The 57671-nt window shown below is 49.4% G+C and carries 48 protein-coding genes and 3 riboswitches; of the genes, 30 read left to right on the forward strand and 18 right to left on the reverse strand.

The genetic code is table 11. The annotated features are described in order from the left end of the window. Positions 1 to 126: 126 nt before the first annotated feature. On the reverse strand, positions 127 to 1602 hold the full coding sequence (locus tag H6F93_RS30770) for an energy transducer TonB (RefSeq protein WP_190689498.1): 1476 nt from the start codon (positions 1600 to 1602) through the stop codon (positions 127 to 129). A gap of 366 nt (positions 1603 to 1968) precedes the next feature. Between H6F93_RS30770 and H6F93_RS30775 the strand changes: the two genes are divergently transcribed. From H6F93_RS30775 to H6F93_RS30785, 3 genes are read left to right on the forward strand one after another with little or no spacing between them, the layout of a single operon-like run. Beyond that, positions 1969 to 2619 carry a MotA/TolQ/ExbB proton channel family protein gene (locus H6F93_RS30775; RefSeq protein ID WP_190689502.1) on the forward strand — a complete coding sequence of 217 codons (651 nt, stop codon included), beginning with the start codon at positions 1969 to 1971 and terminating at the stop codon, positions 2617 to 2619. 5 nt (positions 2620 to 2624) lie between these two features. Continuing rightward, on the forward strand, positions 2625 to 3023 hold the full coding sequence (locus H6F93_RS30780; RefSeq protein ID WP_190689506.1) for an ExbD/TolR family protein: 399 nt from the start codon (positions 2625 to 2627) through the stop codon (positions 3021 to 3023). A gap of 57 nt (positions 3024 to 3080) precedes the next feature. After that, complete coding sequence (locus tag H6F93_RS30785) at positions 3081 to 4109, forward strand: iron chelate uptake ABC transporter family permease subunit (RefSeq protein WP_190689509.1); 1029 nt, start codon at positions 3081 to 3083, stop codon at positions 4107 to 4109. A 63-nt stretch (positions 4110 to 4172) separates the two neighbouring features. Here H6F93_RS30785 and H6F93_RS30790 read toward each other — a convergent pair whose 3' ends face one another. Both H6F93_RS30790 and H6F93_RS30795 read right to left on the reverse strand, forming a co-directional pair. Continuing rightward, the gene (locus H6F93_RS30790) at positions 4173 to 4517 is read right to left on the reverse strand and encodes a DMT family protein (protein WP_190642470.1); all 345 of its coding nucleotides are present in this window, start codon (positions 4515 to 4517) and stop codon (positions 4173 to 4175) included. 325 nt (positions 4518 to 4842) lie between these two features. Further along, complete coding sequence (locus tag H6F93_RS30795) at positions 4843 to 5271, reverse strand: EamA family transporter (protein WP_190642469.1); 429 nt, start codon at positions 5269 to 5271, stop codon at positions 4843 to 4845. An 808-nt stretch (positions 5272 to 6079) separates the two neighbouring features. On the opposite strand from H6F93_RS30795, the gene H6F93_RS30800 reads away from it, so the two are divergent. After that, complete coding sequence (locus tag H6F93_RS30800) at positions 6080 to 7126, forward strand: iron chelate uptake ABC transporter family permease subunit (RefSeq protein ID WP_190642468.1); 1047 nt, start codon at positions 6080 to 6082, stop codon at positions 7124 to 7126. Between the two features lie 43 nt (positions 7127 to 7169). Further along, entirely contained in the window at positions 7170 to 8021 is an 852-nt protein-coding gene (locus tag H6F93_RS30805) for an ABC transporter ATP-binding protein (protein ID WP_190689512.1), read from the forward strand. Between the two features lie 27 nt (positions 8022 to 8048). Here H6F93_RS30805 and H6F93_RS30810 read toward each other — a convergent pair whose 3' ends face one another. Further along, positions 8049 to 8936, reverse strand: coding sequence for a LysR family transcriptional regulator (locus H6F93_RS30810; protein ID WP_190689515.1), 888 nt, complete (start codon positions 8934 to 8936; stop codon positions 8049 to 8051). Positions 8937 to 9066: 130 nt separating this feature from the next. Between H6F93_RS30810 and H6F93_RS30815 the strand changes: the two genes are divergently transcribed. After that, positions 9067 to 9771, forward strand: a complete 705-nt coding sequence (locus H6F93_RS30815) for a type 1 glutamine amidotransferase domain-containing protein (protein ID WP_190642465.1) — start codon at positions 9067 to 9069, stop codon at positions 9769 to 9771. A 72-nt stretch (positions 9772 to 9843) separates the two neighbouring features. Continuing rightward, positions 9844 to 9915: riboswitch (Glutamine riboswitch) on the forward strand. Between the two features lie 33 nt (positions 9916 to 9948). Beyond that, positions 9949 to 10149: a DUF4278 domain-containing protein gene (locus H6F93_RS34385; RefSeq protein ID WP_242043710.1), complete on the forward strand. Its 201-nt coding sequence runs from the start codon at positions 9949 to 9951 to the stop codon at positions 10147 to 10149. 88 nt (positions 10150 to 10237) lie between these two features. Here H6F93_RS34385 and H6F93_RS30825 read toward each other — a convergent pair whose 3' ends face one another. Together H6F93_RS30825 and H6F93_RS30830 are read right to left on the reverse strand one after the other, a co-directional pair. Further along, entirely contained in the window at positions 10238 to 11530 is a 1293-nt protein-coding gene (locus tag H6F93_RS30825; RefSeq protein ID WP_190689521.1) for an MFS transporter, read from the reverse strand. A gap of 127 nt (positions 11531 to 11657) precedes the next feature. Continuing rightward, a complete protein-coding gene (locus tag H6F93_RS30830; RefSeq protein ID WP_190689525.1) occupies positions 11658 to 12200 on the reverse strand; it encodes a Uma2 family endonuclease in 543 nt (180 codons plus the stop codon). 179 nt (positions 12201 to 12379) lie between these two features. Here H6F93_RS30830 and prfB point away from each other — a divergent pair. The 6 genes from prfB (at position 12380) to H6F93_RS30860 (ending at position 17866) form a co-directional block, all read left to right on the forward strand. Further along, a protein-coding gene (gene prfB / locus H6F93_RS30835) for a peptide chain release factor 2 (RefSeq protein WP_199314225.1) occupies positions 12380 to 13505 on the forward strand; the annotation gives its coding sequence in 2 pieces (ribosomal slippage) (positions 12380 to 12454 and positions 12456 to 13505; 1125 coding nt in all). Between the two features lies 1 nt (position 13506). Beyond that, entirely contained in the window at positions 13507 to 13764 is a 258-nt protein-coding gene (locus tag H6F93_RS30840; RefSeq protein ID WP_190689528.1) for a DUF3285 domain-containing protein, read from the forward strand. A 16-nt stretch (positions 13765 to 13780) separates the two neighbouring features. Next, positions 13781 to 14317: an rRNA maturation RNase YbeY gene (gene ybeY / locus H6F93_RS30845; RefSeq protein ID WP_524538047.1), complete on the forward strand. Its 537-nt coding sequence runs from the start codon at positions 13781 to 13783 to the stop codon at positions 14315 to 14317. A gap of 171 nt (positions 14318 to 14488) precedes the next feature. Beyond that, on the forward strand, positions 14489 to 14947 hold the full coding sequence (locus tag H6F93_RS30850) for a diacylglycerol kinase family protein (protein ID WP_190642460.1): 459 nt from the start codon (positions 14489 to 14491) through the stop codon (positions 14945 to 14947). Between the two features lie 281 nt (positions 14948 to 15228). After that, positions 15229 to 15822 (forward strand): anthranilate synthase component II, encoded by a 594-nt coding sequence (locus tag H6F93_RS30855; protein WP_190689531.1) that lies wholly within the window; start codon positions 15229 to 15231, stop codon positions 15820 to 15822. A gap of 163 nt (positions 15823 to 15985) precedes the next feature. After that, entirely contained in the window at positions 15986 to 17866 is a 1881-nt protein-coding gene (locus tag H6F93_RS30860) for a polysaccharide deacetylase family protein (RefSeq protein ID WP_242043711.1), read from the forward strand. Positions 17867 to 17991: 125 nt separating this feature from the next. On the opposite strand, the gene H6F93_RS30865 is transcribed toward H6F93_RS30860, so the two are convergent. The 7 genes from H6F93_RS30865 to H6F93_RS34885 all read right to left on the reverse strand — a co-directional run bounded on the left by H6F93_RS30865 (position 17992) and on the right by H6F93_RS34885 (position 24403). Further along, positions 17992 to 19194, reverse strand: a complete 1203-nt coding sequence (locus tag H6F93_RS30865; protein WP_190689534.1) for an aspartate aminotransferase — start codon at positions 19192 to 19194, stop codon at positions 17992 to 17994. Continuing rightward, entirely contained in the window at positions 19191 to 20408 is a 1218-nt protein-coding gene (locus H6F93_RS30870; protein WP_190689537.1) for an iron-containing alcohol dehydrogenase family protein, read from the reverse strand. The genes H6F93_RS30865 and H6F93_RS30870 overlap by 4 nt, the downstream gene beginning before the upstream one ends. 179 nt (positions 20409 to 20587) lie before the next feature. Continuing rightward, positions 20588 to 21142: a Ycf51 family protein gene (locus H6F93_RS30875; protein ID WP_190642456.1), complete on the reverse strand. Its 555-nt coding sequence runs from the start codon at positions 21140 to 21142 to the stop codon at positions 20588 to 20590. Positions 21143 to 21230: 88 nt separating this feature from the next. Next, complete coding sequence (sufU, locus tag H6F93_RS30880) at positions 21231 to 21701, reverse strand: Fe-S cluster assembly sulfur transfer protein SufU (RefSeq protein ID WP_190689541.1); 471 nt, start codon at positions 21699 to 21701, stop codon at positions 21231 to 21233. Positions 21702 to 21766: 65 nt separating this feature from the next. Beyond that, the gene (locus tag H6F93_RS30885) at positions 21767 to 22399 is read right to left on the reverse strand and encodes a YkgJ family cysteine cluster protein (protein ID WP_190689544.1); all 633 of its coding nucleotides are present in this window, start codon (positions 22397 to 22399) and stop codon (positions 21767 to 21769) included. Between the two features lie 234 nt (positions 22400 to 22633). Continuing rightward, a complete protein-coding gene (locus H6F93_RS30890) occupies positions 22634 to 23272 on the reverse strand; it encodes a universal stress protein (protein ID WP_347277384.1) in 639 nt (212 codons plus the stop codon). Positions 23273 to 23484: 212 nt separating this feature from the next. Beyond that, positions 23485 to 23626: riboswitch (cyclic di-AMP (ydaO/yuaA leader) on the reverse strand. Between the two features lie 315 nt (positions 23627 to 23941). Continuing rightward, a riboswitch (cyclic di-AMP (ydaO/yuaA leader) is annotated at positions 23942 to 24096 on the forward strand. A gap of 181 nt (positions 24097 to 24277) precedes the next feature. Next, a complete protein-coding gene (locus H6F93_RS34885; protein ID WP_277882890.1) occupies positions 24278 to 24403 on the reverse strand; it encodes a hypothetical protein in 126 nt (41 codons plus the stop codon). 61 nt (positions 24404 to 24464) lie between these two features. On the opposite strand from H6F93_RS34885, the gene H6F93_RS30895 reads away from it, so the two are divergent. Then, positions 24465 to 25244: a photosystem II electron transport protein, Sll1252 family gene (locus H6F93_RS30895; RefSeq protein WP_190689548.1), complete on the forward strand. Its 780-nt coding sequence runs from the start codon at positions 24465 to 24467 to the stop codon at positions 25242 to 25244. A gap of 54 nt (positions 25245 to 25298) precedes the next feature. On the opposite strand, the gene prmA is transcribed toward H6F93_RS30895, so the two are convergent. Then, the gene (prmA, locus tag H6F93_RS30900; RefSeq protein WP_190689551.1) at positions 25299 to 26186 is read right to left on the reverse strand and encodes a 50S ribosomal protein L11 methyltransferase; all 888 of its coding nucleotides are present in this window, start codon (positions 26184 to 26186) and stop codon (positions 25299 to 25301) included. 726 nt (positions 26187 to 26912) lie between these two features. Between prmA and H6F93_RS30905 the strand changes: the two genes are divergently transcribed. The 4 genes from H6F93_RS30905 to H6F93_RS30920 all read left to right on the forward strand — a co-directional run bounded on the left by H6F93_RS30905 (position 26913) and on the right by H6F93_RS30920 (position 30068). Further along, positions 26913 to 27161: a hypothetical protein gene (locus tag H6F93_RS30905; protein ID WP_190689554.1), complete on the forward strand. Its 249-nt coding sequence runs from the start codon at positions 26913 to 26915 to the stop codon at positions 27159 to 27161. A gap of 449 nt (positions 27162 to 27610) precedes the next feature. Beyond that, entirely contained in the window at positions 27611 to 28417 is an 807-nt protein-coding gene (locus H6F93_RS30910) for a TRADD-N-associated membrane domain-containing protein (protein WP_190689557.1), read from the forward strand. A 264-nt stretch (positions 28418 to 28681) separates the two neighbouring features. Then, positions 28682 to 29497: a PIN domain-containing protein gene (locus tag H6F93_RS30915; RefSeq protein WP_190689560.1), complete on the forward strand. Its 816-nt coding sequence runs from the start codon at positions 28682 to 28684 to the stop codon at positions 29495 to 29497. Positions 29498 to 29759: 262 nt separating this feature from the next. Next, on the forward strand, positions 29760 to 30068 hold the full coding sequence (locus H6F93_RS30920; RefSeq protein WP_190689563.1) for a DUF2442 domain-containing protein: 309 nt from the start codon (positions 29760 to 29762) through the stop codon (positions 30066 to 30068). A 148-nt stretch (positions 30069 to 30216) separates the two neighbouring features. Here the strand turns inward: H6F93_RS30920 and H6F93_RS30925 are convergent, their stop codons facing one another. Then, the gene (locus H6F93_RS30925; protein WP_242043712.1) at positions 30217 to 30927 is read right to left on the reverse strand and encodes an actin-binding WH2 domain-containing protein; all 711 of its coding nucleotides are present in this window, start codon (positions 30925 to 30927) and stop codon (positions 30217 to 30219) included. A gap of 451 nt (positions 30928 to 31378) precedes the next feature. Here H6F93_RS30925 and H6F93_RS30930 point away from each other — a divergent pair, with 451 nt between their 5' ends. Genes H6F93_RS30930 through H6F93_RS30945 form a run of 4 tightly spaced genes read left to right on the forward strand, consistent with a single transcriptional unit; the run spans position 31379 to position 38272 of the window. Then, positions 31379 to 32245, forward strand: a complete 867-nt coding sequence (locus H6F93_RS30930; RefSeq protein WP_190689566.1) for a hypothetical protein — start codon at positions 31379 to 31381, stop codon at positions 32243 to 32245. Between the two features lie 33 nt (positions 32246 to 32278). Beyond that, positions 32279 to 33268 carry a DUF1822 family protein gene (locus tag H6F93_RS30935; RefSeq protein ID WP_190689570.1) on the forward strand — a complete coding sequence of 330 codons (990 nt, stop codon included), beginning with the start codon at positions 32279 to 32281 and terminating at the stop codon, positions 33266 to 33268. Between the two features lie 50 nt (positions 33269 to 33318). Continuing rightward, positions 33319 to 37998: an nSTAND1 domain-containing NTPase gene (locus tag H6F93_RS30940; protein WP_190689573.1), complete on the forward strand. Its 4680-nt coding sequence runs from the start codon at positions 33319 to 33321 to the stop codon at positions 37996 to 37998. A gap of 16 nt (positions 37999 to 38014) precedes the next feature. After that, positions 38015 to 38272, forward strand: a complete 258-nt coding sequence (locus H6F93_RS30945; RefSeq protein ID WP_190689576.1) for a hypothetical protein — start codon at positions 38015 to 38017, stop codon at positions 38270 to 38272. A gap of 299 nt (positions 38273 to 38571) precedes the next feature. Here H6F93_RS30945 and H6F93_RS30950 read toward each other — a convergent pair whose 3' ends face one another. Continuing rightward, positions 38572 to 38880: a hypothetical protein gene (locus H6F93_RS30950; RefSeq protein ID WP_199314227.1), complete on the reverse strand. Its 309-nt coding sequence runs from the start codon at positions 38878 to 38880 to the stop codon at positions 38572 to 38574. A 1268-nt stretch (positions 38881 to 40148) separates the two neighbouring features. Here H6F93_RS30950 and H6F93_RS30955 point away from each other — a divergent pair. The 6 genes from H6F93_RS30955 to H6F93_RS30990 all read left to right on the forward strand — a co-directional run bounded on the left by H6F93_RS30955 (position 40149) and on the right by H6F93_RS30990 (position 52731). Further along, complete coding sequence (locus H6F93_RS30955) at positions 40149 to 41210, forward strand: response regulator (RefSeq protein WP_190642443.1); 1062 nt, start codon at positions 40149 to 40151, stop codon at positions 41208 to 41210. 495 nt (positions 41211 to 41705) lie between these two features. Then, positions 41706 to 42083, forward strand: coding sequence for a response regulator transcription factor (locus tag H6F93_RS30960; protein WP_190642442.1), 378 nt, complete (start codon positions 41706 to 41708; stop codon positions 42081 to 42083). Between the two features lies 1 nt (position 42084). Next, positions 42085 to 42600, forward strand: a complete 516-nt coding sequence (locus tag H6F93_RS30965; RefSeq protein WP_190642489.1) for a chemotaxis protein CheW — start codon at positions 42085 to 42087, stop codon at positions 42598 to 42600. Positions 42601 to 42774: 174 nt separating this feature from the next. Then, positions 42775 to 47391, forward strand: a complete 4617-nt coding sequence (locus H6F93_RS30970) for a GAF domain-containing protein (protein WP_190689579.1) — start codon at positions 42775 to 42777, stop codon at positions 47389 to 47391. Between the two features lie 2 nt (positions 47392 to 47393). Next, positions 47394 to 51989: a response regulator gene (locus tag H6F93_RS34390; RefSeq protein ID WP_242043713.1), complete on the forward strand. Its 4596-nt coding sequence runs from the start codon at positions 47394 to 47396 to the stop codon at positions 51987 to 51989. Between the two features lie 181 nt (positions 51990 to 52170). After that, complete coding sequence (locus H6F93_RS30990) at positions 52171 to 52731, forward strand: chemotaxis protein CheW (protein ID WP_190642440.1); 561 nt, start codon at positions 52171 to 52173, stop codon at positions 52729 to 52731. Positions 52732 to 52891: 160 nt separating this feature from the next. Here H6F93_RS30990 and H6F93_RS30995 read toward each other — a convergent pair whose 3' ends face one another. Beyond that, positions 52892 to 53407, reverse strand: a complete 516-nt coding sequence (locus H6F93_RS30995; RefSeq protein ID WP_190689582.1) for a hypothetical protein — start codon at positions 53405 to 53407, stop codon at positions 52892 to 52894. A 226-nt stretch (positions 53408 to 53633) separates the two neighbouring features. Next, complete coding sequence (locus H6F93_RS31000; RefSeq protein WP_190689586.1) at positions 53634 to 55070, reverse strand: calcium-binding protein; 1437 nt, start codon at positions 55068 to 55070, stop codon at positions 53634 to 53636. Positions 55071 to 55573: 503 nt separating this feature from the next. Between H6F93_RS31000 and H6F93_RS31005 the strand changes: the two genes are divergently transcribed. Both H6F93_RS31005 and H6F93_RS31010 read left to right on the forward strand, forming a co-directional pair. Beyond that, on the forward strand, positions 55574 to 56803 hold the full coding sequence (locus tag H6F93_RS31005) for a PucC family protein (RefSeq protein ID WP_190689590.1): 1230 nt from the start codon (positions 55574 to 55576) through the stop codon (positions 56801 to 56803). 66 nt (positions 56804 to 56869) lie between these two features. After that, positions 56870 to 57661 (forward strand): SAM hydrolase/SAM-dependent halogenase family protein, encoded by a 792-nt coding sequence (locus H6F93_RS31010; RefSeq protein WP_190689593.1) that lies wholly within the window; start codon positions 56870 to 56872, stop codon positions 57659 to 57661. The last annotated feature ends 10 nt before the right edge of the window (positions 57662 to 57671 follow it).

A 57671-nucleotide genomic window follows, 5' to 3' on the forward strand; every position in this document is an offset into this window, starting at 1 on the left:
GGGGACAGTGTATCTGGAGCAAGATTCATCAATGAACTCTTCGGAGTGAGTGCTTAAAACAATACGAATGAGACCAGTTCGTTTGTTACTTTAAAATCTTTGCGACACAACCTAATTCTCTGTCCACTATGGCTCTGAAGGAACTGGGGCAGGGTCAGGCGCAGGTGCAGGGTCAGGTTCTGGTGGGGGAGCAGGTACGGGGTCAGGCGCAGGTGCGGGTGGGGGAGCAGGTGCAGGGTCAGGTGCGGGTGCAGGTTCTGCAACTGGTTCTGCTGCTGGTTCTTCTATTGGTTCTGCTGTATCAGAATTATCTACTGGCTCAGGTTCTGGAGTTTCAGAAGGACTTGGTGTTGGTTCAGGACTGCTAGAAGATTCCGGTTCTGGGGTAGAAGGTTCCTCGGCTGAAGAAGGTTCCTCACCTGGAGAAGGTTCCGGCTCTGGGGATGGGCTGCTTGCCGATTCAGGGGTTGTAGTGGGATTCGTTTCAGCAGCCTCGGTAGGCTCTGGCTCTGGGTCGGAAACCGTGATACTGCGGCGATCGCCCCTTTCCTCTGCCCGTTGCGCCGCTTCAGAATTTGGCTGCACAAATTCAATATCCAGAGGGTAGCTTTCTCCCGCTCTAGTATTGCTCAATCGGACTCGCCGTCGTGCTTGTTCTATAGCGGCGCGGTCAAGTTCGGCATTGCCACTAGAGCGGGAGAGTGTTACCGAGACAACTCTTCCCTGGTCGTCAGTTTCAACCACTACCTGGGCCGATCCTTCTGCCCCGTCAGCACTCTCTGGATAGTCAAACTCACAGCCTTGGCAACTAACCTCACGAGAGCCGCCACTTCGACGGGAGCGATCGCTCTCTCCAGAACCCGTTCCCGAACCAGTGCCTGAGCCAGTGCCCGAGCCTGTTCCTGAGCCAGTGCCCGAGCCTGTTCCCGAGCCTATTCCAGTGCCCGAGCCCGTTCCTCGACCAGGACCAACTGCCGTAGTTGAGGAGCCATCACCTCCCCCAAAAATATTTCCAAGCGGGTTACCCGTATTAGATCCGCTATTTGCAGTTCGTCTTGCCTGCTCACGAGCCTGCCGCAAATCTCCCAGGAGGTTACTCAGGTCGCGTGGCTCGGTTGCTTCAGCAACGTTCTCAGCCTGTTCGGTTTCATCCTGTTCAACGACTGGGTCTTCTAGTTCCTCTTCAACGGGTTCTTCTTCAACGGGTTCTTCAATATCTTCAGCGATTGGCGTAGGGGTAGGTTCTGGTTCCTCTTCAGCAGTGGGCTCCTCAGGCGGAATTGCAGAGGCTGGAGGGGCTTCTAGGATCGTTGCGGCTCCTGCGCCACCGCCGCCGCCACCAGACGCTGCGAATTCTGACTCAGCGATCGCTTCACTCTGCTCTTCTAACGGAATTGTCTCTACGACTTCTTCCTCGGCAGGCTCGGTCACAACAATAGTGATTTCTTCTTGTGCTGCCTGAGCTGGTTTCCAGAAATTATCGACTTTCAGGAACAGTCCAATCACATGCAGAGTGAGTGACCCCGCAAGACTATAAACGATGAATCGCTTGAGAGTCTTTTCCTGTTGTTCACGCTGTTGAGCAACGGTATTTGATGCCATCCATCCTACCCGCGAATAGTGATTGCAAAGTTAGCGATTGCAAAATCTATTGCAAATCATTACTATCTGATTTGCCCATCCTAAAATTCAACTGCAACGCTGTCAATCAGTTTATTTGAGTTAGCCTACTTTTCGCTTCAGGTTTCAAACCCCGCTCTAACGGGAGATCCTGGTCTCTCAATCAGCTTCAGCAATGGCATTGAACGAAATTTATCTCGAAACAATTATTTCTATATTGCCAGTGCTTGACATTGAGTATCGCAGGATTTACTCTTCTTTTGAGAAGAGTTGTCAATAACGATTTCAACTGCTCTCAGGTTAATTAGCTAACTCACAAAGTTGGCTCTATTGCTGTGTGAACACAAAATGCTAATTGTTGAACTGTTTATTGCAGGTGGCATCGTCATGTATCCCTTGCTGGGATTCTCGATTGTGGCGGTCGCCCTCATCCTGGAACGTCTTGTTTTCTGGTTTCGAGTAAATCGTCGCCAACGACGAATAGCGCGGGACGTGCTGCGAACTTACCAGCATGATTTTGACGCAGCATTGTTAAAGCTTAAGCACAATTCAGATTTGCCCATTGCCAGAATTTTTCTGGAAGCTTTAGAAGTCGATCACTTTCCTCCCCATGCTTTTCGTCTCACCCTAGAAGGGGCAACGCAAGCTGAACTGCCGATGCTCCGGCGATTCAACTCTATTTTTGACATGATTATTACTGCAGCCCCTCTGTTAGGGTTGTTAGGCACCGTTCTAGGGTTAATTCAATCCTTTGCTGCTTTGGATCTCGGGGGTGGAGGTAGTGAGAGCGCCCTACAAGTAACGGGAGGCATTAGTGAGGCATTAGTGTCCACGGCATCAGGGTTAATTGTGGCTTTATTTGCCTTGTTCTTCGCCAGTTTGTTTCAAGGATTCTATCGCCGACAGGTTGCTGCGATCCAAGAGTTTGGCAGCCAGCTTGAAGTTTTGCATCTAAGCCGCCATGAAGGATTTAGCGCTGTGTCGAAAGTGATGAATTGATTGCCATGAATATTCCTGAAGAGCCCGATGATCTTCCTATCATCAACATCGTGCCGATGATTGATGTGGTTTTTGCCATCCTGACATTTTTTATCATGTCGTCGTTGTTCCTAACGAAGTCTGAAGGACTGCCGGTTAATCTGCCGCAAGCGCAAACAGCCGAATCTCAACAAGAGAGCAAGATTACGGTAACGGTTGATGATAAGGGAGATGTGTTTCTCGATCGCCAACCTATCCAAGTTGAAGAGTTAGCAGAGCAAGTCGAAACACTGGTTGGCAACCAAGAGCGATTAGTCGTGATCAACGCTGACGAAAAGGTTGAGCATGGTCAGGTGATTGCTGTAATGGATCAATTGCGATCGGTAGAAGGTGTGCAATTAGGGATCTCGACTCGTCGTCCCTGATAAACATTATGGCTGAACTGGTTGCATCAAACTCATCACTCCTAGCTATTACTTGACGTGGCTTCAGCACCTTTAGCAACTGTCTCTAAAAAGCGATCGCCTATTCTACAAGTCGTAGGTTTGGGTGTAAGTATTCTATTACTGTTTGTTTGTCTCCTCTTAAGCATCACGTTTGGAGCAGCAGATATTAATCTGAGCACCGTTTGGCAAGCCTTGACTGCATTTGATGGTTCAACCAATCATCTCATTATCACAACACTGAGATTGCCACGCGCTCTAATTGCACTGCTGGTTGGCGCAGCACTGGCAGTAGCCGGAGCGCTCATGCAAGGTTTGACGCGAAACCCACTAGCAGAACCAAGAATTTTAGGAATCAGTGCTGGGGCAGCTCTTGCAGTTGTTGCAGCGACTTTTCTTATCGGGACTACATCCATTGAGACCTATACCTGGTTTGCTTTTACGGGAGCAGCGATCGCCGCAGTCGCAGTTTACAGCTTAGGGTCGGCAGGGAGGGGCGGACTGTCTCCCCTCAAACTTGTTCTAGCAGGCGCAGTGCTCGACTATCTTTTATCTGCTTTAATGACTGGAATTCTGATCCTCGATCGACGCACTTTGGATGAAGTGCGCTTTTGGCTAGCCGGATCGGTCGCTGGACGTGACTTCAATGTCCTGCTGCAAGTTCTCCCCTATGTTTCAATCGGTTTAATCATTGCCTTTAGTTTGGGTAAACAAATTACTACTCTGACGTTAGGCGAGGATGTTGCTAGAGGGTTAGGGCTTAACACAGCATGGGTAAAGGCGATCGCCATCATCACGGTTGTTTTGCTGGCTGGTAGCGCGGTTGCTCTAGCCGGGCCAATCGGATTCGTAGGTTTAGTGATTCCTCATATCGTTCGCTTTTGGGTGGGTGTCGATTACCGTTGGATATTACCGTATGCAGCAGTATGGGGTGCCGTTTTATTACTAATCGCAGATCTGGTGGCTCGTCTCATCATTAAGCCCCAAGAATTGCCAGTAGGAATTATGATGGCTCTCCTCGGTGCACCATTTTTTATCTATTTAGCGCGATCGCAAGCAAAGCGATAAGCCAAATGATTCTCTTCAAAATCGAATACACAAAACTTCAGCAGCGGATTTGTCTCCAACTCACTAGTTCTGTGGCTTTTCACTGAAAATTAAATAGGCGGCACCTGCAAGCAGCATTGCTGCCAAAAAATAGTTGCGGGTTACAGGCACTTTCATATAACTCACACTAAACCCGGCAAACACAAGCATCGTAATTACTTCCTGCAATACTTTAAGCTGAGGCAGGCTGAAACATTGAATGCCTGCACGGTTAGCAGGAACCTGAAAGCAGTATTCAAAAAAGGCGATCGCCCAGCTTGAAGCGATCGCAATCCACAGGGGAGCCGTTTTCAGATCCTTTAAGTGACCGTACCAGGCAAATGTCATAAAAACATTGGAAATGAGCAAAAGAATTACAGGCTTAAGCATAGAGAGAAGAGAGATATTGATAAGAACAGCACTTTAGAGATTCGCATTTCCTCCTGATACTTAGCAACCTGCTAGGAATGGCAAGTTCTATCTCAACAGCGCTACAGGAGATATCCCTTGGAAACAATTTCGGCATTACTGAATCCAGGTATGATTCACGGGTATCGATTCCATCTGTGGGGGCGTTTCGCGAAACGCCCCCAGACAATTCATATATCAAATCAGCAATGCCGCAATTTCCAGAGGTATTGCAGTCAACCAGTATTGTAGAAGTTCCAGCCAGTGGATGAGATATAGCGCTGACCCGTTACACAATCAGCACTCGTTACACAACCAGCACTAATGTTCCTGCCAGTACCAACAGGGTTCCGACAATGATCTTCAGCGTCAATGGCTCACCCAAAAATAGAACAGACAGCAATAGCACCAAAATTAATCCAGACTTATCTACTGGCGCGACTAAAGAAGCATTGCCAAGCTGTAGCGCTCTGAAGTAGCAAAGCCACGATAGCCCGGTTGCTGCTCCAGATAACACCAGAAATAGCAAAGTTTTGGATGAGATCGTGAACAACCCTTGGAACTGACCGTTTGCCCAGACAATTCCCCAGGCGATCGCCAAAATCACAACTGTGCGGATTGCAGTTGCTAAGTTGGAGTTAATGTTTTCAACTCCAATTTTGGCGAAAATCGTAGTTAGTGCTGCAAAAAAGGCGGAAAGTAAAGCAAAAACCCACCACGCCGTTTCATTCCCCATTACTGTTTAGCCTTATTTCTTGTAGCTGCTCTTTATAATAGTTCTCTCAACACATAACTATCCGCTTTTGTGTTTATTGCACTATGGCAACCCGATCGCTGATATTGCAGAATCTTGCGGTTACCTGAGAAACATCGTCTCCCTTTGACAACACCTAGGCGGTCGGGTCGGGAGCAAAATTAGCATTCTGATCAATTCGTTGAGGCAACCGTTCTCGGCGGACGAAGGATAAATCAGGTAAACGGTTAGTTTCTTGCAGCATTTCCATGCAAAGCCTGGAAATGCTGCTTCAGTTAGCTTCTTGGTGCGTTACGCTGTTGCCAACACACTTTACAGAGATGCATACTCTTTTGTAACCAGATCAATCGTTATTCTTGATTACTTCAGAAATTAACGACGACAGCGATCGCTCACATAAGTTTTTAGTTGAACTTAATTGAAACTCATTCTTAATAGATCCAGAAATCGCTCTGCCCGATACTTGTGCAGATAACTAAAGACCGGGCATTGCACAAGTTGAGAATGATTGGGAAATTTCTAACATCCGGGTCGCCCCCTGTAGGGGCACGGCATTGCTGTGCCCTCAACGAAAATCGTTCGTCAAATCTGCAGCGCCAAAGACTAAAATCTTACATCGGTCTCATCTATTACCCGATCACCCGCCCTAGAATCAATTCCGGGCTAATCGCTAAAGACAGTTAAAACTGACTAAAACATTCAACTTGATTGAAAAGTAATGCATCTGAGAATCATTTGCAACAGCTTCCATGCAGTAGTACGATAGGAAAGCCTTTCTAAACATTGATTTGTGACTAGAAACTGGTTGACCATTCGTCTCTACCACTTTCCTCTCTCCTTTCAGCTCGATCGGCGGGTGCCTTGGCTGTTGCTGGCTCTGGCGATCGCTGCTTTGGCTGTGCTGGTCGTTAGCGTCGGCTATGGAGAGTATCCTATCTCGCCAATTGATGTGATCAGAACCATATTGGGATGGCAGACAGACAATTCTGACTATGGTTTTGTAATCAACACGCTCCGATTACCGCGAATCGTAGCTGCATTTCTGGTCGGAATAGGACTGGCGATCGCTGGAACCATCCTGCAAGGACTGACGCGCAACCCCTTAGCGGCTCCTGAGATTGTGGGCGTGGAAGCTGGGGCAGGGCTAGCAGCTGTTTCTCTGATTGTGCTATTCCCATCAATTCCAACCCTCTTCTTACCGATTGCTGCTTTTACAGGAGCATTAATCGCTGCCTTACTGGTGTATTGGCTGTCCTGGAATGGTGGGAGTTCACCAATTCGATTGATTTTAGTTGGTGTAGGAATCGGGGCGATCGCTTCTGCGCTCACTAGTTTGATGATTACCTTTGGCAATATTTATGATGTCAGTCAGGCGTTAGTATGGTTAGCCGGAAGCGTATATGGACGCACCTGGGAGCACATTCAGGCATTGCTACCCTGGCTACTCATATTTGTTCCTCTGTCATTTCTAAGTGCCCGTGAGTTAAACACGCTGAATTTAGGAGATGATGTGGCACGAGGCTTAGGCAGTCGTGTGGAATGGCAACGCGGTTTTTTGTTAATCACCAGTGTTGCTTTAGCCGGGGCCAGTGTTGCGACAGCAGGCACCATCGGCTTTGTCGGACTGATATCCCCCCATTTAGCCCGTCAGCTAGTCGGTACATCCCATGAAGGACTGCTGCCAACGGCGGCTTTAGTGGGTGGTTTGATTGTGGCACTGGCAGATTTGCTGGGGCGATCGCTGTTTGCCCCGATTGAGATCCCCTGTGGTGTGATTACGGCTGCCGTAGGTGCGCCCTACTTTTTGTATTTGCTCTATCGCGATCGCAATCAATAGTGCCATAAATCTAGTATTTCTCTCACCCTCAAAACTGCAACGCATGAACTCCAATCTGTCTCTTGAACCTGCCCTATCAGCCCGTAAACTGTCGTTGGCTTACGACAAAACCCTAATTGTTAATCATTTAAACCTGGCAATTTCCGCAGGTAAAATCACGGCTCTGGTTGGTCCCAATGGCTGTGGTAAATCAACTTTACTCAAGGGTTTAGCCCGATTGCTTAAGCCTCAGAGCGGAACGGTGTATCTAGATGGAGTCGCGATCTCGAAGGGATATCCGCAAGGGGTCGCCAAACATTCCACCAAAGAAATTGCAAAACGATTAGGAATGCTGCCTCAGAGTCCAGTCGCTCCCGAAGGGCTGACGGTGCGAGAACTGGTGGCACAGGGACGCTATCCTCATCAGAGTTGGTTGCAGCAGTGGTCGCGGGAAGACGAGCAGTTCACAGAACAGGCATTGGCAATTACGGGAATTGCAGAACTGGGCGATCGCCCTTTGGATAGCCTTTCGGGTGGGCAGCGGCAACGTGCCTGGATTGCAATGGCGCTAGCCCAAAACACAGAAATCTTGTTATTAGATGAACCCACAACATTTCTGGATCTAGCGCATCAAATCGAGGTGTTGGACTTGTTGTATGACTTGAACCAGACGCAGGGACGCACCATCGTCATGGTATTGCATGACTTAAATCAAGCCTGCCGTTATGCGGATGAGCTGATCGTGATGCGACAGGGACACCTTTACGCCCAAGGAACTCCCAATCTAGTGATGACCGAAACAATGGTCGCAGAGGTTTTTGGGATAGAGAGTCAAATTGTGCCTGATCCTATGACCGGGACACCAATGTGTGTACCTGTGAGCCGAAAAGCACGCGCTTCAATTGGCAGAAAATAACTTTCTTGAAGGGAATAGCACTCCACTTCAACGCTGCACTCCCATCAAATCTAGAAGTAACGTCACCTGTTGTGATTGTCGCTCTGACTTGCGATAGGCTAGCCAGATTGAGTTTGTCACCGCTTTGACTGGTTTGAGGATCAGGGTTAAATGCTGGTTATCAATCCAATCTGCACATAAATAATCAGGTAACACGCTGCAGCCAAGTCCCTGAGCGATCGCCCCTCGAATGCTGCGTAAATCAGGAATCACTAACTGCGGGTTCACATCCAGCCGCCGACCAAAAATGACCCGCCAAAACCGCCGAATAATGGGCAGCTCTTCACTGTATGCAATCCAGAATTGCGTCCTGAGCCATTGTTCCAGAGCCATTAAATCTGCCTGTATCACATCCTGAGACAGCGGAATCGTCATACCCGGTGGTCCGACTAACCAAAAGTTCTCTTCAAACAAAAGCTGATATTCCAATTCTGGTTTTGGAACTTTTTGAGTGGCGATCGCACAGTCAATTTGATTCGCCAACAGTTGCTCAATTAGGTCTTGCACCAATCCAAATTGAATAGCAAATAGAGTCTCATTCTGTTTTGGCAAACGAGACAACACATACTCACTAAAAAACTCCATCGGCGTTCCTAGGCGAATCAACAGCGGCGCATCGGCCGAAGCTGTCTTGGTTGGAATTGCTTCTAACGTTTCGATCGCGGTAACGACACGAGTATACAGTCGCTTTCCTGACTCAGTCGGCAACATACGTCGCGGCATTCGTTGAAATAACGGTGTACCTAAAGTTGACTCCAGGGCTGCCACATGTTGACTCACTGCTGGCTGCGTCAGGTGTAAAACTTCAGCTGCACCCGATACCGTTCCTACCCGATACACTGCTACAAAGCTGCGATACCACTCCAGGTTAACCATAAATCTAATTATAGATATGCCCAATAATCATTATTTGTATTTTAGATAGGTTGCTTTTAGGATGGAAATTGTCAGGCAAAGAAACATTCAAAGAGTTGCTGACCATCCCTATTTCATTGGAGTCCACACCATGTCTCAGAAAGTTCTAATTGTTCTGACTAGCCACGACACCCTCGGTAACACAGGTCAAGAAACTGGGTTTTATTTACCAGAGGTTAGCCATCCCGTAGATGTATTCGATCGGGAAGGTTTGACGGTTGAGTATGTCAGCCCCAAAGGTGGAAAAGCCCCAATGACTGGCATTGATCTCAATGACCCACTCAACGCTGCATTTCTCGACAGTCCTGAAAAAATGGCGCAAGTGGAGAACACTCTGAATCCCACTCAGGTGAATCCATCAGAGTATGCTGCTATCTTCTACGCAGGTGGCCACGGAACCATGTGGGATTTCCCTGAAGATGCCAAACTCGCTCAAATTGCGACAAGCATCTATGAGCAGGGTGGTGTAGTGGGTGCGGTTTGCCACGGTCCCGCCGGACTGGTCAATATTCAACTCTCAGACGGCAGCTATTTAGTGAATGGAAAAGTTGTATCAGGCTTCACCAATGAAGAAGAAGAAGCCGTTGGTTTAACTGAAGTGGTGCCATTTCTATTAGAAGAAAAGCTAACCGAGCGGGGTGCAACAGTTGAGAAAGCACCAAATTTCCAAGCAAAAACGGTAGTCAGTGGTCGCCTCGTAACAGGGCAAAATCCAGCTTCAGCAGCAGGAGTAGCTGAAGCGATAGTTACCCTTTTGCAGCAGTCTTCTCAGCCAGTAGCTTCCACTTCTGCATAAGCGAACTCCAGTAGATCACCCGGTTGGAGGATGAATAAGATGGACGGCTCCGATACATTAATAAGTATAGAAATCGTTCATCTTCAAATCACTTCATTCGAGTTTGAAGACGGAAGTAAGGGTTTACTCCTGAAGGAACGCGCCTCCACCCACCGCTACACAAAAGAGGCGAAACACATGCAACTAGTTTATCGTGGCGTTCGTTACAACGCAGCTTCTACACACGTTGATGTTGTTGATGTACCTGTCACTGGACAATATAGAGGTTCAGTCATCAAGTTTCATTATCCGGCAAAACTACCTGCTGTTAAGCAAATACTGCATCTCATCTATCGCGGCGTTGCCTTTGATGAGGTGATTACAACTCCAACCGCGTAAAACAAGTTCAAGTTTGAGAAATCAAGCGATTATTGAGGGATTAATGACGTTCTGACCTAGCCATAGCGCTAGGTCTTTTTATAGTTTCCTAGGAACTGCTAGAGGGTGTAGCTTCCTGAGCAGGCTCACTGCTGGTTAACTGCGATCGCAATAGCAACAAGAACAAACCCGAAATGACAGAAGTGAGAACTAGAGCTAACCAAAAGTTGGTGCCTAACCAAACAGGATGATCCAAAGCCCATCCACCCAAGATAGGACCTACCAAATAACCGATCGCCCAGCACTGAGACTCCAGAGCAAAGTAGATACCCCGCAATGTCACAGGAGCCAATTCTCCTACCAAAGCCGATGCTGAAGGTGCATAGAGTACCTCTGCGATCGCAATGCAGGCAAGGGACAGCAAGATTAGTATCAGTGGATTGAGGGTTCCTAGCCCCACCAGCCATATCAAGAAAAATCCGGCAGCCCACAACACGAGCGACCCGAACAAAATTGGGACATAAGGAACTGACCGCAGCCAGCGGGTCACCGGTAATTGCAGCACAATTTTCAGCAGGGCGTGCCAAACAAAGAAATAGCTGATGAATGCTTCAGAAAAGCCCGTCTCGGTATTGCCCCAGGGCACAAAGTTTGCCAGATACAAAGGCAGCGTGCTGCTCAGTTGAGCCGCATAGGTGGTGAAGAACACATTGGCAGCAAGATAGGTGAGCAAACGGCGATCGCGCAACGCCTGACCCCAGCTTTGCAGCACATTGAGAGAAGCTGTGTGAGGCTGACGAGTTTCAGCAATCGTCCAGGCGACCACTCCGCCAAACACCAGGTAGGCTAATCCTTTGCAGATGAAGAGTGCTCCATAACTCCCTTCCATTGCCAGATATTGTCCTGCTAACAATGCCCCCAATCCCAGCCCAAGATTGTCTGCTAGCCGAGTGAGGGCGATCGCTTCAGTGCGATGTTCGTCCGGAGTCAGGTCTGTCGTGATAGAGAGAGTCGCAGGCCAGTAGAGGCTAATGCCTAAGCCCAGCAGCAGGTTCCCTACGACCAGCAGGGGAAAGGTACTGGCAAAGGCTAAAGAAAAGCTACCTAGTGCAGCAATGACCGCTGCAATCAGCAAAGTGCCTCGCCGCCCCAATCCCTCAGAATCAATTGCATTACCCGCCCAAAATCGCCCTAAAGTACCGGAAATACCTCCGCTTCCTAGCGCCAGTCCAACCTGGGTGGGGGAGAAGCCTAACGTGTTGACGAAATAGATGGAGGTGTAGACCAGGGTAAAGCCATGCCCAATGAACAGCAGCAGTTGACCTGCTGCCAAAAGCCAAACTTCCCGCTTTAGGTCTGGTAGCCAGTCCAACAGGGTCTTAACTGGGTGAAGTAGCTTCATCTATTCCACGAATACGATATCTAGCAGGATAATACCGTTCTACAAAAGGGCGATCGCATTTAAATAATCGTGCGTCCGTAAGCAGAAATTTCACTGGTGTTCGCCTGTTTATCTGAGGAGGGTTATCTCATGACACTAACCTTTTGACAGACACTAAAACGTTCTCAAAAGATAGTGGTGCAATTACTCCTTCACCCATAGTGAATTCTTCGACATAACGACCTGCTTGAGGATTCCTGAATACAATCACCTGCTTAGTGGATAAATCTAAAACCCAGTATTCTAAAATCTCAGCCATTGCATAAATCGCAGACTTAATCTCTAAATCCTTCTTCAAACTCGTCTGAGCAACTTCTACAACCCAAAAGATATCTGGAGGAGCAGGGTGGCGATCGCGGTAAGTTGATTCTGGAAGCCGAACAATTGCAATGTCCGGTTCGGGTTCTGAGTCAGGCAAGGTAATCGGGCCATTGAAGCGAACATCCGCTTTACCTGAGAGCAATTCCTCTAAATATTTTGCGCCTCGTTTGGCTGTGGTGTAGTGAATCGGAGTTTCTGGACTCATCTCAACGATTTCGCCTGCTAACAATTCCACATGGCGGCCTTGCAAAATACCCGCTTCGACCATGCGGTGATAGTCATCAATAGACCACTTAGCTAATGTTTTCATCGCAGAATCGCTTACATTTTGGCGGTGAGTCTGATCTGATTCTATAGTTCCTGGCTGAAAAGCACTTCAATTAGCCTTTAGCAACCAGGAACTGAGGGACAAGAGACAACTTATGCGTCTGTGATAAAATAGTCTCTAAACAACACAGCGAAAGGATTTCGCTATTTCCTAGGGATCTTATGATAGAGGCTTTAGATATTAAGCGGAACGTAGAAGTGTTATCTGAGCGCCTGGGTAAAACCCAGGACTATCTTTGACGTTCCGGCTCTGACTGCAAAGATTCAGGACTTAGAGCAAATTGCTGCCCAACCCGAATTTTGGGATGACCAGACGCAAGCGCAAAAGACTCTACAGGAATTAAACGACCTCAAGTCGCATCTCCAGCAGCTACAGGACTGGCAATCCGCCCTGGACGACACAAAAGCTGTTTTGGAATTGCTAGAGCTAGAGGCAGACGAAGCTTTGCTGCAAGAGGCTCAGCACAACGTGACGCATTTGAGCCAGGAGCTAGATCAGTGGGAACTTCAGCAATTGCTGGCTGGACCCTATGACCAGCGAGGCGCGGTCTTGACGATCAATGCGGGTGCTGGCGGCACCGACGCTCAAGATTGGGCCGAGATGCTGCTGCGAATGTACACCCGCTGGGCTGAGAAGCATGGCTATAAGGCTCATCTGGCTGAACTGTCTGAGGGAGACGAAGCTGGGCTCAAGTCTGTGACGCTGGAAGTCGAGGGGCGATATGCCTACGGCTACCTGAAGGTGGAAAAGGGAACTCACCGTCTGGTGAGGATTTCGCCCTTCAATGCTAACGACAAGCGGCAAACCAGTTTTGCCGGAGTAGAGGTGATGCCAATTATCGACAGTTCTGTACACCTGGACATTCCTGAGAAGGATCTGGAGATTACAACTTCTCGTGCGGGTGGCAAAGGTGGTCAGAACGTCAACAAGGTAGAAACGGCAGTGCGAATCGTTCACCTACCGACCGGAATTGCGGTGCGCTGTACCCAGGAGCGATCGCAGCTTCAAAATAAAGAAAAGGCAATGGCTATTCTCAAAGCCAAGCTGCTGATCATTGCTCAGGAGCAACGCGCGAAAGAGATTGCCGACATTCGTGGGGACATGGTCGAAGCCGCTTGGGGTAATCAGATTCGCAACTATGTCTTCCATCCCTACCAGATGGTGAAAGACTTGCGGACGGGCACTGAGACGGCAGCGATCGCCGATGTCATGGACGGCGACCTTGACCCATTCATCGAAGCCTGTTTGCGTCAGGAAAATCAAATGTTGCAGGAAAGTACGGTGTAATATGAGCGATTCCCCTTCCATTCCAGAATCTCAGGTTGCTTCAGCCCCAGCAGAGGCAGAAACGCCCACTGTGCAGCCTGCTGAAGCTGCAACCCAGCCTACCGAACCCGCAGTCCAGCCTACCGAACCCAAACCTAGCTACGTCAAGCTAGCCATGCGAAACATGGTTAGGAAGCGGGGCACATCTCTGTTTCACTTTGCCTTGACGACAGTGGGGTTGATAGTTGTGCTGGTGGGTTTGTCCTACCTGACTCGCTAGGAGGCTTGATTTCATCGTGAAATTAGCCAATCAACCTGTGCAGGTAGAAATCAGCATCCAGGATGTTTTTTTTGAACCTGAGCCAGCTTCAGAATCGCCGATCTCGGATGAAACTTGGCAGGACTGGTTTAGTCGCTGGCTAGAGCATTTGCAGCCAGATCTGGCAGCTACAGGCGTTTACGAACTGTGTCTGCGGCTGACCGACGATGCCGAAATTCAGTCCCTCAATGCCCAATATCGCCAGAAAGATCAGCCGACAGACGTGCTGGCGTTTGCAGCATTGGAAGTAGAAACTCCCCGGTTTGAACACCAGGCAAAAATGCCGCTGTATTTGGGAGATATTGTAATCTCGGTTGAGACGGCGCGATCGCAAGCTCAACAAGAGGGACATTCCTTGCAGCAAGAGTTAGCCTGGTTGTCAGCGCACGGGCTGCTTCACCTGCTCGGTTGGGATCATCCAGATAATGACAGCTTAAGGGACATGCTGGTTCAGCAAGAAACTTTGCTGCAATCGGTGGGGCTGAGTACTCAATATCTAGCAGAAAAATCTTGACCTAGACTGAGTAAGCTGTAACATAAGGTCACTCAGGGTCTGTTTGGAACCAATTGGCACAGGACAGTGCAGAATCTTACAGCGCAGTCTTGCATAGGGTCTAAAATTGAGCAGATCTGCTTTGATTACAGATCTGCCCTGGCCGCTCTCGTTCCCTTAATTTTTCTGCCTATGTCCCAAGAATTATCGACAGAGACACCACCTCATGCTCCTAAGCTGGTTAAGCCAAATCGCGAACTCTCTTGGCGGATTGCGTCTAGCCTGGTGGTCAGCTTTAAGTATGCTTGGGCAGGGCTAAGCTATGCGTTTCAAACGCAGCGCAACTTTCGGATTCACCTCGTCGTGGGGCTAGTGGCGATCGCCCTCAGCATCTTCCTCGATCTCAGCGCCGTTGAAATCGCCATTATTGGGCTAACGACTGGGGCTGTCCTGACGATGGAATTGCTCAATACGGCGATCGAATCTGTGGTTGACCTGACCGTCAAGCAAAACTATCACGATCTAGCCAGAATCGCCAAAGACTGCGCTGCCGGAGCTGTTCTGGTTTCTGCAATGGCATCGCTGCTGGTTGCAGGTTCTTTGTTGCTGCCGCCTCTGATAGCGTTAATTCAAACCACTTTGGCACGATAGGTAACACTGTTGTATTTAGGAGGAGTAGCAATACTCACCCTAAATACGACTAGTCTATTCTTGGTAACAGCACGTCAAGATTAGAACGTAGATTGCGCTGCGCTTCACCCAACCCACCCAACTACAGGCAGTAGCCCCGCAGGTTGGGTGGAGCAGAGCGCAACCCAACACTTTAAACTTGCTTGCAGACTCACTTCGCTACTACGGTGCTGTAAATTTCTCTAAAGCAGATATCAGCAGAAATTTTTAATCCTGTTTAAATTATTCATCATCGACTCACTATGATTCTCGTTATCGATAATTACGACAGTTTTACATACAACCTGGTGCAATACCTGGGTGAATTGGGAGCTGAGTTGCCCATCGCAGCGGATATTCAGGTTTATCGCAACGACCAAATTAGCCTGGAGCAGATCCGGCAATTGCAGCCTGACGCGATCGTGATTTCCCCTGGTCCAGGTCGCCCCGAAGATGCCGGAATTTCTCCCGCCTTAATTAAAGAATTGGGAACTGAAACCCCCATTCTGGGCGTATGTCTGGGGCATCAAGGAATCGGTCAAGTGTTTGGCGGCAAGATTACCTCCGCTCCAGAACTTATGCACGGCAAAACCTCCCCTGTGCAGCACAAAGGTGTGGGGGTGTTCAAAGGGTTAGCCAATCCATTTACGGCAACTCGCTATCACAGTTTAGTGATTGATGCCCAAACCTGTCCTGATGAGTTGGAGGTGACAGCCTGGGTAGAGGACGGCACAATTATGGGCGTACGTCACCGAGACTATCCCCACATTCAAGGCGTACAGTTTCATCCAGAGAGCATTCTTACGGATTCTGGGAAACAGTTATTGAAGAATTTTTTGCTGGAAGTTGAGAATTAGGGTGTACCTTGAAAGACCATAATTCCTATCCCGAATCTGCTGTATTCTGACGTAAGTTCTATAAAGTTTCTAATTTCTTGGGTTAGTGTCACCTACAAAACCTGAGAAAGTTGAAAAAATCGGTTAAACCTAACAACGATACCCGTAGATCTTTAAGACTCGTATGATGCCGATTGATCGGGATTCTCTGTTGCGCCGCTGCAAAACGATTAAGTTCCTGAACCGCAGCCTGATCCTTAGCCTTGCAGTCATTTTGACTCCTCTGGGGTTTTCGTCTAATGCTGCTACTCTTTCGCAGGGGGCGATTACCCCAAAGGGGGAACTGCTTCGTACTGCTCAACTCCCCAGTACAAGCCTGGATGACGAAGCCCTTGAAGATGAAACCAAACTATTGCCTGAGCAAGCTTGTTCCCTGCAACCTAACCGCTCTGCCCTGCAAATTAGTGACCTGACTCAAAACCTAATGCAGGCTGCAACCTGGATGGAGGAGCCAGAAAGCGGTTTGGGCGCAATCTTGCAGAGCTTTGGACCTCAGTTAGCCGCACAACTGACCCCTGCGGCTTGGCCTGAAATTCATCAGCGTGCCCGGTTAGCCAGAGTACCGATCCTGATGTATCACGACATTCTGCCTGAAAAAGAGGTATTTTTTGATGTCACCCCAGAGGAATTTCGAGAACATCTGGAATTAATCAAAGAGAATGGGCTAACGCCTGTCAGTATGGATCAACTGGTGGCACATCTGCGAACGGGTTTGCCGTTGCCCGAAAAGCCCGTTTTGCTGACCTTTGATGACGGCTACAAGGGTCACTACGACTACGTTCTGCCGCTGCTGAGAGAATACGGCTATCCCGGTTTATTTTCCGTCTATACGCATAAAGTTAGCCGCGACTACGGCAGACCCGGACTAACCTGGGAGCAGCTAAAGGAAATGGCAGCAGATCCGCTAGTGACGATCTCCGCCCATAGCGTTATGCACCCACCCGACCTGCGCGACCTGTCAGATGAGACGTTGACCCAGGAAGTTGTCGAGTCTCGCCGGATTCTACAGGAACAGTTGGGCATCCCGATCCGCTATTTCACTTACCCCGAAGGCAAGTACGATGCGCGAGTTGCTGGGGAAGTTCGCAAAGCCGGATTTGAAGCGGCTTTGACCATGAACGATGAAGAAAATCTGATGGCAGGAGAGTCCACCAATCTGCTGACCATCGACCGGATCGGACAATCGCAAATTGAAGAGGTGATTGCTGATGCCTGGGGTGGACCTTCACCTCGAAGATGGGGAACCGCGTTTGACTTTGCCGCTCCCATCCAGGTGAACGAAGTCACTTACGACGATGTGCCGCTGATTCTCATTTCTGGCGGCAAGCCTGTCACCATTCATGCCGATAGCCGCTATCAGGTTGAGGAAATTATTGCCGACAGCGAAGTTGCTGCTGCTGTAGATGGAGGCTTCTTCTCACTCAAATATCTCGACTCAAACGTGATGGTCGGTCCCGTCCTGAGCCAGAGCGTAGGCGTTTTCGTTCCCGGAAACGCGAGTGAGAATCCGCTGCTAAACGGGCGACCGCTAGTGCTAATCAGTTCAACCCAGGTACGTTTCGTTCCCTTTGACGCGGACAAACATAACACTCTGGAAGGCATTCAGGCTGAAATGGCGGATGTCACCGATGCCTTTGTGGCAGCGGCGTGGTTGGTCAAAGACGGTGAGCCTCAGCCTGCCAGTACTTTTGGTAGCCTGTTTGATTTTGATGCCAGACGACACCGAGCTTTTTGGGGAATCAGCCAGGATGGACAACCTGTAATTGGGGTGTCCACTTCTTACGTCGATTCCATCTCGCTGGGCGAAATGCTGCACCAGTCAGGGCTTCAGGATGCGGTCATGCTCGACTCTGGAGCAAGCACTTCTCTGGCTTATCGGGGCGAGTCATTAGTGGGCTATACGCCCCGCCCTGTACCTCATGTGGTTGGGTTAGTACCACCTGAGTCTGATTCTCAAGCGAATGCGGGCTGTACGGTTGCGTCTAATACCAATTCCCAAGATTAGGTCTACAGATGGAAGGGCACCCGTTCTACGGAGTGCCCTTTCATTTAGAGGAACGTTATAAATAAAATTTCAGGGGTGGCAAGCTCAACCTACCACCCCTGAAATCAAATCTTGAATCAAAGATTTTACGAAATTACAGCTTCAGGCTGATAGCGGATGTTTGCCTGGTGGAATCGCTGGAGTGCGTCCTGGAGGCGATCGCACTCTGCAATCAAGCTAATCCGCACATAGCCTTCGCCGCCTGCGCCAAACGCATTGCCGGGAGTAACTACAACTCCAGTTTGCTGTAGCACCGAGAGGGCAAAGTCAGTAGAGCCAACTCCCGGTGGGCAGGGCACCCAGAGATACATCGTGGCTCTGGTTTTGGGCACTGTCCAGCCCAGCTTTGCCAAACCGTCAATCAAAAAGTCGCGACGGGTGCGGTAGCGGGCCTGCACTTCATGCAGGTAAACATCTGGTAGTTGCAGCGCAGTTTCAGCAGCCGACTGGAGCGCTGCAAAAATGCCGTAATCCAGGTTGGTTTTTAAGGTTCGCAAACCCTGAATCACATGGCGATTGCCGACGACAAAGCCGACCCGCCAACCTGCCATGTTGTAGGTTTTGGAGAGCGTGTGAAACTCCACGCCAATTTCTTTGGCACCGGGAATTTCCAGCAGACTGGTAGGGTGAAAGCCATCAAATGCCAGTTCTGCGTAGCACAGGTCGTGAACTAGCAGAATTTCGTGTTTGCGAGCAAACTTGACGATGTCTTGGAAAAATTCACGGGGAGCGGTTGCTGCGGTGGGGTTGCTGGGATAGTTGAAATACAGGATTTTCGCCTGTTCTGCCACTGAGTCTGGAATCGATCCCAGGTCAATCAGCCAATCCTGTTCTGGCTTCAGAATGATGCTGTGAATTTTGCCCCCCGCAATTAGCGGACCGCGAAAGTGAGCCGGATAGGAAGGACTGGGTACTAAAACCAAGTCACCTGGATTGACATAGGCGATCGCCAAATGCGTCAGTCCTTCTTTAGAACCTAGCAGCGGCAACGCTTCACCATCGGGATCAAGCTCAACTCCGTAGCGGCGACCATACCAATCAGTAATGGCGCGACGGAAGCTGGCAGTTCCCTCAAAGGGCGGATAACCGTGGTTTGCCGGATTTTGCAGAGCGGCGATCGCGGCATCCACGACGGGTTGCGGCGTTGGTCCATCTGGGTTGCCCATTCCCAGGTCAATCAAATCTAGTCCCTGCTCACGGGCACGGGCTTTCAGTTCATCTAACCGCGCAAAGACATAGGGCGGCAGAGCACTGAGGCGATCAGCGGGGGTAATCCAGTCTAAGCTCATGCCTGCACCTCATTAGAAGAATGAGCTATATTGGACAGCGCTTGCCTGGTCGAAGTTCCATCTGGCTCTGAAATTCTGAATCCCTGACAGGGCGCTGTTGTAGATACCATTGCTGCCATCAGGTGAGCAGGCGTAACCTCAAAGGGCAACCGATGAATATCAGACCCGACTGAACAGGCAACTTCTGCGGCACGTTGCAGATTTGCCAGCGTCACCTCCGCTAAGCCTAAATCAGACAAGCTCTGAGGCAAACCAATTTCTGCATAAAACTTGAGCAACTGTTGGCGCGCCGTTGCGGCTAGCTGATTGCCTTGCACCATTTCCTCCAGGCGAAGCTGCACCAAAATGCCGTAAGCAACCTTCTCTCCGTGCAGCGTACCGTGACTTTCAAGCAAATGAGTTAAACCATTGTGAACGGCATGAGCCGCTACCGTGCGGCATTGAGCGCCACCCAATCCACCAATCACTCCAGCCAGCAGCACCGTTGCATCCACCACTTCTCGCCAAGCCGCGCTGCCCGGAGCTTGAAGTGCCACCGCCGATTTTTGAAATAGAATGTCGCGCAAAACACGCGCCTGCTGCACTGCCCCAATCACTAAAGTTTGGTCAGAGTGTCCGCTGCTCACCGATGCCTCGTACCATTTCGCCAGGGCATCCCCAATCCCAGCAATTAGGGTGCGGTTGGAAGCAGTCTGGAGTAGCCGATAGTCCAGCAGCAGCAGATCAGGGCAGCGAGCCAGACTGACATCATAAAGAAACGCACCCTGGTCAGAGTAGACGTTTGACAGCGCAGTCCAAGCAGCACAGGTCGCCGCAGAAGTAGGGATCGTTACAATTGGCAGATCGAGCTGATAGGCTAGCAGCTTGGCTGCATCCAGCGCCTTGCCGCCGCCCACCCCGATGATCAGATCTGCGTCATGGTCGGTTGCTGCTTGCCGCAATGCCGCTAAGCTTGCCTCACTGCAATCTGCTCCGTAAGAAGCTTGAGCTGCTGCTAGCCGCTGCTCTAGAACAGGTTGAAGAAAGGGCTGTACGGCGGCTAGGGTGCGATCGCCCCCCACTAAAAGCGGTCTTTTCCCCAAACGGGCGATCGCTTCTCCCGATTGGGCCAGTGCGTCCTGCCCTCGGATTACCGTAGCAGGAGCCAAATTTAGCGTAAACAGCGGAGCAGAACTCGCAACATCCGAACTTTGAGACAAGGATGAATGGGTCATAAGGCAAAGCAACCATCACCATCAGCGGCGAAAGGCAAAAATTTAGTAAGAATCACTTTATACCAATTTTCATAAAGCTGTATAGAACAGTGGGGATTAGGGGTTGGGGGTAGAGGAGTTTGCTGTTGTTCACTCCTAGTTCCCTCGCTCCCCTTACTCCCACTTGCATCAGGAAGTCCTTACATATTGGACATACTGGCTGGCTCCACTTCAGAAGGTACTTCGGGCGGGGGAAGCTGGGCGAAGTTTTCGGGGTAGAGTTTGATTTCCATTTGCTCATCGTCGCGGATAAAGAGCGATCGCCTAATTTGCCCTAAGTACAACGGTTGGGAAATTCCTGGTTGGGGATGTAGTACTGTCCGCGCCCGAATGGTTAGCTTGTCATCGCCTCGACTGAGACGACCGGGAGAAAACAGATTGCTGGCTGCTTGCTGCAAAGTGGCAGTTAGTTCTGTTTCTGTAATGGTTTGAGGCACCACGATCACCACCCGATCAGCGCCAGAGTCATAAATGGTGGAGTACCGCACCGCACCTGGAATCACCGTGCGGGTAAAGGGAAATAATCCCAGCCCAAACAGCCCTACTGTCAGCACCACCAGCAAACCTGTCGCACCAACCAGCCGAAACCGGATGCCCCATTTGAATAAAAAGCCAAGCAGGGCGATCGCTCCAAATACCAGGGTTGCGATCCCCGCCCATTGAGCAAATTGAAAAAAGTCAACGTTGGTTGGCATGTTTTCTGTAATTCTTGATGGCACTTCAACTTAATATCTTGAAGATTATGGAACAATGGTACCCAACCTTCAAAACAGAATTTTAATCTTACTCGTTGCTGATAAACCCAGCAGGCTGAACGTCCTTCGCTAGTTCCAAAGCTGCCTTGACCGTATGCCAAGACAGGTTGGCACACTTGATTCGCACTGGAAACTGAGCAACGCCCTGCATCACGTTAAGCTTTCGCAACTCCGAAGGAAATTCTGCCTCGCCCTTCATCATTGCCTGAAACTTTTGCACCATTTCCAGAGCTTCGGCAGTAGTTTTGCCCCGCAATGCATCAGCCATCAGATCAACCGATGCCATCGCGATCGCACAGCCTTCTCCCTCAAACTTTACGTCTTGAATCTGGTCTTCTGCGTCATTCAGTTGCAGGGTTAGCTCAATCGTGTCGCCACAGGAAGGGTTGTGTCCTTTCTGGTAGCGATCGACTGGATCAGTTTTGCCCCGGTTGCGAGGCTTTTTATAGCGCTCTAGAATGACCTGCTGATAAAGATCGCGCAGATTGTCCAATGACATAGCTATTCATCAAGAAACATACTCATTCTTCTTGATCCTAGCAGGGACGTGGAATTGACGCGGGACTAACTGCTTTGCTGAACCGAATCGGTGTCCGATCGCTCAACTTGTTCTTCCATCTGCAAACGCAGCCCAACCCACCTCAAAGCAACGTTGAGAGCCTGATTGAGCGGCATTCGCTCAGCACTCAAATGGGGAGCGAGGTGGGCAATTTGTTGGGACACAGCAAAACTAGGAGCAGGCAAACCATTGGCGATCGCCTTCTGAATGGTCGTCACAGCTTCTGGAACATCTGCTTTGTGGCGCATACAGGCAGCAAAACTGGGCTGTCCCTCTCGATCTGCCACCGTTGCATAGCCAAATAACCTGCAAATAGACGGTCGCCAAAGGTAAACCTGACAGCGTCCATTTCCGGGTACGTCCGAATCAGGCTCGTAAAAGAGGCAGGCATTCGTTTCATTCACCTCAGCCGACTTCTCCAGCCATTTCGCTGCTTCACCTTGCCGAAATAGCTCCACTGCCAGCGGCACCATCTCTAGAGGGGTAGCTTCTACATGAGGGTTTTCGCAGCAGCGACCACAACCCGTCGGACAGTGAAGCTGAGTAGCAATCTGAAATTCGCGGGTCTGCTGATCAATCTGTTTATACAGATCTATGACTTGTTTAGAGATCTCGTCTATCGCTGTTTTCTTTGCCATACTTCCTGCAACACAGCTGCAATACAGACTAGTTCTCGGAATCCTGATTTGTGGCTTCCTTGTGACTTCCTTCAAAGAAGCTACCTCGTCTTGCAGTTTCCTAAAATTTTCAAGAATGGGAGATTTGAATCTTTTAGAATTCTCAGAACGGGTAAGGTGTAGGGGCGATTCGTGAACTGCCCCTACAGAGATTTGTAGTTTATCCAAGTGGAAATTGCTGTAAAAAATGTGTAGCTACAAATCTAGATTGACGATCGCCGGAATTCCTAAAACTGCGCAGGGAAACCTTTTGGACCACTGCGAAATTAGAGGATGGCGAACAGAACGGCAACCCAAAACGAGGACATCGGCAGATTCGGCGATCGCCACCTGCTTTAACTCCTCAGCGCAATTTCCAATCCGCAAGTGAGTATTTAGCGACCCGCGCCATTCCTCAGCTAGGCACCGAGCCTGCCAAAGAATCCGGTCTGCTTGCTCAAATGGAGTTTCAGGACGGGTCAACGTTGCAGTGCTAGAACGCTCTGTTCTAGAAGCGTGCAGCAATTGTCTCCCACCATTTCCTTTAGAGTTCGATCGAGTTGTTTTGGTTAGGGTTGCAACCTCATCAACCACATAAACCACATGCACTGTTACTTGCTTTTGGGTCGCCAAACGAGTTTGGTGCGCCATCCAAAAAGTCAGATCTAGAGCCGTTTGGCTGCAAGGAGAACCCGTGTAGCCAACCATCAGATTAATCGACTCTTGGGCTAGCTCCTGCGACTGAAAATTAGCTGACGCAGACACTTCTGGCTCTGGTAACAGCAGCATTTGCTCGACCAGGTTGCGTTGACCTAGCGTACCTTGCAGACGAGCTAACATCGGTTTGATTTTCACAGCTTTGACCTCTCCACGAAGTGAACTAGAAATGAGAGGTGGGTCAGGAAAGAAGGACTGTACCCATCTGGATAGACTTGATCCAAACAGAAACACCCTGCTTGAGGAGACTCCAGCGACTCTAGCTGCATTAGCAAGTTTAGGGATACTCCCGGTTTTACAACCTTGTAAGCCTAAACAACCACTTCTACAGATAGCTTAGTCAAATCCTTGAGTTCTCCTTCCAAGGCCGACGGAGTTAGCTGACGGGCTAAGACTGGAAGGTGTCTCTCTCATATTGAGATTAGCCCCGATAAACAATTGGTTCCTCCGCTTCAAACCTACCAATAGGTTTGGATTAGGCTCCCACTCAACTACTAAAACAGAACTGAAATAGAACCAAACGTGAGTGAATCTACAGAATGCATTCACCACTCATTTAGAGTACGAGATTTTTGGGCAAATGCCCATCGCAACTCATACAACGTTTGATAAATTAACATGTTTCAGGTGAGCTTCTAACTATCTTGCGGTAGATGCCTTATGGCTGAGGCGTTTGAGCCAATTAGCGATCGCCAATCTATCTCGATCTGCAATTGTCTTTTAAGTTACATATTCGAGTTATTCAATACATATTCAACACATTGGGTTGACGAAGTATCTAACTAGAGGCTATCCTGTCATCAAACTGAATAGGTCAGCTTAATCCGGGTCTTGCGATTTTCTTTAACGCACTTCCTGGAACGGAGGAACCAAATTTGGGGCTTATCTCTGAGGTTAATTGAGAAGGACATCTCTCAGTCCTAGCCCGTCAGCTAACTTCGTCGGCATTGAGGGGAGATTGAAAGGTCAGCATTTTTTCACAATGCACCGATCTAATCATGATCCTGAACAGGCTTCAGCACCATTGCTGTGTCTGTTCAAACGTTTGAGCAGCGGGGTTTTTCCTGCGTCTGTCGGGCTGAGTCAGGTAGAGAACTGAGCAGTAGTCTATAAGCTGCTGCCTGACGAAGTCTGTTGCTCAAGTCAAGTTTGACCAGCGTGAGGGGCGATCGCTTTGCGGTGCGCCCCTTTTTCTTTGGAAGATGCAATTCTTAGAACAAATCGCTGTAGGGGCGAACGGCCGTTCGCCCTTACCTGTGTGTTATTCATCTGGAAAAACGCTGTAGCTGTAACAGTATTAAAATTAGAGCTTTAAGGCGATCGCTCAATTATGCTGCCTAGAGAAGAACTGCTTCAGGGAATCGAAAATCGAGACAGCGCTGCACGGGTCATTGACCAGGCTGATCAGGCTATTAAAACCTGGGAGGTGGTCTGTACCGATTTTCTTTCGCCGCCTGAGTTAGCTGAAGTGCAGCAAATGTTTGCACGGCTGACTGAGGTGCAACTGCTGGCTTGGGGAGGCTATCCGCAAGCCGAACGTCAGCGTGTGGCGATCGCTCGTCCTGAAATTCCTTTAGATCAGTCTCAGGTGGCGATCGCCGCGCTAGACATTGCCGGAAACTTTCTGTTTGACTCAGCGACTCATCGCGACTTTTTGGGGTCACTGCTAGGCACGGGACTGGTGCGCGACAAGGTGGGCGACATCATTGTTTTGGGAGAACGAGGCGGACAGGCGATCGTCGTTCCCGAACTGGTCGCATTTCTGGAAATGAGTCTGACTCAAGTACGCTCAGTTCCCGTCAAAACGCGGCAGATTGACCTGAGCGAACTGAAAATTCGGGAACCCAAAAAGAAAGAACTGACGACCGTAGAAGCTTCTTTGCGGCTAGATGCGGTTGCCTCTGCTGGGTTTGGCATGTCACGCAGCAAAATGGCAGAGATGATTAGTGGCGGAGATGTGCGGGTCAACTGGAAGGACGTTACCCAGCCCAGCCATCAGCTTAAATCGGGCGACCTGGTCGCGATTCGGGGCAAAGGGCGCTTGGAAATTGGTGAAGTCGCCGTAACCAAAAAGGAACGCTATCGGGTGCAGTTGACTCGTTTTGTCTAAATCTAAAAAGTGTGAATGCACTTCTCATCAGATGCATTCACACACTCCATAGCGTTAGGAACGCCGTACATTCAAACAGCACCAATCCTTCCTGCGCCAGAGCGTTGCAACAATCCAGCCGCTTTGCTCTAGCGTGTCAGCGACGGGTTTCACCTGGTCAAGCAAAATGCCACTGAAAATTCCCCAGGTGGTGGGTTTGACGATCGCTTCCATTTGCGGAATTAAATCAATAATCACTTCCGCCAAAATGTTGCAGAGAATTCCGTCTACTGGCCCCGATGTAAGCTCTGGCAGTCGCTCAATGCTGCCCTCAACCGCAATTAAGCGGTGTGGCTCAATTTGATTTAGTTCTCGGTTGCTTTCGGTAGACATCACCGCCAAGGGGTCATTGTCAACCGCATAAATTTGTTTTGCACCGAGCAACAGTGCGCCAATTGAGAGAATGCCAGAGCCGCAGCCAATATCTGCAATCACGGCATTACCTGGCTCACCCAAACGCATCTCTAAAGACTCAAGGCAAAGCTGCGTAGTAGCGTGTGCCCCAGTGCCAAAGGCAACCCCCGGATCGAGCCGCAAAATTTTGCGATCGCTAGCTTCAGGATTGGGCAACCAAGCAGGATTGATCAGCAAGCGATCGCCTACCTCTTGAGGCTGCCAATGATCCTTCCAACTGCTAGACCAATCTTCCTCCTCAATCAAATGCCACTGCATCGCAGGAATCGGCAACTCGGCACACAGCGCATCCTGCCGCAACAGCAGCGACAAAGCCGCCAAATCTAACAACTGCGCCTGCATTTGAGGCAAATAAGCCTTGGTCAGGCAGGAATGCCCCTTAATCTCGCTGGAGGTACCCCGACAGCCAAACACCTCCAGCCGCCAAAACACCAAATCTTCCAAAACCGGATCACAGAGAACTTGAATTTCCCACCAGCTACTTGCCAAGGTTGCTGCCTTAAACTGAGTTACTTACCCATTGTATTTCAGCCCTGTCCTTGCACTGCTCTTAAAGCTTTCTGAGTTTAAAAACTTGATTCAAAACTCAAAAACCTAATTTTGAAGTTGGAAACCTGATTTACAGCCATTTTCACTTGGATAAACCACAAATCCCTGTAAGGGCAGTTCGCGAACTGCCCCTACGCTATGGCTTACTCGTTGGAGAATGGCTGTAAAACTCAAAAACCTAATTCAAAACTCGTAAACCAGGTCTAAAACTCAAAAACTTGATTTAAAACTCGCAAACCTGTTTTTATTTACATTTTCTAGAAAAAATACTGGTGAGGAAGGCGATCGCCCACTTCACTCCCTCAAAAACTTTAAAACTTATCAATTTGACTAAATACCGTCCGCTCAGATATGCTCTCACGTTAAGGTTGTCTTTTTTACTTACGGCAACCCGGCTAAACCCAAGAATCTAGCGCCGCTCAAAGCTGTTGACGCAGCAATGAGCGACTAACCCCCAAACTGGTAACAGCAGTCTGGCGGCTAATGGTGAATTTTAACACTCCCTTAGCCACCCCGACTTGTCATGTCAAAAAAGCCGTTGCTGACCCTTCAGGTCGTGAAAGTGAAAGTATCACTTTTGGTTCTTTCACTTAGCGCAACGTGTGAATGAGTGCGGGGTGGCTAGGTTTTTGGGGTTTCCTCAAAAACCCTAAGGAGTTACAACTCATGTCTCAATGTTTTTTAGAATCTCCCAACGTACCTACCATTGATAGAGAAGTTTCTGCACTTCAGAATAGTGAACGCGATCGCCTGCGAGTTCTCATCATCGGCTCTCGCGATGGTGTAATTGAAACAATTCACGACTTATATCATCGCGGCTTCGCTGAAGTGAATGCCTGGAGTCCGCTTTTACCTGCACCCAGTTCTGGTGAGGTGATGAGTATCTTGACACGCGATCGGAGAAGGGGAGAGTAGGAGAAATAAGGAGGGGGGGCGATCGCACAAAGTTGATGAATACCGTTGCATCGTTGGATGAGTGCGATCGCCTCTATTGGTCAACAAGGTCGGTAAGTACTAAGGTTATTTAGCACAAATCACATCTGCCCCAATTTGATTTGAATATTGCAGTGTGGGTAAGGGCGCATTGCAATGCGCCTTTATAGAAAGTTGATATGTCGCGAAGTCTACTTAAACCAGTATGAGAATATATGGAACAACTCAGGCTATTCAACTTAATCAATGTCTTATACAGAATGATCTGGGTTAAGCACCTAATTCGAGATGTTATGCTGAATTATCTGCCTATCCACCTCCTTGAGATATCTTAGGCAGAAACTTTCTCTCTAATAATAGTTAGGTTTCTCAATTATCTGTAGAACAACGGTATAAATCAGCTCAACTAAGCATGGTAAAGGAGATAAAAGGTGGAGCAGTTCTTAACGAGCTTGATTCTGGCATCTATTGTTGGTCTTCCACGTTTTGTCTTAAACAATCTACTTGAGATTCTTTTCCTTTTTTTAGTTTGGAGACTTAGAAAAAAAGAAAATAGAGATAAGTTTATAGCTTTTATCAAGGACGTTATTCAGTCCGTTGCAGGTTCTCCAGGTAGATTAGAGAATAGTTTAAATGCAGAAAAATCAGATGGCGTAGAGGCAGAAAATCTCAGGCTACGTCATCTTTTAAGAGAAAGAGATTTGTCACAAGCCAAACCAGTTGAAAAACAATATCTATTATTAGGGCAGTATTATAATCAGGGGCTTACACAGTCAAGCCTTAGTTTCAGGTTTAGCATTATATCTGCTTTTTTAGGTTTTGCTGTAATTGTAGTCTCACTAGCAAGGATTGATTCAAGTTCTCAGCAAGCTAATCAAATATCTGCATACGTTGGGTTGATTTCTGGAACTATAATAAATGCAGTCTCAGCATTGTTTTTTGTTGAGACTAATAGATCCCGAAAACTGATGACAGAATTTTTTGAAAAACTCCGTGCTGATAGAAAACTTGATGAATCCTTGGAACTCATAGAAAAAATTCCAGATCAAGTGATTCAAAGTAAAGTTAAAGCAATAATGACTTTAGAATTTGCTGGAATTAAGCTTAATGATAATATTTCTTTAGAAAATCTTCTAAATACAAAAGTGGCATTTTCATCAGTTCCTGTGGATGCAAGTAGCTCATTACAAGTTCAGAGACATGAGAGCAATAAATCTTCAATTTCTGACGATTTGTAAAAGTGCAATCAGTAAGGAGATTAGTTAAAGAATCGTTGATTGGAAGAGCAAGGGTTATCTTAATAGCCCAATTAATAGTTCTTTTGGGCTAACAAGTATGCTGCACAAAATGTAAGGTCTTTAGTGTTAATATTTATGTCACTTGCATCCGCTGAGCATAGACATAGTTGGTTAGTTAGCCAAAGCACTCTCTGTTCGGAGAGGACTTTCTCTACAAAGAAATTTGAAGTGTAGTATTAAAACAAAAATAGTGACGACTTCTGTATGGTGAAAATTTACATTGACACAAATATATTTATTGGTTTTTATCAGTCTTCAAATAACCCAATTAATATTCTTGACGAAATTGCAAAGTATTCTCAATATCTAGTTACCACATCTCAAACGATCAATGAGTTTCATCGCAATCGTATAGGGGTACTCAATAAACTCATTAAAAATTTTCAGGATTCTGTTAAGTTCAATCCTTTTTGTACCTCTCTGATTAGAGATTTACCTGAGTTCGATGACCTTACAACAAAGTGTAGAGAGGTTCGAGAAAAATCTCAACTGGTGATTCAGAAGTTAGAGACTGCAAAAAAGCGTAACGAAGATCCTGTTGCTCAAAAGTTTGATGCAATCTTTAATCACCCTTCCACTACAAACATAGTCCTGACAGATGTTCTGATTAATAAGGCGTACCAAAGGAAGCTTTTAGGCAATCCACCTACATCAGACGGTAAAATTACTATCGGTGATGAGGTTATATGGGAATCACTTCTTTCTAGAGTTAGAGAAGACCTGATTATAGTTGCTCAGGATAAAACATATGTTGATAATCTAGAAGTTCTTGCATCCGAATTTCAGTCAATAACCAATAAAAAGTTGCTTCTTGTTACTGAAAAGGTTTATGAAGCACTTAGACGATTAGGAGAAATACCTCCACCAAGATTAGTGGAGGAGGAAGATCGTATCGATAATGAGGAAAAATGCCCAAAGTGTGGAGCTAGAGGAGAAATTTGCGGTTTTGAGGGAAGTGATGGAGATGAAGCTGCTTGGTTTGAATGTAACGCATGTGGTCATATAGAAATGTTTAGGTAAATTTCTACTTGAAGACTATCTAACATAGCCGCTGAGTCTTTCAAACCCAAAGATCAACGAACACTTTGAGGACATGGAAATAAAAGTTACTTTCATGTCCTCGAAATAGTGAGAAGAGTTGATCAGGTGCGCTAAAAAAAGGACGTAGTGACTAGCCAAGCTGACTACCAACAAAGTCATAGAGTAGGATGGGGGTAATCACCTTTCACAATACTGAGCTTCACGCTTGATTAAAACTAAGAGCAATTAATAGAGGGTTGGAATGACTTCTTTAACGGTTGACCTACTCGAAGTCCCAAAAATACAAACCATCGAGATTACAGATGATACTTTGTCTGTTGATCTATCTGACGGTCGCACTATTTCTGTCCCACTGACATGGTATCCGCGTATCTTGCATGGTTCAGTAGAAGAAAGAAATAACTGGCGGCTAATTGGTGATGGAAACGAAATTCATTGGAATCAACTTGATGAAGATGTCAGTGTCAAAAACATAATCCTTGGGCAATCATCAGGGGAAAGTCAGAAATCATTCCAGCGATGGCTAAACGAGCGTCAAGCAGCAGGCTAACAAATCGTCGCAGCGGCAGAAGAGAGATTGTCAGCAGGGCATCAAAAGCTACTGCTACCGCTGAATTCAATCATTAGACCACTAGCTGATCGACGTAAGAATTAAAGCTAATCTACGGTTGTAAGATTCAAAATTGGCGAAGTGTTACTCACTCCGAGCATAAACGATTAGTGTAACACCTAACTAAGCCCCAGCACCTCACCAAACACTTTGAGGACATGGAGATAAAAGTTACTTTCTTGCTCTCGAAATAGCGAGAAGGGTTGGTCGGGTGCGCCAAAAAAGGACGAAGTGACCAGCCAAGCTGACTGCCGACAAAGCCATAGAGAATTAGCCAGCCTCGCATAATAGAAGGCTGATGAGGACTGGTTTCGGGGTCACAACTGGCGATCGCCATCATCCCTTTGTAGAAGAAGTTGATGCCCAGGAACCCTGTGAAGGCAAAGATGAGAACATTCACCAGTTTGAAAAACACATAGTCATTGATCGAAAGGTGAAAGAATAGCGCAATGGGGGCAAAGGCACAGAGCATTACACTAATCACCGAAGTTGAGGCTAACAGGAGTGCCAGATACTGCCCAAAGGTGCGAGTTGAGCCAGAAATCACATCAAAGAAATAGAGCGTTGGCAGACAAATGAGTAATGTGATCAGATACAGAGCAGGCAGCTTAATCGCAGAGGCGATCGCCTGCTCCCAACTGCTCGACAAGCCAATGATGATGCCATAAAACGCCAAAAACACAGTGCTACAGACCAGCATGGAAAATACTTTCTGGTTGATTTTGATGCCTTTGTACACTTCGTCCAGGAAGGTTTGGCGATCGCGCAAAAAATGCATCAGCAGGGCAAAGTAATTCATGGTTCTTCCGGGGTGAGCGATCGCGCATCAAGCGATCGAATTTAGACTCACTGCTCTTTCGGAAAACCCTCTATTTTTTTGGACGATTCAGGGAATTCTTCATAGAAACTTTACAAGCGAACCTCGGTTAACAAGGGGCTGTTAATCTCTGAGGTTTTACTGAGAATGGGTATAAGATTGAGGCAATGAATCGTTTGTCAGGTATTCATTACTTCAACGTCTTCCCAAATTGCACATCTTCTGTAGGTTGGGTGAAGCAGCACGGAACCCAACACAATCTTTGTTCGGTGGTCTTTGTTCCCTGAACTTAATCTATATTTGAGGCGTTATTGGGTTCCGCATTTGCTTCACCCAACCTACGGTTATTTAGGGATAGGGGATGCTTGCCTTGTGTCTGGCGATCGCTAACCCTAGAAAGAATATTTGCTAACCTCTCAGACAGTCCCTTCTCATGCTTCAGAGTTGTACTCCTCAACCGCTAAACCTATCCATTCCATCAGCATCCATTACGTCGGCAAACCAGATGACGGTACACCCACTCAACGAGGAAGAAGCTTGTGAAGATCGGCTGCGGCAGCTCATTTTTGCAGTTCAGCAGAATCCTCGTAGTAGCTTGACCTGGCGACGAGCCATGAACCAACTGCTGCTAGAGATTCAGCAACTTCCCGGTTTAGCAAAATCTAATCATCCAGACTATCCCGAAGCCCTCAATGATACGTTTTTGCGCTTGGCTGACGAGATTCACGAATTTGAGCCGCAACAGGCTTCCCTGCAAAGAAGTCTGATTGCCTGGATCAATGGCAAACTGCGGCTGAAGTATCGGATTAAAGATTTAGTTACTCCTCAGCGTCCTCCCCGTACAAAAACTCAAAACCCTAAAATCGAGTTTCAGCGGCAAGCTCAAAAGACTCCTATATCAATAGATAAACCTTTAAGTGAGGATGCCAGCACCACATTTGCAGATCAGCTAGTTGCCCCCGGTGCCTGTACGATTTTGGAATTAGAGGAAGAGGTTCGTCAGGCACAGGCAGCGCAACAGCGAAATCGGATTGGGCTGCAACTGGCTGAATATATTGAGACCGATCCGGAGGAAAAGCTGCGGCAGTGCCATCCCCAAGCTTATCCAGCCTGCAACTGTCAGATGCTCAGCCAGCGGCTATTGCTCAAGCATCCACCCGACCGGATGGTGCAGCTTGCTCGTGAATTTGAGATCAACTACCACACGTTAAACTGGCACTGGAAAAATCGAGGTTTGCCACTATTGCAAACTATCGCCCAAAATTTAGGCTATCAGCCCGATAAAGATATAGAGATTTAACCCAAAATTTTGTAGATGCACGAAGACAGTCCTATGAGTCCTTCTATTGCTCCCCCTCGGCTGACGATTCCCATCAGTGCCAAGGCTCATGATGTGGCGCGAAAGTTTGCGAGTGAACAGATTGATGCTCACAAGGGCAAACGAGTTTACTTAAATACATTGGCGGTTTGGGCAGTTCATCGTTATCTCAAGTGGCTATACATTGAGTCTGACCTGAAGCGCAGCAATAGCTGGAATGCGGTACTAAGGGCGCTGTTTGACGTGGCAGATCTGGTGCTACCTGATTTAGGACGGTTGGAATGTCGCCCCGTGTTGCCCGGTGAAAAAACGATCGCCCTCCCCTTACAATCCAGCCCTGATCGCATTGGCTATGTGCCAGTCCAGTTTGGCAAACAGCTCAACGAGGTGGAGCTTTTGGGTTTTGCTTCGGTTGCAGAGGTGACTGAGCAACAAGAGGTGCTGACGTTGGGAACGTTGCGATCGCTTGATACCCTACTCGAACACCTGAGTGAATTGGAAGCCGCAGCCAAAGCACCTCAATCACTTCAGTTACCTCAGTCCGTTTCACCCGTGCATCTGAGCGACTGGTTAAAGCGAAATTTTGAAGCAGGTTGGCAAGCCGTTGAAGAACTGTTTGGGGAGCGATCGCCCAGTTTTGCCTTTCGTCGTGCTGCGATTCAGCGAGTGAAGCGGATTGAGTTAGAAAAACCGAAGGAGAAAACTACTGCAACAACAGAGATTCAGGAACCGCCTACAGCCCTGGCGCTAGTGGTGACGATTTCTCCGGAAACTGAAAATCAGTTTGGTATCCACTTACAGGTTTACTCCAGTGGGGAACCTGCTGAGTTGCCGCCCCATCTTCAATTAAAGGTATTGACTGCGGCTGGAGAAGTCTTCCGAGAAGTGACCGCTGGAGCCACTGATACCTTCCTTCAGTACGAATTCACTGCCCAATTAGCAGAAGAATTTCAAGTCGAACTGGCTTGGCAAGATATTCACGTCACAGAATCCTTTGTAGTTTGATCCACCCCTCTATGCATCTCCACAAGAAACAGGGGAGCAGGTAAGTAACGATGGCTAAGTTGGTGACGCTTGATCTAGATGGCGACCTGCATCAGGGCATAGCTGTCACATTAGAAATTCGCACCGATGGAATGGTGGAGGGACAGCCTCCAGCCAGCATTCAGTCACGGGTAAAGGGGAAACTGCCTGCGGCGACTCATTTGCTGGAGCAATATCACCAGTGGCAGTCACTTTACCGCAGCCTGAGTTTGCTGTTTCGGCTGGGCGATCGCCCAAACCCCATTACCTCCGGCTCCAGGACAAACATTCTGACAGACTGCCAAAAAGCAGCAGAACATTTATCCGACCAATTCAACACCTGGCTGTCAGCGGAATCATTTCGCCCCATCCGAGAGCAGCTTTTAGAAAAGCTATCGGTACACGAAGCGGTGAGGCTGATTCTCCAGGCAGAAGATACCCAACTGCGACGATTGCCCTGGCATCTGTGGGATTTGCTCCAGCGCTATCCAAAAGCCGAAGTTGCTCTGAGTGCGCCTGCCTACGAACGAGTAGAATCGACCAGCCCAACCCGAAGCCATGCCAGAATTTTGGCTGTGTTGGGCGATCGCACCGGCATTGACGTAGAGAGCGATCGCCAGCTTCTAGCCAACCTGCCCGACGGTGCTGAAACCGTTTTTCTGATTGAGCCAGAACGCCAGGAGCTACAAAAATATCTGTGGGATGCTCAGGGTTGGGACATCCTGTTCTTTGCTGGACATAGCACCAGCGACCCAGAAGGCGAAACCGGACAAATTGAGTTGAATCGGGGCGATCGCCTTTCCCCCGATGAGTTGACTTATGCACTACGGAAGGCGATCGCTCGTGGCTTAAAGCTGGCTATTTTCAACTCCTGTGACGGACTCGGGCTCGCCCGACGGTTAGAGCGGTTGCACCTGCCCCAAATGATCGTGATGCGCGAACCCGTTCCCGATCGCGTCGCCCAAGAATTCCTCAAACACTTCCTCACCAGCTTTTCTGGCGGACAGCCCCTCTACACTGCGGTGCGAGAAGCCAGAGAACAGCTTCAATCTCTCGAAACTCACTGCCCCTGCGCCACCTGGCTCCCTATCCTGCACCAGAACCCCACTGCCCCCCTCCTCACCTGGCACTCCCTCACTCCTTCCATTCCAACCCCCAATCCCCAACCCCCAACCCCCAACCCCCAGCCCCTAGCCCCCAGTCCCTACAAAGGACTCTCCGCCTTCCAGGAAACCGACGCGCCCCACTTCTTTGGACGAGAAGCCCTAGCCGAAAAACTCACCCAAGTCGTTCATCAGCGTCCCTTAGTTGCCATCATCGGGGCATCAGGCAGCGGCAAATCTTCCCTCGTTTTTGCCGGACTCATCCCACGACTGCGGCAGTTGGACTGGCTGGTCATCAGCTTTCGTCCTGGCAACCGTCCCTACTTTCGGCTGGCAGAACAGTTAGTCCCGTTGCTGGAACCGACGCTGAGCGAAACCGAGCAGCTAGTGGAGATCAACAAACTGGCGATCGCCCTTCAGCAAAATCACTTGACTTTAACGGATGTAAGCGATCGCATCCTGCAAAAATTTCCCCAATCCAAGCGATTACTCCTGGTCGCTGACCAATTTGAGGAACTCTACACGCTCTACGAAGAAGGGAATTCTGTTGAGGAAACCATCCGTCAACAGCAGCGCTTTTTAGACGAACTGCTAACAACCGTGGAGCGCAGCCAAAACTTTACTTTGGTGTTGACCCTGCGGGCTGACTTTTGCGAACATGCGCTGGCTTATCGTCCCTTTGCTGAAGCACTGGGGCGCTTTCCGCCAGAGTTGCTGGGTCCAATGACTCGACAAGACCTCCAGGCAGCAATTGAGAAACCCGCGATCGCCCAGGGAATCCACCTGGGAGAAGGGCTGACTGAGCGAATTTTGGATGCGGTGGATGCCTCTCCTGGACAGTTGCCGCTATTAGAATTTGCTCTGACCTTACTGTGGGAAAAGCAGAGCGACGGCTACCTGACCCACGCTGCTTATGATGCGATCGGTGGAGTCGAGCAAGCCCTGGCTAGCTACGCCGAACAGATTTACACTGCTCTAACCCCAACCGCTCAACGTCAGGCGCAGCGAATTTTTATTCAGCTTGTCCATCCGGGTGAAGGCACTGCTGACACTCGCCGGTTGGCGACCCGCCGGGAAATCGACGAGAATCACTGGCATCTGGTGAATTACCTGGCAGATGCGCGCCTGATCGTTAGCCGACAGGACGAAGCCACAAGTGAAGAAATCGTTGAACTCGCTCACGAGGCACTGATTCAGGAATGGCAGCGATTGCGCCAGTGGCTCGAAGAAGACCGCAGTTTTCGCACCTGGCAAGAGCGGCTCCGCAGCACCATTCGTCAATGGGAAACCAGTCAGCGCGATCAGGGCGCTTTGCTGCGTGGCGCAACCCTGCTAGAGGCAGAACACTGGCTGCACAACCGTCAGCCTGACCTAAGTGCGATCGAGCAACAGTTCATTCAAGTCAGCCTGGAGTTGCAAACTCAGGAACAGAACTTGCGCGATCGCCTGCGTCGTCGTCGCATCTGGGGGCTTTCTAGCGGTCTAGCTACAGCCCTGTTTTTAGTCGGAATGACTACCTGGCAGTGGCACCGCGCCGAAGTCGTGCAGGCGAATGCTCAACTGAATACGCTAAGCACTTCCTCAATGGAATTGTTTAACTCCGGCAAAGAGTTAGAGGCACTGCTGGCATCTCTGAGAGCAGGGCGACAGCTCAGCTGGTTTTTTAGCGAAAATCCTGAAACCCGCGCTAAAGTTGTCACTTCGCTTCAGCAAATTATCTACGGCATCCGAGAATATAACCGTCTGGACGGACACGATCGCACGGTCATCGACATCACCTTCAGTCCCGATGGGCAACTGCTCGCTTCTGCTAGCGACGATAAAACCATCCGCCTGTGGCGGCGAGACGGCACCTGGCTCAAAACACTGGAAGGGCACAGCAGCAACGTTCGCAGCGTCGGCTTTAGCCCCGATGGGCAACTGCTCGCCTCTGCTAGTGACGATAAAACCATTCGCCTGTGGCAGCGAGACGGCACTGCTGTCGGCGTTTTGGAAGGGCATCAGGATAAGGTAAACGCGGTTAGTTTCAGCCCTGACGGTCAGCTTTTGGCTTCAGCCAGTGCAGACGGGACTGTCAAACTGTGGCACCAGAATGCTGGCGGTGAACCAATTACGCTGTCAGGACACATGGGTTGGGTCTTGTCCGTCAGCTTTAGCCCCGACGGTCAAACTCTGGCATCAGCAGGCGTAGATGGCATTCGGATCTGGAAGCTAGATAGTAGCCCGGTGGCATTCTTACCTATTCCCAACGATTTGGTCAGCCTTAGCTTTAACCCAGATGGGCGAATTCTCGCTGCTGCCAACAAGGATGGCACCGTACAGCTTTGGAGGCGGCAGGGGGAAACGTTTGAGCCAGTTTTTTCCACACCCCTGCAAGCTCACCTGAATCGAGTGTGGCGGATCAGCTTTAGCCCCGATGGTCAAACCTTTGCCACTGCTAGCGCAGACAACACCGTTAGACTCTGGCAGCTAGACGGAACACCGATTAAAACTTTGCAAGGGCATAGCGCCCCAGTTTATAGCGTTGGCTTTAGCCCGGATGGAGACATTCTCGCTTCCACCAGTGCCGATCAAACCATTCGGCTCTGGCATCCTGACAGTTTGCAGCCGCTTACCTTTCAGGGACATCAAGACCGAGCCAGCGATCTAGACTACAGCCTGGATGGACAGATGTTTGCCACAGCGGGGGCTGACAACGTAGCAAAACTCTGGCGGGCAGATGGTACCCAACTTGCTGTTCTGAAAGGACATCAGGAGCGAGTTCACAGCGTTAGCTTTAGCCCCGATGGTCGGGCGATCGCCACCGCTAGCGCCGACCGTACCGTCAAAATCTGGACGCTAGAAGGCAACCTGCTACAAACTCTAGATGGGCAGGCAATTCTGCGCGACGTGAACTTCAGCCCTGACGGTCAAATCCTCACAGCGGCAGCAGAAGATCACACGATCAAAGTGTGGCAGCGCAGCAGCAGTGGCGAATTTCTGGCGAATCCCGTTCAAAGCTTGAGTGGACACAGTGACCACGTTGTCGTCGTATCTTTTAGCCCTGATGGTCAAACCTTGGCTTCGAGCAGCGATGACGAAACGGCAAAGCTATGGCGACGATTAAGAAACGGTAGGTTTGCACCCGACCCGATTGCAACTTTGACCGGACATGCCAGTGCTGTTAAAGATGTCAGCTTTAGCCTGGATGGTCAAACCCTAGCAACGGGTAGCCTGGATGGAGACGTGCGGCTGTGGCGACCAAATGGCACTCCTCTGCTGGAGCTTAGAGGACACCAGTCAAATATTGGCAATGTTGCCTTTAGCCCCGATGGTCAAACTCTGGCTTCAAGCAGCATAGACGGCAAAGTGATGTTGTGGAGCCTCAACGGTTCGCTCTTATCTACGTTGAAACTTGGCGTGCAGGGAGAGTCTACCATCGCAGGACTGAGCTTTAGCCCCGACGGGCAAACCCTTGCCGCTAGCACAGGTGAAGGCACCGTAGTATTGTGGAACCTGAACCTGGATGACCTACTAGCTCGCAGTTGCTCCTGGGTGTGGGATTATTTGCATACCAACCGCAGATTGAGTGAGAGCGATCGCCATCTCTGCGATATTCCCAATCGGTGAACCGTGAGCACAGATTATGAGTCAGCTTTTGTGGATTGCAATCGCCTGGATTGGTGGAACAGCCCTAATCCTCGGTAGCCTAATGACCCTCGGTAGCCTGCTGCTGTTTTTAGTACCCGCTGGAGCAAAACCCGCTGCTAAAGGAAATTTAACTAGTTCGACTTCCCCTCGGCCCTGGCAAAATCAGCTAAAACTGCTGTTGCTCTCGCTCTCGCTGACGCTTGCAGGTTTAGGACTACTCAGCCTATTTCCCTTTCCTCAAGGAGATCTTTGAGCATACAGATCTCTCGGTGATTGTAGCAACTACATCTTGCACAGGGTCATCAAGTAACCTTTAACAACAACCTTTGCACTTTCTTTGCAGAGCTTGTGAGCGATCGCCTCACCAACTTCAGTCGCGGCTTCGGTGATGATCGCCATTTTTCCTGCCAATCGTCCACTCGAAAGTTCTTTATTACATCATGCTTACTCCAACTGTTGTTGAGAGAAAAGCATTTGCCATCCATAAAGGGTAGGGAATGGATGAGGAAACAGAGGGAATAGAAGTAATAGATTATTTCTATTCCCTTACTACTATTTGTCCTGTCCTTCCACGTACATAGGTGGCTCAACCGCAAAGTTGTCGAGTCGTCCTGACTCGTCTAGCACATAGCCGTGCGTGGTTGGCAAATCTGAACCTTCCTCTTGCTCTTCTTCTGCCCTAATATTGCGAATGTTCTTTTCCACATCTACATTAGAAGGAATTTCCGCGTCAGGCGCATTTACATCAGTAGCCTGGGCAGTTTGAACCGCCCACTGGTCGCCCGGAGCGCCACGTCCTGGCTCTGCCTCTCTCGGATCTCCAGGAGTAGCGGCTTCTCTACGATTCATTGGATCACTCATAAATAGGTCCTACTATTGCAATAAATTACAGTCAGCGCGATCGCCCCACAGCTATTTCGCCTCAAGCAGCTGTCTGCAAGAACTCGCGACCGACTATTTGTCACCATACTTGAGCCGCAGCAAGGTGCGCTCCATCGTCAGTAAGAGCTGGCAAACTTAACTCTATTTCTTCGGTCAGGTTTTAAGTCTGAGTAGTTTCGCTGCCGTACTATTACTGCTAGCGGAAATTAGATCAAGTAAACCCGTTCAAGTTTAAGTTTGACTTCCATCTACGTTCAGATACAGCTTTAGAAAATGGTGGTGTCAACCAATCATTCTTTTAGTTCACGCTAAGTTTGGTCGTGAAATTAGTATTCTGATTTCAGTAAGAAATGTATAAAATAAAGCACCAGGAAGCGGCAAAAATGGTATGGGCAAACGCTTCTACTCAGTTTTCTAGCTTCTTGCAACTCTTCGATAAAAGAGGCGATCGCCCTCTACCCAATCTTTTAGGGCGGAAAATCTGATCTAGTTAGCTAAACTCAACTTAAAAACTAAGTTAACTGTATAAAAAAGTTCCTGAATTTTCTACATACAGATAGAAACATAGGAATTGCTTTAACTTTACATACAGCTTTTGCCTCTTTACCCGTATTTTATCAACTTTGGATGAGATCCTGATAGCATTGAGTACAACAAACAGGATGCCTATCTTTATTTTGGGACTAAGCGAAGTATTTCAGTTTTCAGAGGATGCACTGCCGCTTTTGAGTTCTACCAGACGGACTTAGTATCCAGCTCAAAGCTGCACAGGGTTTAAGCATTTGCCTCTCAAACTGTTGTGATGTGACCCAACAAAGACTGAATCTTTTATTACTTGTCACTTGTCGCTAGCGATTTGATGACCCATGTTCTTCTTCGGCTCAATCAGAATTCTCAGCAGCCTAGTTGCAAGCAGTCTACTTCTAATGAAGCGAAATTGAACTTGTCAGCACCAACGGGGCAAACTCTGAGTTCCGCAGTTGCCAAAGTTATCTCTGATGTAAATTCAACAAAATTCTTTTGCCAATAATCGGAGCTTGCACAGAGACATTCAGGGGTTGCTAGACGGCTGAAGGCAGGGGTTTAAGCAGCATTTAACTTAGCCTTCACTCGGGTCAGCGATCGCCAAAGCCAAAGCGTTTTTTGGAGATTCCCCACAAGATTCAAACAGGTTTTAAGTGTGGTTTTCGCAGCAAAACTCAAAATTCTCTAATCGTTACTCCTTGAACTGAAGCAGAGTGGAATCAATGAACACCCTTTCTATGTCTAGCTACAGACCTTTTCAGAAGTTGCATCCCCTAAGCTTACTGGCACAGCTTTCAAGCCGGCAGGCAAGCGGTTGCTTACAAGTGGCAACTAACTCTGCCTCATGGTCAATCTATTTAGAGCATGGCAAACTCACTTATGCCTCTAACTCGATCGATCCATTTGATCGGCTCGATCGCCACTTGCGTCGCCTCAGCGCTCAGGTTCCGGCTTTAGTTAGCGCGATTCGCGTCCAGGTACGCCTGCTGTTTGAAACGGCAATGGAGCATCAGCCGACTCAGAGCCGTGACTATCAGGCAGTTTGCTGGCTAGTTGAGCAACAGTATCTCACTACGGCTCAAGCTGCCATGTTGATCGAAGACTTGGCTAAAGAAGTTGTGGAATCCTTTCTGGCGATTAAAGAAGGCAATTATGAATTAGTCGATCGCCAACGGTTTAATGAGTTTCCGATCTTCTGCCATCTCGACCTACGCTCACTGGTTGAGCATTGCCAGCAACAGTTGCGCAAACGGCAGTCAGGCTCAACCTTTGCCTCTCCAGTCGTGCGTCCCGATTTTCTCAATCGGAATGGTGGCGATCGCCCCAAAACCCCACAAAAGCCGTCTGTTGTCGTTCAACCCAATGCGGCTTACCCTCCAGCATCCATTCCCACTCAACCTGCCCAGCCTGCTCCAAAAACCACTTACACAATTGCCTGCATTGATGACAGCCCAACAGTTTTAAATGCAATCAACTCATTCCTGGATGACAAAAGTTTCTCAGTTTTGATGATCAACAATCCAGTCAAAGCCCTCATGCAAATCGTGCGGAGCAAACCCGACCTGATCTTGCTAGATGTAGAAATGCCTAACCTCGATGGGTATGAGTTGTGTTCACTGTTGCGTCGCCACTCATCCTTTAAAGACACGCCAATCATTATGGTGACGGGCAACACTGGCTTTATCGATCGGGCAAAAGCCAGACTTGTAAGAGCTTCTGGCTACTTAACCAAGCCTTTCACTCAGTCAGATCTGCTGAAGATGGTATTTAAGCATTTGACCTGATTAAGGGTTAGAAGTTGGGAATTAGGGATCAGGTAGGGGCAGGGAGCTAGTCGCAGGTTGGGTGAAGTTGTAGGTTGGGTGAAGCATAGCGGAACCCAACTTAAAGGATAGTGGCAGGAAGTTTGAAAAGTTTCCCTGTTTCTGTTGCTATCCTTCAAGATTTCCTAAATTCGCCTTAAAGAGGGGACTTTGACTTTCAGTAGAGATAGCTCTGATTCCTCCTGCCAAAGAGGGGCGAGGAGAGGATTGAGTGCAACCACTTTAACTGTTCAATCACCCTTTAACAGCGTTTTCGATTCCGCGCTCGATCCAATTTATTGGAGTTGCTTCAGATAGCTAAACCTCTAAGCTGTATGGGTTACGCTGCGCTAACCTATCCTACGGCTCTTTCCAACCCTAGCCCCCAGCCCCTAGCCCCTAGCCCCCCTAAATAAAGTCCAAGTCGATCCGGATCACAACCACAATCGCTGTTAATTGGTTTGAGGACAATCAAGGATGAGCATTACTTTGATGGGCACGATTTTGATCGTCGAAGATACCGTATCTGAGATGGAGTTGATGAGCCACTATTTGCGGGAGAGCGGCTACGTCATCATCAATGCAGGCAGCGCAAAAGAGGCGCTCAACAAAGCGATCGAAGAAAAACCAGATATCATCATCACCGATGTGGTGATGCCTGGAATGAGTGGCTTTGAGCTATGTCGCAGCCTCAAAAAACATCCCGTTACAGCCCAAGTACCCATCATTATTTGTACCTCAAAGAATCAGGAAATCGACCGACTTTGGGGAATGAAGCAGGGAGCCGACGCCTATGTCACTAAACCGTTTACCCGAGAGCAACTTATTCGTGCCGTCAAGTCCATCGCAGGCTGATATGCCCAATTCGGCGCTGATAACGCCCAATTCGCTGCCCAATTTACAGCCAGGCCGTCAACAAAAGCCTGTAGGAGATGCTTACCTCAGGTTCCGCCTGGGGCAACAAACTCCAGCGGTGTTTTCGATGAAACACGTTCAGGAAGCGCTCATCCTACCTGTGCATCGCCTTACACCCATGCCTAATATGCCTGCCTGCATGTTGGGGTTAATGAATCGCCGCAGTCGCGTCATGTGGGTCATTGACTTGGCGCAGCTTTTAGGACTGCCTGTGCTAGATACGAGTGTGCGGCAATATAGCCTGGTGATTATTCGGGTGGGTTCGATCCCGCTGGGTTTGGGGGTGCAAAAAATTGAAGGAATTGCCTGGTTAACCGCTGAATCTATCCAACCTCCACCGGGACAGGCTCCATCTAGCTTGCTCCCCTATTTGCGTGGATGTGTTTTGCAGCAGCAGGAAATCTCGCTGGTGCTAAACGCTGAAGCCATCGTGCAATCGTCAATTTTGCATTCTTAACTTTTGCCCCCGATTGGTTTTGCCTTTGTCTTGTTTGAGTTGACTAGCTCGCTTGCCAGTGAGTGGACAGATAGCAAGTGAGTTGGCTTTTGCCTGACCCCCAGGACACCAACCGTATTTAGTCTGATCCATTGATATTCACTTCTGTCCACTTACCTACCCAAGATCTACGCTATGGCTAATCGGACGCATTCCAATGGTAATGGTGATTTGAACCCCTCCCAAATCACTACTCCCCTGTCAGCTATCTTTTCAGATGATTCAGCAAGTCAGGCAAACCAGGCTGGTCAAGATCCACTGGAGGCGATCGCTCTCACTGATGATCAAACCAATTTATTCGCAGATTTTCCTGAGGCAACTCTGGTTGAGGATGAGGCGAATGAGTCCATTCTTCCAGAAGATTCCTTATCCCAAAGTGTTCCTGAAAAGCCACGCGGTGCATCGCTAAACCAGCAGCTTTTAACCACTGTATTACCCAGTATGTTGGTGCCGCTGGGTGTGGTGGGTTTGATGGGCTACAGCATTGCAAACCAGCGAGCAGCCAAGGTCGTCGAGCGAGATTTACAGGATCGGGTATTGGCAGCGGGTGAATCGGCAAACGATTTGCTGCAAGAGGCGCTCAAAATTCCCACGGTTGTGGCAACTGACCCGCCTGTAATTGATTTTGCTAACACGGCAGCCCAGGAAGCGGAATTGATTGGGCTAACTCAGGAGCCAGTTGAGCAGGCAGAGCAGCGGTTTGGCGCAACAAAACTGGTGCTTGACAGCGGCATGAATGATTATGTCAGCCGTGCCGCGCAGGTGGGGCAGTTTGTCGAATTTTCGGTGACTGAGCGCTACGGCTTTAACATTGCTTACGATCGCAAGCCCTCTGATTTTGTTCAGAGCGATGAGGGCTGGTGGCAGCAAGCAAAGGATGGCGATAGCCCGGTGATTGAGTTGGGTTTTGATAGTTCAACGAATACAGCGAGTGTGGCGTTGACGCAAGCGATCGCTGACCCCAACACTGGTGAGTTCCTGGGAACCGTGCGCGGTGTTTTGCCTGCCAGCTATTTCAATCGAGCACTCCAAGCGTTAGGCAATGTGGTGTTATCTGGTTCTGAGCAGGTACAGATTCTTGCGACCACTGTCGATGGCAATGCGATCGCCCTTAGCACCCTCACCGCCCAAGGCAGCAGCGATAGTGCGGAGGTTCTGGGAGGAGACGCAGTTAAGCAGCAGGTGGCAAATTTGGTGGCCCGCTCTCAGGCAACTAGCACTCAATCTCCTGGTGGCACTTTAGTTGTAGAGGCAGTGGCGAATCAGAATGGCGATCGCACCCTACTAACTAATGCGGTGGCAGACGGCAGACTCTACAGCCTGGCCACTATTCCTGGCACCAACTGGATTGCGGTCGCCTCGGTTGACCAGAGCGCGACCGATAGCTCTGGGCGCGGCTGGGTGCTGCTGTTTGCCTCGCTGTTTGTGATTATGGGCGGTGTGGCAGCGGCGATCGCCACTCATCTGGCGCGACGGCTGTCCGGTACGATGAATCAGCTTACCCAGGTGGCTGAGCAGGTTGCCGCTGGAAATCTCAACGTCTACGCCGAGGCAAAAGGCCCCGCTGAAGCCCGTCGCCTGGCTCACAGCTTTAACCACCTGATTACGCAGGTCAAAAGTTTGCTGCAAAAGCAAGCTGAGGCGGTTAAACAGGCCCAATTCTTTACTGATATGGCCAGTGCTGCCAGCCGAGGCGACAACCAGCGCGTGTTTGACCAGGCTGTGCAGGCCGCGAAAAAGCAACTGACGGTCGATCGGGTGGTGATTTATGCCTTCGAGCAAGACTACAGCGGTATCATTGCTGCCGAGGCAGTTGATCCGGGTTGGCCGCGTGCGCTCAAAGACAAGATTACCGACCCCTGCATTCCCAAGCAGATTTTAGAGGAATATCGGCGCGGTCGTTTTGTGCCCACGAGTGACCTTCAGGCAACCGACTATTCCCCTGCCCACAAGCAGCTTTTGCAGCGGCTAGAGGTGAAAGCAAACCTGGTTGTGCCAGTCGTAGCAGGTGAACGACTGCTGGGTCTGCTGGTGGCGCACCAGTGTTCTGGCACGCGAGTCTGGAAGCAGTCTGAAATTGGTTACCTACGAGAACTGGCGGCTCAGGTTGGGCTGGCGCTAACAGGAATGACTCTGGCAGCCCAAAAAGCAGCCGAGGCTGAGCGGGCACAGATCCTCAAGGATGTCACCCTGAGAATTCGGCAGTCGCTCAACACCAACGACGTTCTGCAAATGTCGGTGGATGAGGTGCGCCGAGCCATCAAAACCGACCGCGTGGTGATTTACCAGTTCAACCCCGATTGGAAGAGTGGCACCGTCATCGCAGAATCAATTGTCTCTGGCTGGATCAAAGCAATGGGGCAAATTATCAATGACCCCTTGGGCGAAGGTGACATCGATCGCTTTAACAGTGGACGCATTTGGACAAGAGACAACATTGAAGAAGCAGGATTGACCGACTGCCACTGCGAGATCTTGCGAAAGCTCCAGGTCAGGGCAAATATTGTTGCGCCGATCATGCGAAACGGTAAGCTGTTTGCTCTGCTGTGCGGGCACCAGTGTTCTAACCCGCGCATTTGGCAAGATTCAGAAGTCGATCTGTTTTCTCAGTTTTCCGCCCAGATTGGGTTTGCGCTTGACCAGGCGTTTCTGCTTGAACAGCAAACGGTCGCCGTTCGTCAAGCAATGCAAATTAACGAAATTACCTCACGCATTCGAGAAACACTTCAGCTTGAGCAGATTTACAGCACTGCCGTCAGCGGCGTCCGGGAAGCGATGAGATGCGATCGCACCCTCGTTTATCTGTTTGACGACAAGTGGAAAGGTAAAGTCGTTGCAGAATCCGTCGGGCGCGGCTTCCCGGTAGCCCTGGGTGCAGAAATTGATGATCCTTGCTTTGCCGAAAGCTACATCAGCAAGTACGTCAAAGGACGAGTTCACGCCACTCCCAACATTTACGAAGCCGGACTCACCGACTGCTATCTAAAGCAGCTAGAGCCGTTTGGCGTAAAAGCAAACCTGGTTGCGCCGATTCTAACCGACAAAAAGCTAGTGGGTCTGTTGATTAGCCACCAATGTTCTGGTCCACGCGATTGGAAAGAGAACGATATCACCTTCATGCGGCAGGTTGCTATTCAGATTGGCTTTGCGCTTGATCAGGCACAACTGCTGAGACAGCAAGCGACCGTCGCTGCTCGCGCCAAACAGCTCAACGAAATCACCTCCCAAATGCGAGAGTTTCTGGAGCCGGAAAACATCTACAGAGTATTACTACAGAACACTCGCGAAGCTCTAGAAGTCGATCGTGCGATCGTCTACCTGTTTGACGAAAACTGGAAAGGCAAAGTCATTGCAGAATCAGTCGCCCGTGGCTTCCCTGTTGCCCTCAATGCCAATATCAACGACCCCTGCTTTGCCCAGTCCTACATTGAGAAATACAAGCGGGGACGGGTACAAGCACTCAACAACATTTACGAAGCAAACCTCGACAAATGCTATCTCGGACAGCTAGAACCCTTTGAGGTAAAAGCCAATGTCGTCGCGCCAATTCTGATCCACGACCATCTATGGGGACTGCTGGTGGTTCACCAATGCTCTGGCCCCAGGGAATGGCAGCAGATTGACATTGACTTTGTTTATCAAGTCGCCGTTCAGCTTGGGTTCGCCTTGGAGCAAGCAAAACTGTTTGAGCAAAAAGAACAGGCTCGAATCGCGGCTGAAGCCCTCTCTGAGGAACGGCGTCAGCAAAAAGAAGAAATCCAGCGGCAGTTGGTTGATTTGCTCACTGACGTAGAAGGCGCATCCAGAGGAGACCTGACCGTGCGGGCAGACGTAACCGCCGGAGAAATCGGTACGGTTGCAGACTTCTTCAACTCCATCGTGGAGAGCCTGCGGCAAATCGTAACCAAGGTGAAACACTCTGCTTTGCAGGTTAACGCTGCTCTAGGTGACAACGAAGGCGCAATTCGCCAACTAGCCGATGAAGCTCTGCGGCAAGCCGATGAAACGACCCGCACGCTCGACTCAGTTGAGGAAATGACGATTTCGATTCAGGCGGTGGCAAGCAATGCTAAGCAGGCAGAAACAGTCGCTCGAATGGCCTCGATGAGTGCTGAGCAGGGTGGCGTAGCAATGGACTTGACCGTGCAAAACATCCTCAGTTTGCGTGAAACAGTCGGCGAAACTGCCAAAAAGGTGAAGCGTCTGGGTGAATCATCTCAACAAATCTCCAAAGTGGTGTCGCTGATTAACCAGATTGCACTGCAAACCAACCTGCTCGCCATCAACGCCGGAATTGAAGCCGCTCGTGCTGGCGAAGAAGGACAGGGCTTTGCAGTGGTTGCAGAAGAGGTGGGCGAACTGGCTGCCCGCTCTGCCGCTGCCACCCAGGAGATTGAGCAAATCGTGGAAAACATTCAGCGTGAAACCAGCCAGGTGGTTGAAGCAATGGAGCTAGGTACCACTCAGGTGGTCGAAGGTACGCGCCTGGTCGAAGATGCCAAGCAAAGTCTGGGACAAATCCTAGAAGTGTCTCACCAGATTGACCAACTGGTGCAGTCTATCTCCCACGCCACGGTATCTCAGGTGCAAACTTCTCAATCGGTCAAAGAATTGATGCAAGAAATTGCACTGGTGTCCAAGCGCACCTCTGTCTCATCTCGCCAGGTTTCTGGCTCTCTGCGGCAAACGGTGGAAGTTGCCAAAGAGTTACAAGCGTCCGTTGGTACCTTCAAAGTCGGCTCTGAGGCTTAGTAATGTCAAAAGACAAGGAACTCGAAATTCAGCTCCAGTTTCTCGACGAAGCGTTGGAGTATCTGGGTACGCTGGAAGATGCCTTACTGGGGCTAGCAAACGGTCGCATTGATACGGGCAAGATCAATGCTGCGCTGCGGGCGGCTCACTCGATCAAAGGCGGCGCGGGAATGATGGGGTTTCATGCCCTGAGCCATCTGGCCCATCGGCTAGAAGACTCATTTAAGGTACTGAAAACGCAGAAGGCTTCGCTGGAAATTGACGGCGAACTGGAGGGCTTACTGCTCTCTGCGGTGGACTGTTTGCGGCATGTCATTGGCTGCGATCGCCACAATGTTTCCCTTGATTCTCGCTGGCTGGACTATCACGCCAACCCCATCTTCGACCAACTGTATGAACGATTGGGTGATCCCCAGGCAGAGGATGCAACCTCTGTGCTGTCACCCGAAGAAGGTCAGGACATTATTCCGCTGTTCTTCCAGACAGAGGTAGAAGGTTGTTTGCAGCGGCTGGAGTCGGTGCTGGCAGACCCAGAAATGCCCTGCCTGTATGAAGAAATCGCGATTTTGGCGCAAGAGCTGGGCGGGCTGGGCGAAATGCTTCAGCTTGCGTCCTTCACCAAACTGTGTGAATCGGTGGCGCGTTATCTAGAAGCAGCTCCTGATCAAACGGAGGCGATCGCCCGACAAGCGTTGCAGGCATGGCGACGATCGCAGGCCCTCGTCTTAACGGGTAACCTGGATAGCCTACCGGAAGCCATTCAGATAGCTGGCATCGAGGTCGGCACTGCCCCGGCTCAGCCCATCATCACCGAAGAGATGGAAGCCCTCTGGGTCGATCAACTGTCAGCCGAATTTCCGAATGAGGTTGAATCTGAATCTCTCACAGAAACTTTCTCAGATTTTGCAGCGGATGCAGCACTAGAAGCTGAAACGAATGCGGCAATGGAAGCTGAGATGGATTCTCTAACAGAATCTACTTTTGCAGATCCGATAGAAACTGCTGGGTTCAGCAACCCGTTTGAGCAAAATTCACTGAGTCAGACCGAGTTTGACCGCGCAGATTTTGCTCAGTTTGCCCAGGCTAATTTTGCTCAAACTGATTTTGACCAGTTTGCTCCAGAGTCAACAGCCGACCTCGATCGGTTTGAACAGGAAGATTTCTACCCAGTTGAGGTCGAGCAAGTCGAGGTTAAGCAAGTTGAGGTTGAGGTTGAGCAAGTTGAGCAGGCTGATTTTGCTCAGGCTGATTTCGACCAGGCTGATTTTGCTCAGGCTGATTTTGCTCAAACCGATTTTGACCAAGCTGGTTTTGCTCAAACCGATTCTGACCAAGTTGATTTTGACCAGACTGATTTTGACCAAGCTGATTTTGCTCAGACTGATTTTGACCAAGCTGGTTTTGCTCAGACTGATTTTGACCAAGCTGGTTTTGCTCAGACTGATTTTGACCAAGCTGGTTTTGCTCAAACCGATTTTAACCAGGCTGATTCTGAACAAGCTGATTTTGCTCAGGCTGATTCTGAGCAAGCTGATTTTGCTCAAACTGATTTTGACCAAGCTGGTTTTGCTCAAACCGATTTCGACCAGGCTGATTCTGAGCAAGCTGATTTTGACCAGAGTTTTGCTCAGGCTGATTTTGACCAAGCTGGTTTTGAGCAGGCTGATTTTGCTGCCTTTAATCAAGCGATCGCAGACCAGGCTGCCTTTGACCAGAGTTTTGAGCAGGCTGATTTTGACCAATCCTCTTTTGAAGAAGCATTTAACAATGCAGGAAATGGACTAACGGCGGCAGATGAAAGCGTTCAACTGCCGTTTATGCAGACAGAGTCCATTCCGTCGCAGTTGGATCAGGCTCAATCTATTCAACCTACCCAGCCCACTCAGCCTACCCAGCCCATTCAGCCTACCCAGCCCATTCAGCCTAATCGTCTCACCCAGTCCTCACCAGAGGTGCAACCCGTACAGCCGAGAGTTGAACAAGCGCGATTTAGTCAACCTCAATCTGATTCAACTCAGTTCACAACGCAGCCTACTCGAACGCAGCCTACTCGACTGGAGCCTGTTCGGACGCAGCCTGTTCAGCCCCAAATCACTCAACCGCAACCAATCCAGTCACAGTCTCCGAGTTCCCGTCCCCCACTGCGTCAGCCCCGTTCTGCTGAATCTGTTGTCGAGCCTAAGACTCAAGTCGTTCGACCTCGTCCGACCGCACCAGAGCCGGAAGCACGGCCGATGAATTTTCGAGCGCTGGAGGCAAAGGCAGACACCACGCCACCCCCCATTCGAGAAAGCCAGGAAAACACGGTGCGGGTGCCGCTCAAGCAGTTAAATCAACTGAATGACCTGTTTGGCGAACTGACCATCGAACGGAATGGTCTGGATATGCATATGAAGCGGATGCGGGCTTTGGTGCGAACGCTCAGCCATCGAGTACAGGTTTTGGAGCAGTCAAATGCTCAACTGCGGACGGCTTACGATAAGGTTGCAACGCAGGCGATCGCCTCCGAAGCCGCGCCATCCCTGGTTGGAGCCAACAGTTGGGCTAAACAGAATGGCTACAGTGATCTGGATAACTACTTGTCAAACAGCGGTTTGTCAAATAGCGGTGGCGGTAGTTTTAGGGAAGAGGGCGATCGCCATGAAAGCACCGATTCCTCAGACATCAATAGCAACTTTGACGTACTGGAAATGGATCGCTACAGCGACCTGCACCTGCTGTCTCAGGAAGTGATGGAAACCATCGTCCAGATTCAGGAAGTGACCAGCGACATTGAGCTAGGGCTAGAAGACACCGAACAGACCACCCGCGAACTCAACAAAACTTCCCGTCAGCTTCAGACTAGCCTGACGCAAGTGCGGATGCGGCCGCTTTCAGATGTAGTCGATCGCTTCCCCAGAGCCTTACGCGAACTCTCACTCCAGTACGGCAAACAGGTTGAGCTAAAACTGCAGGGTAGCAGCACTCTGATCGATCGCAACATTCTCGAAGCGCTCAACGATCCGCTCATGCACCTGTTGCGAAATGCCTTTGATCACGGCATCGAAGATCCTGAAACTCGCAAACGACACGGCAAATCAGAGCAGGGCATCATCGAAATTACTGCCGCTCACCGCAGCAACCGCACCATCATCACGATTAGCGACGATGGTGGTGGCATTCCGCTCGATAAGATTCGGGCTCGTGCCCGTCAAATGGGGTTAGACCCAATGCTGCTAGCGGCAGCCAGCGACGAAGAACTGCTCTCTCTCATCTTTGAACCGGGCTTTAGCACCACCGATCGCGTTACAGCGCTCTCTGGGCGCGGCGTTGGCATGGATGTAGTGCGCGACAACCTGAAGCAGGTGCGCGGCGAAATTACCGTCAATACCCAGGCAAACGTTGGTACCACCTTTACACTCTCCGTTCCATTCACGCTCTCAGTGGCACGAGTGCTGTTAGCCGAGAGCAACGGTATGCTGCTGGCATTCCCCACAGATGCGGTGGAGGAAATGCTGGCACTCCAGTCTGAGCAAGTGATTTCCGCCGCAGGCAGTGAAGCCTTTGAATGGCAAGGCAGCATGGTGCAACTGATTCGCCTGTTCCGCTGGCTAGAGTTTCGCTGTCCCCGTCAAATCAGTCGGCTGGAAGCGCCCCCAACCATTAACTCACCCACCATTCTCATGGTCAGCCAGGGAAGCCAAATCATTGGCATCCAAGTAGACCGCTGTTGGGGTGAACAAGAAGTTGCGATTCGACAGGTCGAGGGTAACCTGCCCATGCCTAGTGGCTTCACCAACTGTACGATTTTGGGCGATGGTCGTGTCGTTCCCCTGGTTAATATTCCAGAACTGTTGCACTGGATTACCAGCTACGAGCGCTCTAGCATCGTGCCGGTGGCAGAACCCACTTTTCAGCAGCCTGTGACTCCCTCCTCCCCCAATCTGTTTACGTCGCAGCCTTCCTATCCCTCTGCCTATCCTCAATCCTATACGCCGTCTCATTTCCCTTCTCAACTTCCGGCTGCACCGACTCAACCTGCTTACCCGCCTTCTCAACTTCCGGCTGCTCCTGTCCAGCCTGTTCAGTCGCCTGCTCCGATCTCGGCTCCGGCTCAGCCGTCTTATCCTGCGGCGCAACGCCCGGCTTACCCTGTTTCTGCGCTTTCGTCTAACTATGCAGCCCTGACAGAGCCTGCGCTGCCGATTCCGACTGCGCCCTCTATGCCACCCTCTAAACCAACCATCCTGATTGTGGATGACTCGATTAACGTTCGCCGCTTCCTGGCGCTGACGTTAGAGAAGGCTGGATATCGGGTTGAGCAAGCCAAAGATGGTCAAGATGCTCTGGAAAAACTGGCGGCTGGACTCCAGGTGCAGGCAGTGATTTGTGACATTGAAATGCCTCGGTTAGATGGCTATGGATTTTTAGCGAAGGTGAAGGCAAATCCGGCGTGCGATCGCATCCCCATTGCCATGCTCACCTCCCGCAGTGGCGACAAACATCGCCAGCTTGCGATGAGTCTAGGCGCAACGGCATACTTCTCCAAACCTTATAACGAACAAGCCTTACTGCGGACATTAGAACAACTGATCAACACTCCAACGGCTCAACGCTAATGCAACAAAGAAGCCAACATTGACCTGACAGATACCTTTCAGAGCAATTAGCTAAACGGGCAAGGAGGCGATGAAATGACGGTGAATTAATCACGGTGAAACTCAGCATGGTGGGCGCTGTCCACTCTACAAATCGTTCATCCCTCATTCCTCATCCTTCATTCCTCATTTCGCCTTCTCTATGGCACTCCCTTCGTCGTTCGCTTACCGCCGCGCCAGCCGCAAGGTTGAGCCCAGCCAACAGCTCATTGCCTTTCGGATTCATCATGAGTGGTTTGCGCTGCCTATTTTGGTGGCTCAAAAAGTCATTCTGTTGGATAAGTTACACGATTCACTGTTTAACACAGGGGCTAGTGTTGCTTTCTATCAAGAAGAAGAACTGGTGGTGTTAGATATGGGGCGGCGAATTTTTGGGGAGGCGATCGCCAAAGCAGCTAATCCTGATGAACCACTTGCTCCCAACCACACCACCACTCAAATTCAATTTGTTAATCAGCAACGCTATTTAGTCATTGTAGATAGCTTTCATGGAGAGCCTGTAGGACTTCTCTTAAACTCACAGCCTAGCCTACGCCGAGTGCCTCAATCAGCCTTTTCGCCCTTGCCCCCCAATCACTTTGCCGAGGGTGGAATTCGCTGTGTCCATGCTCTCGTCACGTCGATTCAGGGTCAACCACCCCTGTTTTTGTTGAACTTGCACCAGTTGCTTGAACCCGTCACTCATCATTTTTCTGGCTATTAAATGAGCCCAAAGGTAGGATGGGCAAAGCAACGTTTGCCCATCCCATAAGTAGTTACTCCCTTCCCGTCCAAAGATTAGGTACTAAAAGATTAGGGATGCACCCCGCGTTGCGGGGTGCATCCCTAATCTTTTAGTAAGAAAGGAGTAGGCTGCTAAAAACTTAGGCTGCTAAAACCAGGTCAACCTCGTTGGTGCCGCTGGTTTCACCCTTACCAGATTTAATTTGGTTGTTATTTACCTCAATCGCAAATGGAGTCCCGTCTAGCTCCAGGTTATAGTCCGTCTTGCTAGAGGTATATCCTACACTAGCGATCATTTCGCGCCCTTTGCCCGTATAGACGAATGCTAGCATCTGGTCTTTGTTTTGCTCGTTGTCATGTGCCCAAATCACCATATATTGTTTGTTTTGGTAATCAAACACTTTGGGGGGACGGGTTGGTACATAGCGTCCAGCTTTGCCAAAGCTAGCATCTAGAAATTGCTGGACTGAATTTTGCTCTACATTGACATAACTCACTTCCTGGGGAGACTGTGCTTCAACGTCACCCTCTTTTTCATCTCGTGTTTCTTCCTTACCCCGATTTCTCAGATAGTCGGTAGCAACTTTAGTGCCGATCGCACCCACTGCTACAACTCCTGCGCCAATTAACAAATTCCGAAGATTTTGGTTACTCATTCTTTATCTCCTGATATACACCAACAGCTCAGCAAATTTGTCTGAGCTATTCTCAACCTTACTTGTTTAGAATGGTCTTCGCTTACACAAGTTTCCTTCAAAGTTGTATTGATTAATTTCTGCTGTGTGTAAGTCAAGGTTACGGGTAGGTCTGACTTACAGAAATAGGGGCTTGGCATTGCCAAGCCCCTACACAAGAGGATAGTGTGATTAGTTAGTTTGCGCTTTAGGCTACAACAGAGATGTCAGTGTAGTTGAGAGCAGGTTTGCCAGACAGCGTTGCGAGTTTAATCTGTCCGACAGCTCCTGTACCATCCAAATCCCAGTACAGAGCACCCGTGTTGTTGTTGTAGATGAAGCGATCGCTAGCATCTCCAGCGGACGAACCTAGCGTAAACTGAGACGCAGCAAGCACTGTATTTGCGACTAGACCACCTCGGAAGCCCGCAGCAGAGACAACGATGGTATCTTTGCCCGCTACGAAGTCAGTGATGGTGTCAATTCCTTGGAAGGGATTGTCGTAGACAAATTTGTCAGCACCACCGCCTCCTGTGAGCCAGTCTTTTCCATCTCCACCTTTGATGGTGTCGTGGTATTTGCCGCCAGTCAGGGTATCATCACCTGCATCACCGTAAAGAGTGAGCGGAGTTTTGGTATTCTTGCCGTCAAACGTATCGTTGCCTTCTCCCCCATAGAATCTTACCGATCTTACATCGGTGCCTGTGAGGTCATCGACAACGAAGCTGTCATCGCCGCCCAATCCACTCACTTTGAAGGCTTCAGCATTATCAACGGTGAGTGTGAAAGGAACTAAGTTAATTCGGTCAAAGATGGCTTTGCCGCCTTCTGCTTTCAGGGTGAACTCATCTCCCTGCTGGCGTGCGCCGTTGACTTCGATTACATCGTAGCCAACTCCACCGTCCATCAGGTCGCTACCGTCACCATTGTTCCAGACGAGACGGTCGTTGCCTTGCTGACCATACATTCTGTCATTGCCGCGACCGCCCACTACTACGTCGTGACCTTTGCCCCCATAGAGGTAGTCGTGAACACCACTACCAATCAGCAAATCATTACCTGCATCCCCATAGGCGATGACTTTGGTTTCAGAATCACTTGCATCTAACTTATCATAGCCGTCACCTCCAGAAAATTTCACCAGTTTGACATCAGTACCTGTGAGGCTATCGACATCCAAGCTGTCATTACCACCCAAACCATTGATATGGAAGGCTTCCGCTTCGTCAACAGTGAGTGTGAACGGAACTAAGTTAACTCGATCAAAGATGGCTTTGCCACCTTGTGCTTTCAGTGTGAACTCATCTCCCTGCTCACGTGCGCCATTCACCTGAATCACGTCATAACCAGTACCACCGTTCATCAGGTCGCTGCCGTCGCCATTGTTCCAAACGAGAACATCGTTGCCTGCTTGACCATACATTTTGTCGTCACCGCGATTGCCTATGACAACATCATTTCCGTACTCTCCGTAAAGGGCATCTTTGCCATCTCCACCGTAAATCTTGTCGTTTCCTTTGCCACCTCTGACGATATCATTGCCTCCTTTGGCATAAACAGTATCGTTGCCACCGTACGCCAAGATTACATCAGCCAGATCAGTTCCAATAATGGTTTCGCCGTTGTTGGTGCCTTTAATAGTCATGTCGGTTTCTCCTTTTCACATTTAGTCGGGTTAGGAAAGCAAGTCAGTTTGTGGGCAACAGTTGCCCTGAAATTTCAGGTCTTTCGTTGGGGGAAAGAGCGTTTAGATATCTGCTAACGATGAGAGTGAGAGAAACAAATAGGATTTGAAGCTATTTCTCGACTAAACCGTTTGCAGATTAGAGAATCAAACATTAGTTAGCGAATTCGTTTCAGAAACTTTTCTGAGTAATTTGCCATGTTGTTTGAAGGTTCTCTCTGTGGAAGGCTTGTTCATCGGGTTTGTTTAACCCATGAATACAAGTTAGGGCACCTTTTTGATTTGATCAGCATGAGAAAGTCAGAAAAGGTCAGATGCTTTTTGAACGACTAGGTCAGAAAAATGTAAAAGGTAATATTTACAGCAATGAATCGGTGATAAGGTGTGGTCAACTTGTAGCACCCTTTTATAGATCGTCACTCTCTTTTTTGAGAAATACTTTGAGGAATACATGGTGCAAGACTATGAAAGCGAACCAACTTTCTTTAGCTCAATCACAAGCTGTTGTTTTATGGCTACCTGTGGCTGCACTGGCTACTGTATATGGCTCAATTACCTTAAGCTGGGTTGTGTATCGCGTGCATTTAGCAGAGCTTGTGACGCAACTGGGGTTTGCGCCTACCTTTGCGCCACAACTGCTGTTAATTGAAACTTTGCTGGCGATCGCCCTAGAACCCCTAGCGGGACGACTCTCTGATCAAACTCAACAACGTCAACGTAACCGCTTTCCATTGATCTGGGTTGGCGCTGCGTTGACCGCAGCCCTATTTGCGATCATTCCCTTACTTGTGACCAACATAGGAGCAACTCAACCCAATGGTTCTATCCGCTGGTTGGTGCCCGTGCTGTTAATTTTATGGGCGATCGCCATTGGCATCCTTCGCAGTCCAGCCTTGGCGCTGCTGAGACACTATGCTGCTACGGTGCGCCTGCCTCAAGCAGCAAGTTTACTCACCTTGGCAGCAGGGCTGGCCGGAGCCGTAACACCACTGGGAAGCGCAGCCCTGCGTGAGTTGGGTTACGGGACAACCTTTATTGCTGTAGCAATTCTGCTGTTGGTGACGGTAGCGTGTTTGAGGTTTTTCAACCCACCTTCAATGGCAATCTCGGGCTTGAGAAATACGGCTGCAATCCGTCCTTCACTGCTCTCTTTGGGACTCATCTTTGGCATCGGTGCAACGGTGACGTTAGTGTTTCGACTGGCGATCGAAATTTTTCCTAAAGTGCTCAAAGCACAACTGCCCGATAGCAATCCACCCTTCTTCATTGGCTTGGTTTTCCTGGCGATCGCCGCTTTTGCCATTCCAGCGGGTTTAATTGCTGCTCGGATAGGCAATTCTAGAGCCATGCTGGTTGGTCTGGGGGCGATCGCGGCCTTGCTGGTGTTGCTCAGACTCACTGTCAGTTCTCCTATGGCAATCATCCTGGCGATCGGCTTAGGAATTGCTTATAGCCTGGTATCCAACGGAACATTCCCCCTAGTGTTGTCGGTTGTCTCTCCGAGGCACGCAGGGTTGGCGATCGGCTTGTTTTTTGGTGGAGCCGCAGCCACTGCCAGTGCATTTAGTATATTCTTTGGCAAGCCAGAAGCACTGTCTGTTACGACTGGAATTTGGCTTGGGCTAATTTCTCTTTTAGTCGCAGCAATTTGTGTTACGGTGCTCAAGCCAGAACATAGCGCTGCAACCGGCTGATATGTCTGTTCTATGTTCGTACTGCCCAAGTAAACTTGTTATCACTTGAGACAAAAGGAGAGGAGTATGTTTATCTGCTTAATTGCAGATTATGGTACGGGCGATCCGGCCTTTACCGAAGTGACACAGCGGTTACTCCAATCGCTACCACAAGCTCAAATTCATCCTCTTTCAGTGCCTCCGTTTAACACGCTGTCTACCGGGTTTTGGATTGCCCAACTGGGGCTCAATCCTGGACCGGCTGAGCGTCTGATCTATCACAACTGTGCGCCACGTCAAGATGACCCAGATGCACGGCAAGACAACGAAGGAGAAGGGTTAACCTATGCATTGTTGCCCAATGGCGTAAAAGTAGTTGGAGTGAATGCAGGCTATACCCTCTCTTTTATCAAGAATCACGCCAAGGTGTTGCAGACGGTGAACGTGTCACGCGGTGGGTCGCAGTTTCGCTCGCGAGATGTGTTTCCTCCAGCGGCGGCGGCGATCGCCCAGGGAGACTTTAGCGTGTTGGGCGAGCCGCTCAACCCTGCTCAGTTGCCAGATGCCCCACTCGATCGCATCGCCTGGGTAGACGGCTACGGCAACATCAAAACCACCATTCCCGATTACAGCATTAACTTGGAACCCCAAACAAAAGTTGTAATTCGGATTGGGGATGTTGTGAGTGATGCAATTTACTCAGATGGCAGCTTTAAAGTACCAGAAGGAACGTTAGCCTTTTCGCCAGGAAGCTCTGGATGGTCAAGCTCTGATGGTAAACCGACCCGCTGGATGGAGCTATTTTTGCGCGGCGGCAGTGCCTGGAGACGCTTTGGTAAACCTCGGCTAAACGAACGTGTTACCAGGCTTACGGGCTGAAGGGGTGCTT

The organism is Leptolyngbya sp. FACHB-671 (genome assembly GCF_014695745.1).
Classification (GTDB): domain Bacteria; phylum Cyanobacteriota; class Cyanobacteriia; order Elainellales; family Elainellaceae; genus JAAUTN01.

What these genes read in the sequence shown, in the direction of transcription:
- H6F93_RS30770 (WP_190689498.1), bottom strand. Translation starts at nt 1,602, where the DNA reads ATGGCATCAAATACCGTTGCTCAACAGCGTGAACAACAGGAAAAGACT.
- H6F93_RS30775 (WP_190689502.1), top strand. Translation starts at nt 1,969, where the DNA reads ATGCTAATTGTTGAACTGTTTATTGCAGGTGGCATCGTCATGTATCCC.
- H6F93_RS30780 (WP_190689506.1), top strand. Translation starts at nt 2,625, where the DNA reads ATGAATATTCCTGAAGAGCCCGATGATCTTCCTATCATCAACATCGTG.
- H6F93_RS30790 (WP_190642470.1), bottom strand. Translation starts at nt 4,517, where the DNA reads ATGCTTAAGCCTGTAATTCTTTTGCTCATTTCCAATGTTTTTATGACA.
- H6F93_RS30795 (WP_190642469.1), bottom strand. Translation starts at nt 5,271, where the DNA reads ATGGGGAATGAAACGGCGTGGTGGGTTTTTGCTTTACTTTCCGCCTTT.
- H6F93_RS30805 (WP_190689512.1), top strand. Translation starts at nt 7,170, where the DNA reads ATGAACTCCAATCTGTCTCTTGAACCTGCCCTATCAGCCCGTAAACTG.
- H6F93_RS30810 (WP_190689515.1), bottom strand. Translation starts at nt 8,936, where the DNA reads ATGGTTAACCTGGAGTGGTATCGCAGCTTTGTAGCAGTGTATCGGGTA.
- H6F93_RS30815 (WP_190642465.1), top strand. Translation starts at nt 9,067, where the DNA reads ATGTCTCAGAAAGTTCTAATTGTTCTGACTAGCCACGACACCCTCGGT.
- H6F93_RS34385 (WP_242043710.1), top strand. Translation starts at nt 9,949, where the DNA reads ATGCAACTAGTTTATCGTGGCGTTCGTTACAACGCAGCTTCTACACAC.
- H6F93_RS30825 (WP_190689521.1), bottom strand. Translation starts at nt 11,530, where the DNA reads ATGAAGCTACTTCACCCAGTTAAGACCCTGTTGGACTGGCTACCAGAC.
- H6F93_RS30830 (WP_190689525.1), bottom strand. Translation starts at nt 12,200, where the DNA reads ATGAAAACATTAGCTAAGTGGTCTATTGATGACTATCACCGCATGGTC.
- H6F93_RS30840 (WP_190689528.1), top strand. Translation starts at nt 13,507, where the DNA reads ATGAGCGATTCCCCTTCCATTCCAGAATCTCAGGTTGCTTCAGCCCCA.
- H6F93_RS30850 (WP_190642460.1), top strand. Translation starts at nt 14,489, where the DNA reads ATGTCCCAAGAATTATCGACAGAGACACCACCTCATGCTCCTAAGCTG.
- H6F93_RS30855 (WP_190689531.1), top strand. Translation starts at nt 15,229, where the DNA reads ATGATTCTCGTTATCGATAATTACGACAGTTTTACATACAACCTGGTG.
- H6F93_RS30860 (WP_242043711.1), top strand. Translation starts at nt 15,986, where the DNA reads ATGATGCCGATTGATCGGGATTCTCTGTTGCGCCGCTGCAAAACGATT.
- H6F93_RS30865 (WP_190689534.1), bottom strand. Translation starts at nt 19,194, where the DNA reads ATGAGCTTAGACTGGATTACCCCCGCTGATCGCCTCAGTGCTCTGCCG.
- H6F93_RS30870 (WP_190689537.1), bottom strand. Translation starts at nt 20,408, where the DNA reads ATGACCCATTCATCCTTGTCTCAAAGTTCGGATGTTGCGAGTTCTGCT.
- H6F93_RS30875 (WP_190642456.1), bottom strand. Translation starts at nt 21,142, where the DNA reads ATGCCAACCAACGTTGACTTTTTTCAATTTGCTCAATGGGCGGGGATC.
- sufU (WP_190689541.1), bottom strand. Translation starts at nt 21,701, where the DNA reads ATGTCATTGGACAATCTGCGCGATCTTTATCAGCAGGTCATTCTAGAG.
- H6F93_RS30885 (WP_190689544.1), bottom strand. Translation starts at nt 22,399, where the DNA reads ATGGCAAAGAAAACAGCGATAGACGAGATCTCTAAACAAGTCATAGAT.
- H6F93_RS34885 (WP_277882890.1), bottom strand. Translation starts at nt 24,403, where the DNA reads ATGAATAACACACAGGTAAGGGCGAACGGCCGTTCGCCCCTACAGCGA.
- H6F93_RS30895 (WP_190689548.1), top strand. Translation starts at nt 24,465, where the DNA reads ATGCTGCCTAGAGAAGAACTGCTTCAGGGAATCGAAAATCGAGACAGC.
- H6F93_RS30905 (WP_190689554.1), top strand. Translation starts at nt 26,913, where the DNA reads ATGTCTCAATGTTTTTTAGAATCTCCCAACGTACCTACCATTGATAGA.
- H6F93_RS30915 (WP_190689560.1), top strand. Translation starts at nt 28,682, where the DNA reads ATGGTGAAAATTTACATTGACACAAATATATTTATTGGTTTTTATCAG.
- H6F93_RS30920 (WP_190689563.1), top strand. Translation starts at nt 29,760, where the DNA reads ATGACTTCTTTAACGGTTGACCTACTCGAAGTCCCAAAAATACAAACC.
- H6F93_RS30925 (WP_242043712.1), bottom strand. Translation starts at nt 30,927, where the DNA reads ATGAATTACTTTGCCCTGCTGATGCATTTTTTGCGCGATCGCCAAACC.
- H6F93_RS30930 (WP_190689566.1), top strand. Translation starts at nt 31,379, where the DNA reads ATGCTTCAGAGTTGTACTCCTCAACCGCTAAACCTATCCATTCCATCA.
- H6F93_RS30935 (WP_190689570.1), top strand. Translation starts at nt 32,279, where the DNA reads ATGAGTCCTTCTATTGCTCCCCCTCGGCTGACGATTCCCATCAGTGCC.
- H6F93_RS30940 (WP_190689573.1), top strand. Translation starts at nt 33,319, where the DNA reads ATGGCTAAGTTGGTGACGCTTGATCTAGATGGCGACCTGCATCAGGGC.
- H6F93_RS30945 (WP_190689576.1), top strand. Translation starts at nt 38,015, where the DNA reads ATGAGTCAGCTTTTGTGGATTGCAATCGCCTGGATTGGTGGAACAGCC.
- H6F93_RS30950 (WP_199314227.1), bottom strand. Translation starts at nt 38,880, where the DNA reads ATGAGTGATCCAATGAATCGTAGAGAAGCCGCTACTCCTGGAGATCCG.
- H6F93_RS30955 (WP_190642443.1), top strand. Translation starts at nt 40,149, where the DNA reads ATGAACACCCTTTCTATGTCTAGCTACAGACCTTTTCAGAAGTTGCAT.
- H6F93_RS30960 (WP_190642442.1), top strand. Translation starts at nt 41,706, where the DNA reads ATGAGCATTACTTTGATGGGCACGATTTTGATCGTCGAAGATACCGTA.
- H6F93_RS30965 (WP_190642489.1), top strand. Translation starts at nt 42,085, where the DNA reads ATGCCCAATTCGGCGCTGATAACGCCCAATTCGCTGCCCAATTTACAG.
- H6F93_RS30970 (WP_190689579.1), top strand. Translation starts at nt 42,775, where the DNA reads ATGGCTAATCGGACGCATTCCAATGGTAATGGTGATTTGAACCCCTCC.
- H6F93_RS34390 (WP_242043713.1), top strand. Translation starts at nt 47,394, where the DNA reads ATGTCAAAAGACAAGGAACTCGAAATTCAGCTCCAGTTTCTCGACGAA.
- H6F93_RS30990 (WP_190642440.1), top strand. Translation starts at nt 52,171, where the DNA reads ATGGCACTCCCTTCGTCGTTCGCTTACCGCCGCGCCAGCCGCAAGGTT.
- H6F93_RS30995 (WP_190689582.1), bottom strand. Translation starts at nt 53,407, where the DNA reads ATGAGTAACCAAAATCTTCGGAATTTGTTAATTGGCGCAGGAGTTGTA.
- H6F93_RS31000 (WP_190689586.1), bottom strand. Translation starts at nt 55,070, where the DNA reads ATGACTATTAAAGGCACCAACAACGGCGAAACCATTATTGGAACTGAT.
- H6F93_RS31005 (WP_190689590.1), top strand. Translation starts at nt 55,574, where the DNA reads ATGAAAGCGAACCAACTTTCTTTAGCTCAATCACAAGCTGTTGTTTTA.
- H6F93_RS31010 (WP_190689593.1), top strand. Translation starts at nt 56,870, where the DNA reads ATGTTTATCTGCTTAATTGCAGATTATGGTACGGGCGATCCGGCCTTT.